The 54,011-nt window shown below is 61.8% G+C and carries 62 protein-coding genes, 1 tRNA gene, 1 other RNA gene and 1 pseudogene (2 of these 65 only partly in view); 48 read left to right on the plus strand and 17 right to left on the minus strand.

Annotated features, from left to right (window positions below; all coding sequences use genetic code 11):
• The 3 genes in view from R3175_RS07105 to lipB are tightly spaced (at most 21 nt apart) and all read left to right on the plus strand, a layout consistent with a single transcriptional unit that may run on beyond the window.
• Positions 1–835, plus strand: partial view of a D-alanyl-D-alanine carboxypeptidase family protein gene (locus tag R3175_RS07105; protein WP_318943209.1) — the 3' portion only. Its footprint begins 332 nt before the window's first position; only the last 835 of its 1,167 coding nucleotides appear in the window; its start codon lies beyond the left edge, outside the window; its stop codon occupies positions 833–835.
• 21 nt (positions 836–856) lie between these two features.
• Entirely contained in the window at positions 857–1,126 is a 270-nt protein-coding gene (locus tag R3175_RS07110) for a DUF493 domain-containing protein (RefSeq protein WP_318943210.1), read from the plus strand.
• A gap of 3 nt (positions 1,127–1,129) precedes the next feature.
• Complete coding sequence (gene lipB, locus R3175_RS07115) at positions 1,130–1,789, plus strand: lipoyl(octanoyl) transferase LipB (protein ID WP_318943212.1); 660 nt, start codon at positions 1,130–1,132, stop codon at positions 1,787–1,789.
• 31 nt (positions 1,790–1,820) lie between these two features.
• Here the strand turns inward: lipB and R3175_RS07120 are convergent, their stop codons facing one another.
• On the minus strand, positions 1,821–2,915 hold the full coding sequence (locus R3175_RS07120) for a GGDEF domain-containing protein (RefSeq protein WP_318943214.1): 1,095 nt from the start codon (positions 2,913–2,915) through the stop codon (positions 1,821–1,823).
• A 395-nt stretch (positions 2,916–3,310) separates the two neighbouring features.
• Between R3175_RS07120 and R3175_RS07125 the strand changes: the two genes are divergently transcribed.
• Entirely contained in the window at positions 3,311–4,717 is a 1,407-nt protein-coding gene (locus tag R3175_RS07125) for an AarF/ABC1/UbiB kinase family protein (protein WP_318943215.1), read from the plus strand.
• Between the two features lie 15 nt (positions 4,718–4,732).
• Here the strand turns inward: R3175_RS07125 and R3175_RS07130 are convergent, their stop codons facing one another.
• Positions 4,733–5,167, minus strand: coding sequence for a YqaA family protein (locus tag R3175_RS07130; protein WP_318943216.1), 435 nt, complete (start codon positions 5,165–5,167; stop codon positions 4,733–4,735).
• A 93-nt stretch (positions 5,168–5,260) separates the two neighbouring features.
• On the opposite strand from R3175_RS07130, the gene R3175_RS07135 reads away from it, so the two are divergent.
• Complete coding sequence (locus R3175_RS07135) at positions 5,261–7,387, plus strand: methyl-accepting chemotaxis protein (RefSeq protein ID WP_318943217.1); 2,127 nt, start codon at positions 5,261–5,263, stop codon at positions 7,385–7,387.
• Positions 7,388–7,556: 169 nt separating this feature from the next.
• Positions 7,557–7,808 (plus strand): GrxA family glutaredoxin, encoded by a 252-nt coding sequence (locus tag R3175_RS07140; protein ID WP_318943219.1) that lies wholly within the window; start codon positions 7,557–7,559, stop codon positions 7,806–7,808.
• Between the two features lie 69 nt (positions 7,809–7,877).
• On the opposite strand, the gene R3175_RS07145 is transcribed toward R3175_RS07140, so the two are convergent.
• Positions 7,878–9,140, minus strand: a complete 1,263-nt coding sequence (locus R3175_RS07145; protein ID WP_318943220.1) for a 6-phosphofructokinase — start codon at positions 9,138–9,140, stop codon at positions 7,878–7,880.
• A gap of 163 nt (positions 9,141–9,303) precedes the next feature.
• On the opposite strand from R3175_RS07145, the gene mpl reads away from it, so the two are divergent.
• The 4 genes from mpl (at position 9,304) to R3175_RS07165 (ending at position 14,635) form a co-directional block, all read left to right on the plus strand.
• Positions 9,304–10,698: a UDP-N-acetylmuramate:L-alanyl-gamma-D-glutamyl-meso-diaminopimelate ligase gene (gene mpl / locus R3175_RS07150; protein WP_318943223.1), complete on the plus strand. Its 1,395-nt coding sequence runs from the start codon at positions 9,304–9,306 to the stop codon at positions 10,696–10,698.
• Positions 10,699–10,732: 34 nt separating this feature from the next.
• A complete protein-coding gene (locus R3175_RS07155) occupies positions 10,733–11,380 on the plus strand; it encodes a flavin prenyltransferase UbiX (protein WP_318943225.1) in 648 nt (215 codons plus the stop codon).
• A 130-nt stretch (positions 11,381–11,510) separates the two neighbouring features.
• The gene (locus tag R3175_RS07160) at positions 11,511–12,650 is read left to right on the plus strand and encodes an acyl-CoA dehydrogenase family protein (protein WP_318943227.1); all 1,140 of its coding nucleotides are present in this window, start codon (positions 11,511–11,513) and stop codon (positions 12,648–12,650) included.
• A 143-nt stretch (positions 12,651–12,793) separates the two neighbouring features.
• On the plus strand, positions 12,794–14,635 hold the full coding sequence (locus R3175_RS07165; protein WP_318943229.1) for a hypothetical protein: 1,842 nt from the start codon (positions 12,794–12,796) through the stop codon (positions 14,633–14,635).
• Between the two features lie 166 nt (positions 14,636–14,801).
• On the opposite strand, the gene R3175_RS07170 is transcribed toward R3175_RS07165, so the two are convergent.
• Positions 14,802–14,888 (minus strand) — tRNA-Leu (locus R3175_RS07170).
• Positions 14,889–15,169: 281 nt separating this feature from the next.
• On the opposite strand from R3175_RS07170, the gene rnr reads away from it, so the two are divergent.
• From rnr to alr, 8 genes are all read left to right on the plus strand, one after another.
• Entirely contained in the window at positions 15,170–17,671 is a 2,502-nt protein-coding gene (rnr, locus tag R3175_RS07175) for a ribonuclease R (protein WP_318943230.1), read from the plus strand.
• Positions 17,672–17,692: 21 nt separating this feature from the next.
• Positions 17,693–18,430, plus strand: a complete 738-nt coding sequence (gene rlmB / locus R3175_RS07180) for a 23S rRNA (guanosine(2251)-2'-O)-methyltransferase RlmB (RefSeq protein ID WP_318943231.1) — start codon at positions 17,693–17,695, stop codon at positions 18,428–18,430.
• Positions 18,431–18,634: 204 nt separating this feature from the next.
• Entirely contained in the window at positions 18,635–19,051 is a 417-nt protein-coding gene (gene rpsF / locus R3175_RS07185) for a 30S ribosomal protein S6 (protein WP_318943232.1), read from the plus strand.
• A 28-nt stretch (positions 19,052–19,079) separates the two neighbouring features.
• Positions 19,080–19,310 (plus strand): 30S ribosomal protein S18, encoded by a 231-nt coding sequence (gene rpsR / locus R3175_RS07190; RefSeq protein ID WP_007154918.1) that lies wholly within the window; start codon positions 19,080–19,082, stop codon positions 19,308–19,310.
• 31 nt (positions 19,311–19,341) lie between these two features.
• Positions 19,342–20,208 carry a hypothetical protein gene (locus tag R3175_RS07195; protein ID WP_318943265.1) on the plus strand — a complete coding sequence of 289 codons (867 nt, stop codon included), beginning with the start codon at positions 19,342–19,344 and terminating at the stop codon, positions 20,206–20,208.
• A gap of 20 nt (positions 20,209–20,228) precedes the next feature.
• Positions 20,229–20,675 carry a 50S ribosomal protein L9 gene (gene rplI, locus R3175_RS07200; RefSeq protein WP_318943266.1) on the plus strand — a complete coding sequence of 149 codons (447 nt, stop codon included), beginning with the start codon at positions 20,229–20,231 and terminating at the stop codon, positions 20,673–20,675.
• Between the two features lie 179 nt (positions 20,676–20,854).
• On the plus strand, positions 20,855–22,252 hold the full coding sequence (gene dnaB, locus R3175_RS07205) for a replicative DNA helicase (RefSeq protein WP_318943267.1): 1,398 nt from the start codon (positions 20,855–20,857) through the stop codon (positions 22,250–22,252).
• Between the two features lie 109 nt (positions 22,253–22,361).
• Positions 22,362–23,450, plus strand: a complete 1,089-nt coding sequence (gene alr, locus R3175_RS07210; protein WP_318943269.1) for an alanine racemase — start codon at positions 22,362–22,364, stop codon at positions 23,448–23,450.
• Here the strand turns inward: alr and R3175_RS07215 are convergent.
• Positions 23,447–23,809, minus strand: a complete 363-nt coding sequence (locus R3175_RS07215) for a hypothetical protein (protein ID WP_318943271.1) — start codon at positions 23,807–23,809, stop codon at positions 23,447–23,449. The genes alr and R3175_RS07215 overlap by 4 nt on opposite strands.
• Before the next feature lie 213 nt (positions 23,810–24,022).
• On the opposite strand from R3175_RS07215, the gene R3175_RS07220 reads away from it, so the two are divergent.
• On the plus strand, positions 24,023–24,901 hold the full coding sequence (locus R3175_RS07220; protein WP_318943273.1) for a sugar nucleotide-binding protein: 879 nt from the start codon (positions 24,023–24,025) through the stop codon (positions 24,899–24,901).
• A 29-nt stretch (positions 24,902–24,930) separates the two neighbouring features.
• Here the strand turns inward: R3175_RS07220 and fnr are convergent, their stop codons facing one another.
• Together fnr and fabB are read right to left on the minus strand one after the other, a co-directional pair.
• Positions 24,931–25,683: a fumarate/nitrate reduction transcriptional regulator Fnr gene (gene fnr / locus R3175_RS07225; protein ID WP_318943276.1), complete on the minus strand. Its 753-nt coding sequence runs from the start codon at positions 25,681–25,683 to the stop codon at positions 24,931–24,933.
• Positions 25,684–25,806: 123 nt separating this feature from the next.
• Positions 25,807–27,018: a beta-ketoacyl-ACP synthase I gene (fabB, locus tag R3175_RS07230; RefSeq protein ID WP_318943278.1), complete on the minus strand. Its 1,212-nt coding sequence runs from the start codon at positions 27,016–27,018 to the stop codon at positions 25,807–25,809.
• A gap of 247 nt (positions 27,019–27,265) precedes the next feature.
• Between fabB and R3175_RS07235 the strand changes: the two genes are divergently transcribed.
• Positions 27,266–27,781: a DUF962 domain-containing protein gene (locus R3175_RS07235; RefSeq protein WP_318943280.1), complete on the plus strand. Its 516-nt coding sequence runs from the start codon at positions 27,266–27,268 to the stop codon at positions 27,779–27,781.
• Positions 27,782–27,841: 60 nt separating this feature from the next.
• Positions 27,842–28,618, plus strand: coding sequence for a helix-turn-helix transcriptional regulator (locus R3175_RS07240; RefSeq protein WP_318943282.1), 777 nt, complete (start codon positions 27,842–27,844; stop codon positions 28,616–28,618).
• Here R3175_RS07240 and ylqF read toward each other — a convergent pair.
• A complete protein-coding gene (ylqF, locus tag R3175_RS07245; protein ID WP_318943284.1) occupies positions 28,588–29,514 on the minus strand; it encodes a ribosome biogenesis GTPase YlqF in 927 nt (308 codons plus the stop codon). The two genes, R3175_RS07240 and ylqF, sit on opposite strands and share 31 nt — an antisense overlap.
• A gap of 217 nt (positions 29,515–29,731) precedes the next feature.
• On the opposite strand from ylqF, the gene R3175_RS07250 reads away from it, so the two are divergent.
• Positions 29,732–30,163, plus strand: a complete 432-nt coding sequence (locus R3175_RS07250) for a hypothetical protein (RefSeq protein WP_318943286.1) — start codon at positions 29,732–29,734, stop codon at positions 30,161–30,163.
• A 98-nt stretch (positions 30,164–30,261) separates the two neighbouring features.
• Here the strand turns inward: R3175_RS07250 and R3175_RS07255 are convergent, their stop codons facing one another.
• The 3 genes from R3175_RS07255 to lipA form a co-directional block, all read right to left on the minus strand.
• Positions 30,262–32,748 carry an efflux RND transporter permease subunit gene (locus R3175_RS07255; protein ID WP_318943288.1) on the minus strand — a complete coding sequence of 829 codons (2,487 nt, stop codon included), beginning with the start codon at positions 32,746–32,748 and terminating at the stop codon, positions 30,262–30,264.
• A 120-nt stretch (positions 32,749–32,868) separates the two neighbouring features.
• On the minus strand, positions 32,869–34,089 hold the full coding sequence (locus tag R3175_RS07260) for a methyl-accepting chemotaxis protein (protein ID WP_318943290.1): 1,221 nt from the start codon (positions 34,087–34,089) through the stop codon (positions 32,869–32,871).
• 159 nt (positions 34,090–34,248) lie between these two features.
• Entirely contained in the window at positions 34,249–35,286 is a 1,038-nt protein-coding gene (lipA, locus tag R3175_RS07265; protein ID WP_318943291.1) for a lipoyl synthase, read from the minus strand.
• Positions 35,287–35,505: 219 nt separating this feature from the next.
• Here lipA and R3175_RS07270 point away from each other — a divergent pair, with 219 nt between their 5' ends.
• A complete protein-coding gene (locus tag R3175_RS07270; protein WP_318943292.1) occupies positions 35,506–35,805 on the plus strand; it encodes a hypothetical protein in 300 nt (99 codons plus the stop codon).
• A gap of 114 nt (positions 35,806–35,919) precedes the next feature.
• Complete coding sequence (locus R3175_RS07275) at positions 35,920–36,429, plus strand: hypothetical protein (protein WP_318943293.1); 510 nt, start codon at positions 35,920–35,922, stop codon at positions 36,427–36,429.
• 200 nt (positions 36,430–36,629) lie between these two features.
• Here R3175_RS07275 and R3175_RS07280 read toward each other — a convergent pair whose 3' ends face one another.
• Entirely contained in the window at positions 36,630–36,875 is a 246-nt protein-coding gene (locus tag R3175_RS07280; protein ID WP_318943295.1) for a hypothetical protein, read from the minus strand.
• Between the two features lie 22 nt (positions 36,876–36,897).
• A complete protein-coding gene (locus R3175_RS07285; RefSeq protein ID WP_318943297.1) occupies positions 36,898–37,293 on the minus strand; it encodes a hypothetical protein in 396 nt (131 codons plus the stop codon).
• A 302-nt stretch (positions 37,294–37,595) separates the two neighbouring features.
• Here R3175_RS07285 and R3175_RS07290 point away from each other — a divergent pair, with 302 nt between their 5' ends.
• On the plus strand, positions 37,596–37,955 hold the full coding sequence (locus tag R3175_RS07290; protein WP_318943299.1) for a nuclear transport factor 2 family protein: 360 nt from the start codon (positions 37,596–37,598) through the stop codon (positions 37,953–37,955).
• Positions 37,956–38,122: 167 nt separating this feature from the next.
• Positions 38,123–38,344 carry a GDCCVxC domain-containing (seleno)protein gene (locus R3175_RS07295; RefSeq protein WP_318943301.1) on the plus strand — a complete coding sequence of 74 codons (222 nt, stop codon included), beginning with the start codon at positions 38,123–38,125 and terminating at the stop codon, positions 38,342–38,344.
• 373 nt (positions 38,345–38,717) lie between these two features.
• Here the strand turns inward: R3175_RS07295 and R3175_RS07300 are convergent, their stop codons facing one another.
• The gene (locus R3175_RS07300) at positions 38,718–40,847 is read right to left on the minus strand and encodes a hypothetical protein (protein ID WP_318943303.1); all 2,130 of its coding nucleotides are present in this window, start codon (positions 40,845–40,847) and stop codon (positions 38,718–38,720) included.
• Positions 40,848–41,330: 483 nt separating this feature from the next.
• On the opposite strand from R3175_RS07300, the gene R3175_RS07305 reads away from it, so the two are divergent.
• Both R3175_RS07305 and R3175_RS07310 read left to right on the plus strand, forming a co-directional pair.
• Positions 41,331–41,486 carry a hypothetical protein gene (locus R3175_RS07305; RefSeq protein ID WP_318943305.1) on the plus strand — a complete coding sequence of 52 codons (156 nt, stop codon included), beginning with the start codon at positions 41,331–41,333 and terminating at the stop codon, positions 41,484–41,486.
• Complete coding sequence (locus tag R3175_RS07310) at positions 41,483–41,917, plus strand: bifunctional diaminohydroxyphosphoribosylaminopyrimidine deaminase/5-amino-6-(5-phosphoribosylamino)uracil reductase RibD (RefSeq protein WP_318943307.1); 435 nt, start codon at positions 41,483–41,485, stop codon at positions 41,915–41,917. Before R3175_RS07305 ends, R3175_RS07310 begins: the two co-directional genes overlap by 4 nt.
• Before the next feature lie 73 nt (positions 41,918–41,990).
• Here R3175_RS07310 and R3175_RS07315 read toward each other — a convergent pair whose 3' ends face one another.
• On the minus strand, positions 41,991–42,524 hold the full coding sequence (locus R3175_RS07315; RefSeq protein ID WP_318943309.1) for a DUF4124 domain-containing protein: 534 nt from the start codon (positions 42,522–42,524) through the stop codon (positions 41,991–41,993).
• Positions 42,525–42,691: 167 nt separating this feature from the next.
• Here R3175_RS07315 and R3175_RS07320 point away from each other — a divergent pair.
• Positions 42,692–42,898, plus strand: a pseudogene (locus R3175_RS07320) (hypothetical protein); the annotation flags it as partial.
• A gap of 234 nt (positions 42,899–43,132) precedes the next feature.
• Here the strand turns inward: R3175_RS07320 and R3175_RS07325 are convergent.
• Positions 43,133–43,516 carry a hypothetical protein gene (locus R3175_RS07325; protein WP_318943311.1) on the minus strand — a complete coding sequence of 128 codons (384 nt, stop codon included), beginning with the start codon at positions 43,514–43,516 and terminating at the stop codon, positions 43,133–43,135.
• Between the two features lie 207 nt (positions 43,517–43,723).
• Positions 43,724–44,431: a S24 family peptidase gene (locus R3175_RS07330; RefSeq protein ID WP_318943313.1), complete on the minus strand. Its 708-nt coding sequence runs from the start codon at positions 44,429–44,431 to the stop codon at positions 43,724–43,726.
• Between the two features lie 186 nt (positions 44,432–44,617).
• On the opposite strand from R3175_RS07330, the gene R3175_RS07335 reads away from it, so the two are divergent.
• The 19 genes from R3175_RS07335 to R3175_RS07425 form a co-directional block, all read left to right on the plus strand.
• Complete coding sequence (locus R3175_RS07335; protein ID WP_318943315.1) at positions 44,618–44,908, plus strand: helix-turn-helix transcriptional regulator; 291 nt, start codon at positions 44,618–44,620, stop codon at positions 44,906–44,908.
• Between the two features lie 176 nt (positions 44,909–45,084).
• Positions 45,085–45,501 (plus strand): hypothetical protein, encoded by a 417-nt coding sequence (locus tag R3175_RS07340; protein ID WP_318943316.1) that lies wholly within the window; start codon positions 45,085–45,087, stop codon positions 45,499–45,501.
• Positions 45,498–45,740: an antirestriction protein ArdR gene (locus R3175_RS07345; protein WP_318943317.1), complete on the plus strand. Its 243-nt coding sequence runs from the start codon at positions 45,498–45,500 to the stop codon at positions 45,738–45,740. Before R3175_RS07340 ends, R3175_RS07345 begins: the two co-directional genes overlap by 4 nt.
• Positions 45,737–47,827: a Mu transposase C-terminal domain-containing protein gene (locus tag R3175_RS07350; protein WP_318943319.1), complete on the plus strand. Its 2,091-nt coding sequence runs from the start codon at positions 45,737–45,739 to the stop codon at positions 47,825–47,827. The genes R3175_RS07345 and R3175_RS07350 overlap by 4 nt, the downstream gene beginning before the upstream one ends.
• 31 nt (positions 47,828–47,858) lie before the next feature.
• The gene (locus R3175_RS07355; RefSeq protein ID WP_318943321.1) at positions 47,859–48,599 is read left to right on the plus strand and encodes an ATP-binding protein; all 741 of its coding nucleotides are present in this window, start codon (positions 47,859–47,861) and stop codon (positions 48,597–48,599) included.
• A complete protein-coding gene (locus tag R3175_RS07360; RefSeq protein ID WP_318943323.1) occupies positions 48,596–49,246 on the plus strand; it encodes a hypothetical protein in 651 nt (216 codons plus the stop codon). Before R3175_RS07355 ends, R3175_RS07360 begins: the two co-directional genes overlap by 4 nt.
• Positions 49,243–49,602 carry a hypothetical protein gene (locus R3175_RS07365; RefSeq protein WP_318943324.1) on the plus strand — a complete coding sequence of 120 codons (360 nt, stop codon included), beginning with the start codon at positions 49,243–49,245 and terminating at the stop codon, positions 49,600–49,602. The genes R3175_RS07360 and R3175_RS07365 overlap by 4 nt, the downstream gene beginning before the upstream one ends.
• Positions 49,599–49,937 carry a hypothetical protein gene (locus tag R3175_RS07370; RefSeq protein WP_318943325.1) on the plus strand — a complete coding sequence of 113 codons (339 nt, stop codon included), beginning with the start codon at positions 49,599–49,601 and terminating at the stop codon, positions 49,935–49,937. Before R3175_RS07365 ends, R3175_RS07370 begins: the two co-directional genes overlap by 4 nt.
• Before the next feature lie 10 nt (positions 49,938–49,947).
• Positions 49,948–50,568 (plus strand): DUF3164 family protein, encoded by a 621-nt coding sequence (locus R3175_RS07375; RefSeq protein ID WP_318943328.1) that lies wholly within the window; start codon positions 49,948–49,950, stop codon positions 50,566–50,568.
• Between the two features lie 41 nt (positions 50,569–50,609).
• Positions 50,610–50,906, plus strand: coding sequence for an HU family DNA-binding protein (locus R3175_RS07380; RefSeq protein WP_318943330.1), 297 nt, complete (start codon positions 50,610–50,612; stop codon positions 50,904–50,906).
• Positions 50,903–51,115 (plus strand): hypothetical protein, encoded by a 213-nt coding sequence (locus R3175_RS07385; RefSeq protein WP_318943332.1) that lies wholly within the window; start codon positions 50,903–50,905, stop codon positions 51,113–51,115. The genes R3175_RS07380 and R3175_RS07385 overlap by 4 nt, the downstream gene beginning before the upstream one ends.
• Positions 51,114–51,178, plus strand: an RNA gene (locus R3175_RS07390) — hammerhead ribozyme type II. The genes R3175_RS07385 and R3175_RS07390 overlap by 2 nt, the downstream gene beginning before the upstream one ends.
• Before the next feature lie 14 nt (positions 51,179–51,192).
• On the plus strand, positions 51,193–51,384 hold the full coding sequence (locus R3175_RS07395) for a hypothetical protein (protein WP_318943333.1): 192 nt from the start codon (positions 51,193–51,195) through the stop codon (positions 51,382–51,384).
• Entirely contained in the window at positions 51,374–51,940 is a 567-nt protein-coding gene (locus R3175_RS07400) for a regulatory protein GemA (protein WP_318943335.1), read from the plus strand. The genes R3175_RS07395 and R3175_RS07400 overlap by 11 nt, the downstream gene beginning before the upstream one ends.
• Positions 51,937–52,446, plus strand: coding sequence for a hypothetical protein (locus R3175_RS07405; protein WP_318943337.1), 510 nt, complete (start codon positions 51,937–51,939; stop codon positions 52,444–52,446). The genes R3175_RS07400 and R3175_RS07405 overlap by 4 nt, the downstream gene beginning before the upstream one ends.
• Before the next feature lie 3 nt (positions 52,447–52,449).
• Entirely contained in the window at positions 52,450–52,845 is a 396-nt protein-coding gene (locus R3175_RS07410) for a Mor transcription activator family protein (RefSeq protein ID WP_318943339.1), read from the plus strand.
• A gap of 75 nt (positions 52,846–52,920) precedes the next feature.
• A complete protein-coding gene (locus tag R3175_RS07415; protein ID WP_318943340.1) occupies positions 52,921–53,409 on the plus strand; it encodes a zinc ribbon domain-containing protein in 489 nt (162 codons plus the stop codon).
• Between the two features lie 119 nt (positions 53,410–53,528).
• A complete protein-coding gene (locus tag R3175_RS07420) occupies positions 53,529–53,846 on the plus strand; it encodes a putative holin (RefSeq protein WP_318943342.1) in 318 nt (105 codons plus the stop codon).
• A gap of 1 nt (position 53,847) precedes the next feature.
• Positions 53,848–54,011 carry the 5' end (the start) of a transglycosylase SLT domain-containing protein gene (locus R3175_RS07425; RefSeq protein WP_318943344.1) on the plus strand. 574 nt of this gene lie beyond the right edge of the window, so only the first 164 of its 738 coding nucleotides appear in the window; the start codon lies at positions 53,848–53,850; the stop codon falls past the right edge of the window.

The raw sequence follows: 54,011 nt of genomic DNA on the forward strand, positions 1-54,011 counted from the left end.
CCAGGTCAAGGTGGAAGATCTCCTGAAGGGGGTGATTATCCAGTCGGGGAACGACGCCACTGTGGCCCTGGCGGAGTTTGTCGCCGGCAGTGAGGGGGCGTTTACCGATATCATGAATCAGCAGGCGCAACTGTTGGGCATGCGCAATACCCACTTCGCCAACGCGACTGGCCTGCCCGCCAGCGACCATTTCTCCACCGCCTATGACCTGGCGATCCTGGCGCGGGCCATCATCAACGATTATCCCGAAAATTACGGCATCTACGCGGAAAAGCACTTTACCTACAACAACATCCGTCAGCCTAACCGTAACTCCCTGCTCTGGCGTGATCCCAGCGTGGACGGGCTGAAGACCGGTCATACCGAAGAGGCCGGCTATTGCCTGGTGGCCTCCGCCAAGCGGAACGATACCCGGCTGATTGGTGTGGTCATGGGTACCTCCAGCAACGCCGCCCGTTCCCAGGAAATGCAGAAGATGCTCAACTACGGCTTCCGCTACTATGAGTCGGAGAAGCTGTTCTCTGCCGGCCAGCAGCTGCTTGAGAGCCGGGTATGGGGTGGCCAGATCAATGAGTTGGCGATTGGCGTGAAAGACGAAGTGTTTGTCACCATTCCCCGCGGCTCCAAGGGTTCGCTGGAATCCGTGGTCGATGTGGATACGGTAATCAAGGCCCCGGTCTCCATTGGCGATGAAGTGGGGCGGGTCCGGGTGACCCTGAACGGCGAGGTCTACGTCGACGAGCCGGTGCTGGCGCTGCAGGATGTCCCCGAGGGCGGGTTCTTCAAGCGATTGTGGGACGCCATCAAGTTGTTTGTGATCCAGCTGTTCTCGTAACAGCGCGGGAGGTGGGAGTTTATGACTGAGCCGAAAGCACCGAAGATCGAGTTTCCCTGTGACTATGTCATCAAGGTGATCGGCACGGCTGCGCCGGATTTCCAGGAGTTTGTTGTCTCCGTCGTGGAGCGTCATGCCCCGGGCATCACCGAAGAGCGTATTTCGGTCAACAACAGCCGTAACGGGCGATTCTGCTCGGTACAGCTGACCATTGTGGCCACCGGCGAGGCGCAATTGCAGGCGCTGTTCGAAGAGCTCAAGGCCAGTGGCCGGGTCCACATGGTGCTCTGAACCATGAGAGAACTGGTCGTTCGGTCGCTGGGGCTGCAGCCCTACCTCGAAACCTGGGAGGCCATGAAGGCCTTCACTGCCAACCGGGATGCGCACACGCCGGACGAACTCTGGTGCCTGGAACACCCACGGGTCTATACCCAGGGCCAGGCGGGCAAGGCCGAGCACCTCCTGGCACCGGGCGACATTCCGGTGATTCAGGTGGACCGTGGCGGGCAGGTAACCTACCACGGCCCGGGCCAGCTGGTGATCTACCTGATGCTGGATCTCAGTCGCGCCAAACTGGGGGTGCGGGCACTGGTGGATCAGATCGAACAGGCCATTGTCGAGGTGCTCGGAGCGCTTGGCATTGCGGCGGCGCCCCGCGCGGACGCGCCCGGCGTCTATGTGGGCGAGGCCAAGATCGCGTCACTGGGGTTGCGGGTTCGTCGGGGCTGTTCGTTCCACGGCCTGGCCCTGAACATTGACATGGACATGACGCCGTTTGCCCGCATCAACCCCTGTGGCTATGCTGGCATGCCGATGTGTCAGGTCTCGGATTTTGTGCCCGGCACGACGGTGGATCAGCTGGCCCAGGCGCTGACCCAGGCCCTGGCGCGCCGCTTGGCCGCCACCGAGGTCAGGCCCGTGGAGGGCTGGCAGGGCCTGCCGACGGCGGGTTGATCTCGTTCGCCTGGCCTCTGTCTGAACCTCCTCAGGCCGCCGTGTGGTGGTTGGCGCCGCTGCACACCTGGTTACGCCCCTGTGTCTTGGCCTGGTAGAGGGCTTCGTCCGCCCGTTGCAGCAGCCGATCGATGGATTCGCTGCCCTGGATGGTGGCCACCCCCACGCTGATGGTGGCCGCGATGTTCTGGCCTTCGAACTCGATGGACTGGGAGGCGATGGACTCACGCACGCGGTTGGCAATCTTGAGCGCCACGGCATGGTCGGTCTCCGGCAACAGCACCAGGAACTCCTCTCCCCCCCAGCGCGCCAGGGTATCAACCCGACGGCATTCCGCCTTGAGCGTGTTTGCCACCAGCATGATCATCTGGTCCCCCGCCTGGTGCCCATAGTTGTCGTTGACAGTCTTGAACAGGTCGATGTCCATCAACAGCGCCGAGAAGGCCCGGTTGTTGCGCAGGTAGCGTTCGTACTCGGCATCCAGCCGGGCGTGACCCTCGCGCCGGTTGGCCAGGCCGGTGAGGGCGTCGTGCTTGGCGGCATACTCGAACTGGTTGGCCAGTTTGATCAGGCCCAGCTTGCTGCGACGGCGGCTCTGGTCCAGCACATAGCAGGTGGCCATCTCGAACCCCAGGGCGGTGATCATGATCAGGCTGAAGCTCGCGCTGTAGGGGGTTTCAAAGATGGCCTTGCCCAGCGGAGAGAACAGCAGCGCCAGGCCCGCCCAGCCGCCGAGACAGGCGATGATGCCCACCCGGGCATCGCTGATGTAGAACACGATCGGTGGATAGGCGAACAGCCACATCACCCCGGCGCCGTCTTCGATGGCAAACAGCGCCAGATAGCTGAACAGTCCGGTGATCAGCACAATAAAGCCGCGCCGGAGCAGGGTGTCATTATGACTGACGTAATACACCAGAGAGTTGATGGCCAACAACGAGGCGAACGCGATCAGCGCCAGCACCGTTTGCAGATCCGCGCGCAGGTTGGCGCGGTAGGCAAAGAAACACAGGGCAGGAACGGCGGCAAACGTCAGCCAGGTAATCAGGATGGGAACCGGGATCTCGCCCTTGACCCGGAACTCGGCGAGTTCGCGGTCGGGGGGCTGGGTATTCAGCTCGGGCATACTACGATTTCGCTATTATTGTTGGATGGTGCCTTGGTGTGTCGGCCAGTTTTTGTTGGTCTTATGGAATTCAAGCTTAACGCCAATTGGCCGGGGCGAATGTAGAATATCGTAAACTTTCTAGTGCTGACGTTATTTTAATCACTTGCCTGGTTAAATAATATACATTGGTGGCCGGAGGCCGTAGCCGACCCGCGACCCCGGCTGTGACGGTCAGACCCTCGTGGGTGAAGGAATGGGCGTTTCCGCCAGTTCATTGGCTCGGGCGTCGGAGTGGGCCGGGCACCGCTGTGACCAGATGTCCGGATGTAACCCGTATAATGCAGTAGCGAGTGTTTCCATGGGCGGTATCCGTCGCTCGGACACCCACGATGTAACCGACCGGAAAGGATTTCATGACTTCCAAGCGACAAGGCAGCACAGTTTCCCGCATCAAGACCGGCAGCTTTGAGCGTCGTCTCTCCCTGACCCGGGCTGGCCTGTTCGCCGGTACCCGTATGGCGTCCCATATGGCCACCAACTGGTTCACCAGCAAGGCGACCCGGGAGCAGCGTCACCGCGCCATGCTCTCCAGCCAGGCGGAGTTTCTGGTGGAGGAACTGGGCAAGCTCAAGGGCAGCGTGGTGAAAATTGGCCAGGTCATGGCGCTCTATGGCGAGCATTTCCTGCCGGAGGAAGTCACCGAAGCCCTGCACACCCTCGAAGACCAGACCACTTCGCTGGCCTGGCCATCGATCCGGGCGGTGCTGGAGTCCGAGCTGGGCGCCGACCGGCTGGCGGAGCTGGAGGTGGATCCGGAGCCCATCGGTGCGGCGTCCCTGGGCCAGGTGCATCGGGCCCGTCGCCGGAGCGACGGCCTGGAACTGGTCTTGAAAGTGCAGTACCCGGGGGTGGCCGCTGCCGTCGACAGCGACCTCAACGCCGTGGCGCAGTTGCTGCGCGTGGCCAGGCTGGTGTCCATCGGGCCGGAGTTCAACGACTGGCTGGAGGAAGTCCGGGAGATGATGCACCGGGAAGTGGACTATCGCCTCGAAGCGCGAACCACGGAACACTTCCGCAAGATGCTGGTGGACGACGACCGCTTTGTGGTGCCCCGGGTACTGATGGAGTACTCCACCGCCCACGTCATCGCGTCCACCTACGAGGCCGGCCACTCGGTCAGTTCCGTGGCGGTGCGCGAGCTGCCTCAGGAACGCCGCAACCGACTGGGGCAGGCGGCCCTGGAGCTGTTCTTCAAGGAGCTGTTCGTGTGGGGTGAGATCCAGACCGACCCGAACTTTGGCAACTACCGGATCCGGATCGCCGGGGAACCGGGCTCGGAATCGGAGCACGACCAGATCGTGCTGCTGGATTTCGGTGCCGTGCAGAAATACCCGGCCAGCTTCCTGCAGCCGGTGATTCGCATGATCCGGGCGTCCTACGAGGGCGACCGGGAAGAAGTGATCGATGGCGGTGTGGAACTGCGGTTCATGAGCCGGGATTGGCCGGCGGATGTCCTGTCCACCTTCGCCGATGTCTGCATGTCGGTACTCGAGCCGTTGAACTCCGACCGCAGCCGCTGGCCCGAAAACGCCGTCAACGAACAGGGGCAGTACCGCTGGAAACAGAGTGACCTGCCCTCCCGGGTGGCCCGCCAGGCGGCGCGGTCGGCCATCAGCCGCTATTTCCGAATCCCGCCCAAGGAGTTTGTCTTCCTCAACCGGAAGCTGATTGGGGTCTACACCTTCATCGCCGTGCTGTATTCCGAGTTCAACGGCGAGGACCTGCTAAAAGCCTACCTGTACCGGGATTTGTCCAGCTAAGCGTTCCACCGCGCTTTACGGAGCCGACGTCGTGGTCTGCAGCACCAGCCACAGCACCACGGCGTAACGAATGCCCTTGCCTGTGGCCACCAGCAGCACAAAATTGAACCAGGGCACCCGCATGATGCCACCGATCAGGGTGAGCGCATCGCCACCGATGGGCAGCCAGCCAAACAGCAGCGACCATTGCCCGTAGCGATTGAACCGGTCCCGGGCCTTGTCCAGCTGGGCGCTGGAGAAGGGGAACCAGCGCTTGTCCTTGAACCGGTCCACCTGTCGACCGATGATGCCGTTCACCACCGAGCCCAGGGTATTGCCCAGGGTGGCCCAGAACCACAGCCACCACAGCGAATGGCCCTGGATCACCAGGCCGCCCAGCAAGACCTCGGAGTAGGCCGGCAGTAGCGTGGCGGCCAGAAACGCTGTGGTAAACAGGCTAAGATAAGCCAACGACCGCTCCTTTGCCGGGAGGAAAGTGGAAGATGGGGAGTTCCACCGCTAACCTGATGAGTTATTGGCGGTATTGTAAAGGGTAAACGATTCATGAAGACACTGTCCCTGAAACTGAAGTTGTACGCGTTGGTCATCGGATTGCTTGCGGTCTTGGGGGGCAGCATGATCATCACCGCGCAGATCTCCCTCAACCGTCTGGAAGGGGAAATGACGGCGGAGTCCCGCGAGGTGGTACAGCGGATTGTCATGGACCGGTTGGTTGCCACGGCCGGTGAGCGCGGCGAGGCTGTCAGTGGGTTGTTCGATAAGGCGTTCAAGACACCGGACGTGCTCCGGGATCTGATTGTCCACAATATCAGCGCGGATTTTTCCACCCAGCTCAGCCGGCCGGCACTGCAACAGATTCTGGGAGCGGTGTTAAGGTCGGAGCCGTCGCTCAGCTCGGTCTATGCTCAGTTTGAGCCGGACGGCTATGACGGTCAGGACCGCTATTTCTCCGACGGGGTGGAAGAACACAGCAGCGATACCGGCACGCTGGAGATCTACTACTACCGTGACCCGGACGGCAAAGTGGTCTTCAGCCGGACGGCCGATGCCTCGGCCAAGTACACCGATGAGCGCAACGAGTTCGGCATCCGCGAATCGGAGTGGTACCTGTGTCCCATGGACACCCACGCGGCCTGCATCATGGATCCCTATGATTACGAAATCAAAGAGGGTTACAGCGAATTGATGACCAGCCTCGTGGTCCCGATCATGAGTGCTGGCGAATTTGCCGGTGTGGTAGGCGTGGATATCAACCTGTCGACCCTACAGGAGACCATCGCCAGTGTCAGCGAGTCGCTGTATGAAGGCAAGGCCCGGGTGACCCTGCTCAGTCCGATGGGGTTGATCGCCGCGAGCAGTCACTACACCGATGCGCTGGGGAGGCCTCTCAAGGAGGCGGTTCCCGAACGGGCCGGAGCCCTGGTCGGTCTCCACCGCCAGGACAGGACGCTCGACGATGGTGAGACTCTGGCGGTGTCTTCCCCGATTCGCATCGATCAGGTCGATGAGCAGTGGTCGCTGGTGATTGAACTGCCCCGCTCGGTTGCCCTGGCGGAAGTGGACCAGATGACCGGCAAGCTGTCGGATGCGGTAACCGCCACTGCCGGCCGGCAATTGCTGGTGGGCATCGTGGTGTCGGTGCTGGCCGTCCTGGCGCTGATCCTGCTGGTACGGTCGGTGACCCGCCCCCTCGATGAAATCCGCGACCGGATGCAGGGGTTGGCTGGCGCCGAAGGCGACCTGACCCGTGAACTCGAAATCGACACCCACGCCGAGCTGATTGCCCTGGCGGACGGGTTCAACCGGTTCCTGGCCCGGCTGCGGACCATGGTTGGTGACCTCAAGGCGGTCAATCGCCAGGTCCACGAGCAGGCGACGGACGTGCGCAGCATCGCCGAAGATACCAACGACAGCACCGAGCGTCAGCACCAGGAGGTTGCCTCGGTGGTCACCGCGATGAACGAGATGTCCGCCGCGGCCTCGGAGGTGGCCGGGTTCGCCGGCGAGGCCGCCGAGAATGCCCGTAAGGCCCAGGACGGCATCCAGTTCACCCAGGCGACGCTGGGCACTGCGGTCAGCGGGGTGAGCGCCCTGGCGGGCGACATGGACCAGGCCAGTAACGCCATCAGCCAGGTGGCCAGCCGCAGCGACGACATCAACCGGATTCTGGATGTGATCCGGGGTATCGCCGAGCAGACCAACCTGCTGGCGCTGAACGCCGCCATCGAGGCGGCCCGGGCGGGCGAACAGGGTCGCGGCTTTGCGGTGGTGGCGGACGAGGTCCGCACCTTGGCGTCCCGTACCCGGGAATCGACGGATGAAATCAGCCAGCTGATCGAGGGGCTGCAGCAGGAAGTGGGGCAGACCGTGGACGTGATCCGCGCCGGGGTGGATCGCGCCACCATGGCGGTGGACGGCACCCAGGAGGCCGACCATTCCCTGGCGACGGTGGTCGAGCGCATCGGGACCATTGTCGAGCACGTCACCCAGGTGGCGACGGCGGCGGAGGAGCAGAGTTCCGTCAGTGAGGAAATCAATCGTAACCTGACCGCCATCGGCGACGCCGCCAATGATCTGCGGCAGTTGGCGCAGCGGGTTCGGCGCAGTGGCCAGTTGCTGGACGACCAGGTGGAGACGCTGGATTCGGAGCTGGGCCGACTCAAGACGTGAGGGAATACCTGGCCGGCAGGGGGTAATTGCTTCCGGCTATGGAGACCATGCAGATCATCAAGTTTCGTTTTTGCTGGCGGACTGGCATGATAACGGCCATATCCGATCCAGCGGTTGGCGCACCAGGTGGGCGTGTGTCCCGTTGTCCACTGCTTCTGGAGGTGTGTGAATGGAGCACGTTTCGATTTTTGGTCGTCCTTCCTGCGGCTTCTGCGTCCGGGCCCAGCGGCTGTGTGAGCTCAAGGAGCTGCCGTTCCGCTTTATCGATATGATGGCAGAAGGCATCACCAAGGCCGACCTGGAGAAGACCATCGGCAAACCGGTGTTGACCGTGCCGCAGATCTTCGTCGGCGACCAGCACGTGGGGGGGTATACCGAATTCGCCGCCTTCCTGCGTCAGGCGGCCGCTACCGCGGATTAGTCGGGAACGGCCGGCATAAAAAAAAAAGCGCTCGTGTGAGCGCTTTTTCTGTATCTGCCGAGCCGGCGGCTAGACCTCGAAACCGGCTTTCAGTTTTTTCTCCACCAGCTCGTTGCGCAGCTTGGCCACCTTGGGCAGGCCGTTCTCGAACGGTGGGAAGCTCTCGCCTTCGATCAGCGGCTGCAGGTATTCGCGGCAGTCCTGGGTGATGCCGAAACCATCGTCGGTGATGTAGTGGATCGGCATCTTCTTTTCCTGGTTGGCCACGTCGCTCAGCGGGGCTTCACCGACGTGCCACTGGTAGGGCGACGACTGATCCCGCACGATGGTGGGCATCAGGGCCTGCTTGCCGGCCAGGGCCATTTCCACCGCAACCTTGCCCACGGTGTAGGCCTGCTCCACGTCGGTGGCGGAGGCAATGTGACGGGCGGACCGCTGCAGGTAGTCGGCCACCGCCCAGTGGTACTTGTGACCCAGGGCCTGTTTTACCATGTTGGCCAGCGCCGGCGCCACACCGCCGAGCTGGGTGTGGCCGAAGGCGTCCTTGGAACCGGCTTCGGCGACAAAGCGGCCGTCTTCGTACTGGGCGCCCTCGGAGGCCACCACCACGCAATAGCCGTAGTGCTCCACGCAGTAGTCCACCCGCTTGAGGAAGGCCTCCCGGTCGAACGGCACTTCCGGGAACAGGATGATGTGGGGCGGCTCGCCTTCACCGCTGCCGGCCAGGCCGCCGGACGCGGCAATCCAGCCGGCGTGACGGCCCATCACTTCCAGGATGAACACCTTGGTGGAGGACTCGCTCATGGAGCGGATGTCCAGGCTGGCTTCCAGGGTAGAGGTGGCAATGTACTTGGCCACGGAGCCGAAGCCGGGGCAGCAGTCGGTGAACGGCAGGTCGTTGTCCACCGTCTTGGGGACGCCGATGCAGGTAATCGGGTAGCCCATCTTCTCGGCCAGCTGGGACACCTTGAAGGCGGTGTCCTGGGAATCGCCGCCGCCGTTGTAGAAGAAATAGCCGATGTCGTGGGCGCGGAAGACCTCGATCAGCCGTTCGTACTCGCGGCGGTTTTCGGTCAGGTTCTTCAGCTTGTAGCGGCAGGAGCCGAAAGCCCCGCCGGGGGTATGCAGCAGGGCCTGGATGGCATCGTCGGATTCCAGGCTGGTGTCGATCAGCTCTTCCCGCAGGGCGCCAATGATGCCGTTGCGTCCTGCATAGACCTTGCCGATCTTCTCCGGGTGCTGGCGTGCGGTCTGGATGACCCCGCAGGCGCTGGCATTGATGACGGCGGTCACCCCGCCGGATTGGGCATAAAATGCATTCTTGATGGCCATGTGGGCTGGCGCCTCCTGCTGGTTTAACGGTTGCCGCGCATGATACGCCAAACCGCCGTTTTTTTCATGGCCGGCGGGGGAAATTCACGGTTCAAATAGCCCTTGACGGGATGCGGCCGATACGGGAGTCTTGGCACCAATTACAGATGAGGGCAAGTTCGGCATGCATATTCATATCCTGGGCATTTGTGGCACGTTCATGGGCAGTCTGGCGGTGCTCGCCCGGGAACTCGGACACACGGTCACCGGTGCCGACCAGGGTGTCTACCCGCCCATGAGTACCCAGCTGGAGGCCCAGGGTATCGAGTTGATGGAAGACTACGATCCGGCCCACCTGGAGCCGGTGCCCGACCTGGTGCTGATCGGCAATGCCATGTCCCGGGGCAACCCCGAGGTGGAGGCGGTGCTCAACCGCAACATCGACTACATGTCCGGTCCGGAATGGCTGGCCCGGGAGATCTTGCGCAAGCGCTGGGTCCTGGCGGTGGCCGGCACCCATGGTAAGACCACCACCACCTCCATGTTGCTGTGGATCCTGGAGCAGGCGGGATTCGAGCCCGGTTACCTGGTGGGCGGCGTGCCCAAGGATTTCCCGGTGTCCGCCCGCCTGGGCCGCAGCGATTTCTTCGTCATTGAAGCCGACGAGTACGACAGCGCCTTCTTCGACAAACGCTCCAAGTTTGTCCACTACCGGCCGCGTACCGTCATCCTCAACAACCTGGAGTTCGATCACGCCGACATCTTCGACAACATCGAGGCCATTCAGCGCCAGTTCCATCACATGATTCGCACGGTGCCGTCCCAGGGGCTGCTGGTGCGACCGTCGCTGGACCGCAACCTGGATCAGACCCTGGCCATGGGCTGCTGGAGCGGCCAGCAAACCACCGCCATCGGCAGCGAGGCGGCGCAGCCGGACTGGCGGGCGGAGCCGCTGGCGGACGACGGCAGCGAGTTCATGGTGATTCACCACGAACAGCCGGTGGCCACGGTACGCTGGTCGATGACCGGCCAGCACAATGTACGCAACGCGCTGGCGGCCATTGCTGCCGCCCGCCATGTCGGCATCACCCCGGATCACGCCATTGCCGCCCTGAACCGCTTCTCCGGGGTCAAGCGCCGGATGGAGCTGTTGGCGGACATCGAAGGCGTGCGGGTCTACGACGACTTCGCCCACCATCCCACCGCCATCGCCTCCACACTGGAAGGGCTGCGTAACCAGGTGGGCGATGACACCATCCTCGCGCTGATCGAGCCCCGCTCCAACACCATGCAGCAGGGGGTTCACCGGGAGCGGTTGCTGGCCAGTGCCGCGCCGGCGGACCGGGTTCTGTGGGCCAACCTCAACCAGCTCGACTGGCTGGAGGAACTGGTGGCCGAGGCCCGACAAGCTGGGGAGCAACCCGAGCGGCACCGAGTGGAGGGCAGTGTCGACGCGCTGATTGCGCGGACGTTGGAAGAGGTCACCCAGCCCTGCCATATTGTGATCATGAGCAACGGCGGCTTCGGCGGCATCCACGGCAAGTTGGTGGCGGAGCTTGGGCGCCAGCTGCAGGCCTGAGCAGGTCGGGCCGGATCAGTAAGGCAAGGGAGTTATGACGCAAACCTCACGCAAGGTCATCAATCTGGCATTCACCGGCGCCTCCGGTGCCCAGTACGGGTTACGGCTGTTGCAGTGCCTGCTGGCGGCGGGCTGCCGGGTGCACCTGATGGTCAGCCGGGCGGCCCAGGTGGTGATCGCCACGGAAACCGAACTGAACCTGCCGGGCTCGCCCCAGGCCATGCAGGACTATCTTGCCAGCCACTTCCAGGCCGAGCCGGACCAGTTGCTGGTGTTTGGCCGCGAGGACTGGTTTGCGCCGCCGGCGTCCGGCTCCGGTGCGCCGGCGCCCCTGGTGATCTGCCCCTGCAGCACCGGCACCCTGTCGGCGTTGGCGACGGGGGCCAGCAACAACCTGATCGAACGGGCCGGGGATGTCGCCCTCAAGGAACGCCGGCCCTTGATCCTGGTGCCCCGCGAGGCGCCATACTCCGAACTGCACCTGGACAACATGCTGCGCCTGACCCGGATGGGCGCGGTGATCGTGCCCGCCAGTCCGGGCTTCTACCACCAGCCGGAAACCATTGCCGACCTGATCGATTTCATCGTCGCCCGCCTGCTCGACCACCTGGGGCTGGACCAGGCCCTGATGCCCCGCTGGGGGGACAACCGGGTGGCCCGCAAGCTGGACAGGCCGGAGTAGTCCCCGACCCCTCCGCCCGGCAGCGGCGGTTTTGGCCAACCGGATTGATGTTTTTCACCATTGAGCAAAAACCGCCGCCACCACAGACTCTGTGCAATAACGTACAAAACGACATTCACAGAGGTTCAAGATGATTCCACGCACACTCTTTGACGCCGATCTGGAAGGCTTCCGCGATTCGGTCCGCAAATTCCTCGAACAGGAAGCGGTTCCCTACCACGAGCAGTGGGAGAAGGACGGCCAGGTCAGCCGGGAGCTCTGGACCAAGGCCGGTGAGCTGGGGTTCCTGTGCCCGACCACCCCGGAGGAGTACGGCGGTGTCGGTGTGGACTTCCGTTACAGTGCGGTGGTCATGGAAGAGGTGTCCCGGGCCGGGCTATCCGGCATTGGCTGGGGCCTGCATTCGGACATCGTGGCGCCCTACATCCTCCATCACGGATCTGAGGAACAGAAGCAGTACTACCTGCCCAAGCTGGTGAGCGGGGAAATGATCGGCGCCATCGCGATGACCGAACCGGGGGCCGGCTCCGACCTCCAGGGCGTGAAAACCACCGCCATCAAGAACGGCGATCACTACGTGCTGAATGGCTCCAAGACCTTCATCACCAACGGCCAACTGGCGGACGTGGTGATTGTGGTGGCCAAGACCGATCCCAAGGAGGGCGCCAAGGGCACCAGCCTGTTCATCGTGGAAACCGCCTGGGAAGGGTTCGAGAAGGGCCAGAACCTGAACAAGGTGGGCATGAAGGCCCAGGACACCTCCGAGCTGTTCTTCCAGGACGTGAAAATCCCGGAAGGCAACCTGCTGGGCACCATGGAAGGGCAGGGCTTCTTCCAGCTGATGCAGGAGCTGCCGGCGGAGCGCCTGCAGGTGGCCATTGCGGCGGTGGCCGCGGCAGAAGCGGCCTGGGAGTGGACTCTGGACTACGTCAAGGAGCGTAAGGCGTTCAGCAAGCCGGTGATCGCGTTCCAGAACACCCGCTTCAAGATGGCGGAAATGAAAGCCGACATCACCGCGGCGCGGGTCTTTACCGATCGCTGTCTGGAATTGCACCTGGAGAAGAAGCTGGATATCCCCACCGCGGCCATGCTCAAGCAGTGGACCACCGACCTGCAGTGCAAGGTGATGGACGAGTGCGTCCAGCTCCACGGCGGCTATGGTTACATGTGGGAATACCCGATTGCCCGCGCCTGGGCCGATTCCCGGGTACAACGCATCTACGCCGGCACCAACGAAATCATGAAGGAAATTGTCGCCCGCTCCTTCTGAGGCGGTTGTTTCCCAATCCCGACGGGCATTCCCAGGAATGCCCGGTTACCTTTCTTTACAAATTGCCAAGCCAATCAAGGTTCCCCCCGGCGACTTCCCCTAGAGTGTCGTGACAGTCTCCATTAACGACACCGGTTGCCATCATGACACGCGCAATTGCCCCGATCCTCTTGCTGAGTTCCCTGATCCTGAACGGGTGTGGCGAAGAGTCCCCTGAGTCCCCCGCGGATGGCCGCGACTTTGACGCCGAAACCTACGCCGAGCCCGGCAGTTATAGCGGCGTGGTGATTGACGGCTACCTGCGGGAAGCCCGAGTGTGGTTGGACCTGGACGGTGACTGGCAATACACCCCCGGCCCGCTGACAATCACCTTGCCCTCCGGCGCCGAAGTGACGCTGGCAGAAGGGGAGCCCACCGCCCTCTCGGGCGCCGGAGGCCAGTTCACCCTGGACACCTCATCCCTGGTGATGGACCCGAAGGTGGCGCCGGACCTGGATCCCCGGGATTATCCGCTGATGGCCCTGGCGCTGCCCGGACGGACCGTGGATGAAACCTTCGATGGCGGCACCGTGGTGGACAAGGCGTTCCTGCTAACGGCCTTGCCCGGCACCCGGAACGTCACGCCGCTGACGACCCTGTTGCGATTCCGGGGGCTGACCGGCGGCAATCGGTCGCTGGCGGGGGAAGCGGCGCTGTCGACCCTGTTCAGTGACATCAACCTACGCAGTGACTACATCCAGGCCGGGGACGCCCGGGCTCACGCCTACGCCCGGGCCTTCGTCCGTTACCTGGCGGCCCAGTTCCCTGAGGAGGCCAGCCAGACCCTGGCCGGCGGTGACGGTACCGAGCGGGTGCTTACCGCCGAAGCGGCGGAACTGTTGGCGGTGTCCTTCGCCCGCAATGCCGGCGCGATTGTGGAATTGGTGGATGCGGCCGCGCCCTCCGGTCATTACGACAATGTCGACGTGGATGCCCTGGCGTTGCCCCTGGAGCCCCTGGATCTGGAAAATCCGGTGGTGCTGTCCCGGCAGTTGGTGTATGCCCACGACAGTGGCGGCAGTCTGCCCAGCCAGCGCTCCCAGCTGGAGAAGTCCGCGGAGATTCGTTTCGAGTACGCCGCCGATGGCCAGCTCCAGGCGGTGGTCGCCGAGGGGTGCATGGCCCCCTCAATGAAGGAGATCGTCCGGCTGGCCAACGCCGGTGGCTATATGGTCGATACCGATATCCAGTGGCTACCCGGTGTTTCCCTGTCCCAGGACAGTCAGTCGTTCCTGGAATCGCCGGGCGATGATGAACGGCTGGTGTTCGACTGGCAGAACCGGCAGGCTCACTTCGAAACCACCACCACCTGCCACGAGGGGTTGGTGGCCACGGCAGAACTGGGTGACCAGCCGGCCCGGAGTTTCCAGTGGACCTTCTCTGGGGGGCGGGTCGATTCCATCACCGATGGCGAGCGTACCCTGGTTCCGGACTACACCCGAGCCAGTGCCGCCTACTGGGGGTATACCCTGGGCGGCCAGACCGGCGAGCTGGAGTCCGTGGTGATGACCGGTGAGCGGATTTCCTGTGAAGGCAGCATCACCGAGGAGAACAGGGCCTTGGACCGGGTGGTGTCGGCCGAGCAGGCCTATGTGTTCTCGGGCTATGACCCCCAGCCGACGGCGTTCACCGGCCTGGTCCTGCAGTTTGACGACCGGGGCGACACCGATCGCCTGATCAGTCACAGTTTCCTGGATCCCCGGATCGCCTCGGTGCTTGGGCAGGAGAGCGCCTATGGCTATCGCTGGCAGCATTTCTACCAGCCGGAGAGTCGCCGAATCACCGACAGTCAACCCAACCTGATCGAAGAGTCCTACCTGGAATGGTATTCCGGCAAGCTGGCGTGCGGCAGTGCCGCGGACGAGGCGCCCAATAACGGCCTGTTTGCCCGGGTCTCCAGTACCTACATGCGTTTGTCGGAGGTGTTGGCCGGCGACGTGCCCTAGTGGTCCGTCGTTGCTGGGTGTGCCAGGGCAGGGGGGCTTGTCCTGGTGCAGGCTCGAACGCAAGGATGCGAAGCGCCGGAGAGTCGCACGGCTTGAGATCAAGTAGCTTGTTTGGTCTGGGAATTTGGTCTGGGAATTTTGCTGGCCATTTCCTGGGGGAAGGAAATGGTGCCGAGGAGAGGACTTGAACCTCCACGGGGTTGCCCCCACTAGCACCTGAAGCTAGCGCGTCTACCAATTTCGCCACCTCGGCAGATGACTTGCAGAGTGGTGTCTGCTTTTCCTGAGTCCGTATTCTACGGATACTCCGTTGAAAATCAAACGTTTTCTGCTGTCCGTTGAGGTGTGTCCCTCAACCGATGGCGCGTACTTTAATCATTCGTTCTGGGGCTGTCAAACATTTTTTTCAAATTTCTTGCATGACGCGTTAGGCAGGTTAGGAGGAGAACGTTATACTCCAAGCACATAGATTCCGGTCGCTCAAGAACTTTCATGGCTAAAGCCGCTCCGGGCGACCCCAACACAAGGTTCCTAATGGTTTCCAGAAAGAAGATGGACAACGACCCTCACGCCAAACGTGAGGCGCAAAAATACGACAGCCCTATCCAGAGTCGGGAATTTATCCTGGATCACCTGCGCCAGCGTGGCGCTCCCGCCACTCATGAAACCCTTTGCCAGGAACTGGCGCTGAACACCCCGGATTCCATCGAGGCCCTGCGCCGGCGTCTGATCGCCATGTGCCGGGATGGCCAGTTGATCTGCAATCGCCGCAATGCCTATCTGCCCATCGATGAGGCGGACCTGGTTAGCGGTCGGGTCATCGGTCATCGGGATGGCTTTGGCTTTTTATCCCCCGACGATGGTGGCTCCGATCTCTTTCTCAGTGCCCGTCAGATGCGTAAGGTTTTCCATGGCGACCGGGTAGCGGCGCGGGTCGACAGCGTAGACGACCGCGGGCGTCGGGAAGGGGTGATCGTCGAGGTGCTGGAATCGCGCACCAGTCAGGTGGTGGGGCGGCTGTTCCGCGAGAGCGGCGTGGCCTTCGTGGTGCCGGAGAATGCCCGCATCAGCCACGAAGTGCTGATTCCCGAGGAGCAGCTTGCGGACGCTTACCACGGCCAGTACGTGGTGGCGGAGATCCTCAAACAGCCGACGCCGCGCTCCAAGCCGACCGGGCGCATCGTCGAGGTGCTGGGCGACCACATGGCGCCGGGCATGGAGATTGCCGTTGCCATTCGTTCCTACGATATCCCCCACAGCTGGCCGCCGGCGGCTGGCGAGCAGGCGGCGGCGATTCCGGAGCAGGTCACCGAGCAAGACAAGGCGCACCGGGTGGATTTGCGGCACTTGCCGCTGGTGACCATCGACGGCGAGGATGCCCGGGATTTTGACGACGCCATTTACTGTGAACGCCGGCCTCGGGGGGGATTCCGCCTGGTGGTGGCCATCGCCGATGTGTCCCATTATGTGCGCCCGGACAGTCCGCTGGATGAGGAGGCGCAGAATCGGGGCAACTCGGTGTATTTCCCCGACCACGTGGTCCCCATGCTGCCGGAGAAGCTCTCCAACGGCCTGTGCTCGCTGAATCCCCAGGTGGACCGGTTGTGCATGGTGGCGGATATGACCATCAGCTCCGCCGGTAATATCAGCGGCTACACCTTCTACCAGGGGGTGATGCACAGTCACGCCCGGCTGACCTACAACAAGGTCAGTGACATGCTGGAGCGGCCGGACTCCGAACCCGGTTACCGCCTGTGCGAGCAGTACGCCGAGGTGTTGCCGCACCTTCACGATCTGTACGATCTCTACAAGCTGCTGCGTCAGGCCCGCACCGAGCGTGGCGCCATCGATTTCGAGACCACCGAGACGCGGGTGATTTTCGACCCGTCCCGCAAGATTGAAGAAATCGTTCCGGTGCACCGCCGCGATGCCCACAAGATTGTCGAGGAATGCATGCTGTGCGCCAACGTGGCGGCGGCCCGTTTCCTCAAGTACCACAAGCTGCCGGCCCTGTACCGGGTGCACGATGGCCCCTCGGAGGAGCGGCTCAGTGGTCTGCGGCTGTTCCTCGGGGAGCTGGGCCTGCAACTGGGCGGTGGTGACCAGCCCACCTCGGCGGATTACCAGGCGCTGCTGTCCACCATCGTTGACCGGCCGGACGCCCAGGTTATTCAGACAGTGATGTTGCGCTCCCTGAGCCAGGCGGTGTACAGCCCGGAGGAGTCGGGACATTTTGGCCTGGGCTTTGCCAGCTACACCCATTTCACCTCGCCCATTCGGCGTTACCCGGACCTGATTGTGCACCGGGCGATCAAATCCGTCATTCACAGCGCCGAGCGCCGCAAGATGGTGGTGCAGCCGGACCAGCGGGATGCCGCACTGGCCGATTACCCCTACGACCTGGAGCGGATGGCCCAGCTGGGTGAGCTGACCTCGATGACCGAGCGACGGGCCGACGACGCCACCCGCGATGTCATGGCCTGGCTCAAGTGCGAATACCTCAGCGACCGCGTGGGGGAAGAGTACGAGGGCGTGATTGCCGCCGTGGTGCCGTTCGGCTTTTTTGTCGAGCTCAACGACATCTACATCGAGGGCCTGGTGCATATCTCCACCCTCAGTGGCGACTACTACCATCACGATGCCGCCAAGCACCGGTTGGTGGGGGAGCGCACGGCGGTCAGCTTCCGGCTTGGCGATGAGGTCCGGGTGCAGGTGGTCCGGGTGGACCTGGACGAGCGCAAGATCGACCTGGAGTTGTTGAGCCGGCCCCGCCGGCGCCGTGCCGACCGGGATGCGCTCGAGGTGAAGGAGCGTCGCGGCGGTAAAGGCGGCCGGGGCGGCAAGGAATCCCGGAGCAGCAACGGTAAGGGGCGCGGTGCCGGCAAGAGCCGGCAGAAGGCGCAGGCCCGCGGCGGCAAGCCAAAGAGCGCGAAGGAGCAGCTGGTGGCGGATGCCGCGCGGGAAGCGGCCCAGAAAAACGCTGGTAAGAAGGCCGGTGGAATCAAGCCGCCCAGAAAGCGAAAAGCGAAAAAATGACTGTAAGCGGGAAGATCGTCCGTGGCTGAGGAATACATATTTGGTTGGCACGCCGTGGAGGCCGTGCTGAAGCGCGAACCGGAGCGGCTGCAACGGGTCTGGATTCAGACCGGGCGTCAGGACCGCCGGGTCAAGGGCGTCACCCGGGCCCTCGATGATCTGGGGGTTCGCTGGCAGGAAGTTCATCGCCGTGAGCTGGACGAGCGGGTGGGCGGCGTGCACCAGGGGGTGGTGGCCCAGGTGGGCAAGAGCCGGGAGTGGTCGGAGGCCGATCTGCTCAATTTGTTGGGTAATGGCAACAAGCCGCCATTTTTGTTGGTGTTGGACGGTGTGACCGATCCCCACAACCTGGGGGCCTGCCTGCGCACCGCCGATGCTGCTGGCGTGCAGGCGGTGATCGTGCCCAAGGACAAGTCGGCGTCGCTGACGCCCACGGCCCGCAAGGTCGCCTGTGGCGCCGCCGAAACCGTACCCCTGGTGCGGGTGACCAATCTGGCGCGCACCCTGAGAACCCTTCAGGATGAAGGGGTGTGGCTGATCGGCACCGCCGGGGAGGCTGACAGCACGCTGTATCAGGCCGATTTCAAGGGGGCGGTGGCGCTGGTGATGGGGGCCGAAGGCAAGGGCATGCGTCGTCTTACCCGTGAGCATTGCGATCTGCTGATCAATATTCCGATGCTGGGCCACGTCGACAGCCTGAACGTGTCGGTGGCCACCGGGGTGTGTCTCTACGAGGTCCTGCGACAAAGACTTGCATAGCAACTCCCGCGCGCCTAAAATGCGTCACCCCTTTTATTAGGGGTGGTGTTTTATTGTCTGGATAATTGCGCCAGACATTGCGCCGCGGCTTTGAAAAAAGCCAATGAAACCGGCAGCCTGGCTGCCACCTCCTTGCTTCTTGCCGGGTGGGTCCGTCACTGGACGGCACCTTGCCGGAAGCTGTTTAAACCGTAGGGAGAACTCATGCGTCACTACGAAATCGTATTCATGGTACATCCGGATCAGAGCGAGCAGGTGCCCGCAATGATCGAGCGTTATACCAACGTCATCACCGAAGATGGCGGTCAGGTACATCGCCTGGAAGATTGGGGCCGCCGTCACCTGGCGTACCCGATCAACAAGATCCACAAGGCTCACTACGTGCTGATGAACATCGAGTGTTCTCAGAACGCCATGGACGAGCTGACTCACAACTTCCGCTTCAACGACGCCATCATCCGCGACCTGATCACCCGTCGCGATGAAGCCGTTACCGACCTGTCTCCGATGAAAGCCGCCGAGTCCCGCGAGGACCGTCGTTCCGGCGGAGACGATCGTCCGCGTCGTTCAGCTGAGTCTGGCGAGCGTCGTCAGTCCGAAGCCAAGAGCGAAGAAGAGTAAAACCACCAGCGGAGTTGAGGAGTAAGTTATGGCTCGTTTTTTCAGACGTCGTAAGTTCTGCCGGTTCACGGCAGAAGGTGTTAAAGAGATCGATTACAAGGATCTGGACACCCTGAAAGGTTACATCACTGAAACCGGCAAAATCGTGCCCAGCCGTATCACTGGCACCAAAGCACGTTATCAGCGTCAGCTGGCCACCGCTATCAAGCGTGCACGCTACCTGGCACTGCTGCCGTATTCCGACAGCCACGATAACTAAGTTTCAGAAATAACCGACAGGACTCGGGACCATGCGTGCATTAGCACAGTTCGTTATGCGAGGTCCCCTGCAGGCAGGGTTGGTGGCGGCCACTGCGACCGCGGTCCCCCTGCTGTTTTGGGTAGGTGCAGCGGTTGTCGGCCTGGTGATTCTCAGGCTCGGCATTACCCAGGGGCTGAATATCGGGCTCTGGGCTCTGCTTCCGGCCATTGGCTGGGGCTGGGTGGGGCAGGATCCCACGGCGCTGGCGGTGTTGCTTCACACCGCACTGATTGCCGCGGTACTGCGCTTCACGCTGTCCTGGGAGCGGGCGCTGCTGAGCGGCAGCCTGCTGGCCGTCGTGAGCGGTTTGCTGTTGCCCGTCCTGTATCCGGAGCTGCTGGACCAACTGGTCGGCGCCGGACTGCAACTGTATGACCAGTACGATGTAAACGGCCCCGCCGACGCGGGCGCGCAGCTGGAGCCGGCGATCCGGCAAACCATGATTGCCAGCATGGCTGGCATGTTCCTGGCCACCGGCGTCTTCATGACCATGTTGGCCAGGTCCTGGCAGGCCGGGTTGTATAACCCGGGCGGCTTCCGGAAGGAGTTCCATGCCTTCCGGCTGTCGGTACCCACCGCCATCGGTTGTGTGGTGGTGATGCTGGCGGGGCCGTATCTGGGGTTCAACCCGCTCCTGCTGGCGTGGGCGGCAGGCCTGCCAATGTTCCTGGCGGCCGTGGCCTTGGTTCATGGGGTGGTGGGCCTGCGGAACATGGGGTCCCACTGGCTGGTGATGTTTTACGTTGCATTGGTGCTGCTGGGTCCGAGTCTGGTGTTTCTGTTATTGATTCTGGCGTTTGTGGATAGCTGGCTGGATATCCGGGGGCGGATCAAGCCCTCTGGGTCGGCTGAATAAAGCACGAAGAGGTTAACGAGATGGAAGTTATTCTGCTCGAGAAAGTTGCAAACCTTGGTTCACTGGGTGACAAGGTCAAGGTAAAGGCCGGTTACGGTCGTAATTTCCTGCTGCCTTACGGCAAGGCAGTAGCTGCCACGGAAGACAATCTGAAGGCGTTTGAAGAGCGTCGCGCAGAACTGGAAAAGGCTGCGGCCGAGAAGCTGTCTGCCGCCCAGGCCCGCGCCGAGGCTCTGGAAGGTGCGTCCTTCACTATCACTTCCAAGGCAGGTGAAGAAGGCAAGCTGTTTGGCTCTATCGGTGTGCGTGACATCGCCGATGCCATCACCACCGGCGGCACCGAAGTCGAGAAGAGCGAAGTGCGTCTGCCGGAAGGCCCCATCCGCGTGGTGGGAGAGTACGATATCGAGCTGCAACTGCACAGTGACGTCACTGTGGAAGTCAAGCTGACGGTAGTGGCTGAGTAAGTCCCTGCTGGCGCAGTGAGCTGGCCCGTCAGGGTCGGTGATATCCGTAACAGGCCCGGGTCGCGAAAGCGGCTTCCGGGCCTGTTGCTTTCTGGTATGCTTGTACGTCGCAATGCAGTCCCTGGTGGGGCTGTTATGGCGTTCCATTCTGTGTTGATCTAACCGAAGACCTGTTATCCATGGCCAACCCCAATCTGAAACCGGCATCCACCGATCTGGAAACTTCCCGGGTCAAGGTTCCTCCCCACTCGCTGGAGGCTGAACAGGCCGTCCTCGGTGGCCTGATGCTGGACAATCGCCGGTTCGATGAAGTGGCTGAGGTGATCTCCTCGGAGGATTTCTACCGCCAGGATCACCGTCTGATCTTTGCCGCCGCCGAGCGGCTCTTCGGCGACAGCGAGCCTCTGGACGTGGTGACCCTGGCCGAGTTCCTGGAACGTGCCGGGGATATCGAAGACGCCGGCGGACTGGGTTACCTGGCGGAGCTGGCGGAGAAAACCCCGGGAGCGGCCAACATCAGGGCCTATGCCGAGATCGTTCGTGAGCGGGCGGTGCTGCGCAAGCTGATCGAAGTCTCCGGTGAGATCGTCGATTCCGCCTTCAATCCCCAGGGGCAGACCAGTGACGAGCTGCTGGACCAGGCGGAACGCAAGGTGTTCCAGATTGCGGAGTCGCGCAACAAGGAGGGCTCTGGGCCTGAGAGCATCAACCCCATCCTGACCAAGGCGCTGGGGCGTATTGAAGAGCTGTTTGAGTCGGATGGCTCCATCACCGGCCTGACCACGGGCTTTCGGGACCTGGACGACCGCACCTCCGGGATGCAGCCGGCGGACCTGATCATCGTGGCTGGTCGACCCTCCATGGGTAAGACCACCTTCGCCATGAACCTGGTGGAAAACGCCTTGCTGAAAACCGGCGAGCCGATCCTGGTGTTCAGTATGGAGATGCCCTCCGACTCCATCGTCATGCGTATGCTGTCCTCCCTCGGCCGCATTGACCAGACGAAGGTGCGCAGCGGCAAGCTGGAGGAGGACGACTGGCCCCGACTGACCTCGGCGGTGTCCCTGCTCAAGGACAAGCCGTTGTACATTGACGACACCGCGGGGCTCAGCCCCACGGAAATGCGATCCCGTGCCCGTCGGGTCGCCCGGGAAAATGGCGGCAAGCTGGGCATGATCATGGTGGATTACCTTCAGCTGATGCGAGTGCCCGGCAACACCGAGGGCCGGACCGCGGAAATCTCCGAGATTTCCCGTTCCCTGAAGGGGATCGCCAAGGAACTCAACTGTCCAGTGGTGGCCCTGTCCCAGCTCAACCGCTCCCTCGAGCAGCGACCCAACAAACGGCCGGTGAACTCGGATCTGCGGGAATCCGGCGCGATCGAGCAGGACGCCGACGTCATCATGTTCGTGTACCGGGACGAAGTCTACAACGAGGACACCCCGGACAAGGGGGTGGCCGAGATCATCATCGGTAAACAGCGGAACGGGCCCATCGGAACGGTACGGCTGGCCTTCGTAGGCAAGTACACCAAGTTCGAGGACCTGGCCCACGGCGATTACGGTGATGAATATTAATCGTCACTAGCTGGGGCAAACCGATGGCGGCCAACAATGAAGGGCGGCCGAAGGTTGAGGGCTTCTGATTGAAGGTTTAGGACTTTTGATTGAGGGTTAAGGACTGCTGATGCCACGCCACACCGTCGCCAAGATCGATCTCGATGCCCTGCGCCACAACTACCGGCTGGCGCGGGACCGGGCCGGTGACGCCATCGCCATGGCAGTAATCAAGGCCGATGGCTACGGCCACGGCATCCGCACCGTGGCCCGCGCGCTGGCCGCCGATACCGACTGTTTTGCCGTCGCCTGCCTGGAGGAGGCCCAGGCCATCCGCGAGGAGGGATTGCCGCACACGGTGGTGCTGCTGGAAGGTATGCACGCCGCCGAGGATGTGGCGACCTGCTGCCAGCTGGGGCTGGAACCGGTCATACACAGCCACCACCAGCTCGACTGGCTGGCGGCCGGGCCAGCCGCGCCCCAATGCTGGGTCAAGGTCAACAGCGGCATGAACCGCCTTGGCTTCGCCCCGGAGGACCTGAAGGAGGCGATGGCCCGGCTGGCTTCGGCCGGTTGCCCGGTCCGGGGCTTCATGACCCACTTTGCCGCGGCGGACGAGCCGGACAGTCCCGCCACTGCGGAGCAGACCCGGTGCTTCCAGGCGGCCGTGGCACCCTGGCCGGAGGCGCAGCTCAGTGTCGGCAATTCGGCCGCCCATTTTCGCCCCGGGCAACCCCTGTTCGACTGGAGCCGGCCAGGCATCATGCTGTACGGCGCCTCGCCGTTACCGGACAGGAACGGCCCGGAGCTCGGTTTGCAGCCGGTGATGAGCCTGGAGTCGGAGCTGATTGCCGTGCGTACCCTCAGGCCCGGTGATGCGGTGGGCTATGGCCAGACCTGGGTGGCCGAGCGCCCCACCCCCATGGGGATCGTGGCCATCGGTTATGGCGATGGCTATCCGCGACACGCTGGTACCGGTACGCCGGCGTGGGTGAACGGTCGGCGGGTGTCGCTGATTGGCCGGGTATCGATGGACATGCTGGCGGTGGATCTGTCCGAAGCGCCAGACGCACGGCCGGGGGACCGGGTGGAGTTGTGGGGGGCACACGTGTCCGTGGACGAAGTGGCCCGTCAGGCGGGCACTATCGGTTACGAATTGCTGACCGGGGTGACCGCCCGGGTGCCCCGGCTGTACCACCAGTCGGGCCGGAACGCTTAGGCGGCGGCCGTTTCCGGCTCATGGATGATTTCCTCGATAAAGTCGAGGATGCTCACCAGGCTCTGGTCATCCAGCTTTTTCAGTACCTTGTGGACCACCATCTTGCTGCCCTTGAGCATGCTGCTGATCCCCACCTTGGCCATGCCCATCATCATGTTGCTGGCGCGCAGGCGGCGCAGGGGCTCCAGGAAGAAGAAATCCAGGCCGTCTTCGGTCATCTCGACGATCAGGCCGTAGAGCTGTTCCACCGCGTCCTTGTCGGCCTTGCCGCGACTGCGCAGTTCGTTGACCGTGTACAGGGCTTTGGTGCGGAGTTCGTCGGAAATCGGGGCAACGATGTGGCTCTGACTTTTCAACATAACGGGTTCCGTTCTTATCGCTGTATTTAAGGATTGGCTGGTATTCTAGGTCACTGCCAGCCGCCGCCATTGGCTGGATCGGTTTCCGAAAGGTGTCAGATTTGTGATACCGGTGACGGCGCCGTCGAAGAGGTAGTACAGTTAGGGAGTCAATCAGAGGCGCCTTAGCTTTTGATTCACAATATCAACCCGTTGCGGAGTTTGTCTTTACCTGTGAATGTACTTGTCGTTCATGACTATGGTCCCCTCGGGCGGGTGTTGCTCGAACAGCTGAAACGCACCTCCCTGCACATCAGTCCGCTGCTGATCAGCGAACCCGGTAATGCCAACCTGGAAGCGTTGGCGGACTGGGTGCCGGCAGACACCGACCTGATCGTCAATGCGCTCTGGCAGACCGATCCTGAGGTGGCCGAGCAGGATCCGGAGGCGGCGCGCCAGATGGCGTTCTCGGTACCGATGGCGCTGGCGGAGCATGCTCGTTCGTCTGGCATGGCCTTGCTGCAGCTTTCGTCCAGCTACGTCTTCGACGGGCGCAAGCAGAGTGCCTACCTGGCCTCCAACCCGGGGCATCCGTTCAGTCAGCTCGGTACCTGGCAGTGGGAATGCGAGCAGGCCCTGCGAACCCTCTTGCCAAGGCACCTGATTCTGCGTACCGGGTGGAACCTGGGGCGCTTCATTCGCAAGGTACAGGCGTGTATTGAGGGTCAGCGGGTGGTCCAGTTGTCGAGCCGCTTTGTCGGCCAGCCGGTTGCCTTCCGGGACCTGGCGCGGGTGATTGTGGCGGTTCTGCAGCAGCTCGATTGTGGCGCCGAAGTGTGGGGTACCTACCAGTACACCGGGGCCGAAGAAATATCCCAGTACGAACTGGGCCTGGCCATTGCCGAGCTGATGGAGCTGCCGGAGGGCACCCGGGTGGTGGACGAGACCGCGGAGTGGACCGCGCTGGAGCCGGTCAACGCGACGCTGGGCTGTACCAAAATCCGCAATACCTTCGGCATCAAACAGTTACCCTGGCGTACCTGTCTTGAAGACGAGCTGGAACTGGTCAACAGTCACCGCGGGCTGAAACTGGCGGGCGAGAACGCCGAGTAGGGCGTTGGTCCGCCGTCCCGGGCGATGATTCAGAAACAGGGTTTGTCGTCGCTGGCTTCCTGAGCAATTTGCCTGAGCGCATTCACGTCCAACAGTTCCACCTCGCGGCCCCGCGCCGTGAGCAGCCGCTGCTGCTGGAAACGGGTGAATACCCGGCTGACGGTTTCCACCGCCAGGCCCAGGAAGTTGGCGATGTCGTTCCGGGCCATCGGCAACTGGAAGTGGGTGGGGGAGAGCCGGCGGCGCTGGAAGCGACTGGAGAGGGACAGCAGCAGGCTGGCAATGCGTTCTTCGGCGGTCCGCTTGCTCAGCATCAGCGCCAACTGGTGGCTGTTCTGGATCTCCTGACTCATCAGGTGAAAGAAGTGGTGTTGCAGGCCGGGCAGCTTGTGGCTCAGTTCCTCCAACTGGTCCGCCGGCAGTTCGCAGACGCTGGTCCGGTCCAGCGCCTTGGCGGAACAGGCGTATTTGCTGCTGCTCAGGCTGTCCAGCCCCACCAGTTCGCCGGGCAGGTAGAAACCGGTGACCTGTTCATCCCCGTTTTCGGTGACCATCGTGGTCTTGATGGCGCCGCTGCGTACGGCGATGCAGGAACGGAAGGGGCTGTTCTGCTCGAACACATACTCGCCACGGCTGTAAATGCGGCCCTGCTCGATGACATTCTCCAGGCGATCCAGATCCTGCTCGTCCACCGCCAGTGGCAAGCACAGGTTGCTCAAGCTGCATTGTTGGCAGGAAACTTTTAAAGGGGCCGCTTTCTGAAGCTTGATCGTCGGTGCCATAGCTGGGGGTGTCGCCCTGGGTTGATGAACATCAACCTCAAACAATAATACGAACCGGCCGCGATGCCAACGATCATCGCCGTCCGTGAATACACGGACGGCGATGATCGTTGCGGCGACGAGTCAATCGAGGGCCTGGAAGACCAGCGATGCGTTGGTGCCGCCAAAGCCGAAGCTGTTGGACATCACCGTGGTCAGGCTCGCGTCCCGGGCATCCGGCCCGGCGATGGGCAGGTCCTGAATCTCCGGGGCGATGTCAGCCAGGTTCGCGGTGCCGGCAATAAAGCCGTGCTGCAGCATCAGCAGGGAGTAAATGGCCTCGTGTACCCCGGCCGCGCCCAGGGAGTGGCCGGACAGCGACTTGGTGGAGGAGATGGCCGGGATCTCATCCTGGAAGGTGGCCTTCACCGCCTTCATCTCGGCGACATCCCCCACGGGGGTGCTGGTGCCGTGGGCATTGATGTAATCGATGGGGCGGTTGACGGTGGCCATCGCCTGCTTCATGCATCGCTGTGCGCCTTCACCGGACGGGGCGACCATGTCGTAACCGTCGGAAGTGGCGCCATAGCCGGTCAGCTCGGCGATGATTGGAGCGCCGCGCTTGCGGGCGTGTTCCAGTTCCTCCAGTACCAGCATGCCGCCGCCACCGGCGATCACGAAGCCGTCACGGCCGCTGTCGAAGGGACGGGAGGCGGTGTGGGGGGCGTCGTTGTACTTGGTGGAGAGCGCGCCCATGGCGTCGAACAGCATGGTCAGGCTCCAGTCCTCTTCTTCGCCACCGCCGGCGAACACGATGTCCTGCTTGCCGGCCTGGATCTGCTCCATGGCGTGACCGATACAGTGGGCACTGGTGGCGCAGGCGGACGACATGGAATAGTTCACCCCGCGGATCTTGAACGCGGTGGCCAGGCAGGCGGAAACGGTGCTGGTCATGATCCGCGGCACCATGTACGGCCCGATGCGCTTCACTCCCTTCTCCCGCATCAGGTCGACGGCTTCCACCTGGGTGGAGCAGGACGCCCCGCCAGAGCCGGCAATCAAGCCGGTGCGGTCGCTGGAGACCAGTTCGTCGGGCAGTTGCGCGGCCTCGATGGCCTGTTGCATGGCCAGGTAACTGAACATCGCCGACTGCCCCATGAAGCGGCGCAGCTTGCGGTCGATGACCGAGGTGTCCACATCCACCGAGCCGGACACCTGGCTGCGGAAGCCCTGGTCCCGGTAGGTCTCGTTGAACCGGATACCGGATTGGCCGGTCTTCAGGCTGTTCAGTACGTCCCCAACTGAGTTGCCGAGGCACGATACGATGCCCATACCCGTTACCACAACCCGTCTCATAGTTTCCTCCTGTCCTGGCTGCCGTTGGGTGACCGAGCGGCGGCCTTGGTGATGGTGCTTGGAATTGGGGCCAGTGTAAGCATTTTATGGCCGGGATGATATTTGACCTTGGTACGGTGGGGGTGTTCCTGGTGAGCTTCGGGTCGGGTTAGCCGTTTCGTACAAGGCGCGGGGGCCGGTGCCTGATAAGCTGACCGTTCACAATGAAGAACAAGAAAACCCGTCTGGATCAAAAAAGGAGAAGCCCGTGCGTTCGTTGTCCCAATTCCTCTCGGACTATGGTGAGAGTCATCGCGACCCCCTGAACCAATGGATTCACATCGTCTGTGTGCCGGCCATCCTGATGTCGACCCTGGGTCTGCTGTGGCTGATTCCCGTTGGTGCCTGGTTGCCGCTGTCGGCAGACGTCGCTTACTGGATCAACGGGGCCACCATCCTGGCGCTACTGTCGGGACTCCTCTACCTGCGACTCGCCGTCTGGGTGTTTGTGCTGATGGCGGGCTGGTTCGCGCTGTCGGCCTGGGCCATCGTGGCCATCGAGCAGGCGGGCTGGTCGCTGTTCTGGATCAGCCTGGTGGTGTGGGTCGCGGCCTGGATCGTGCAGGTCTACGGCCATAAGGTGGAGGGCAAGAAGCCGTCCTTCGTGGAAGACCTGGTGTTCCTGCTGATCGGCCCAATCTTCGTCAGCGTCGAGTTTGCCGCCAAGCTGGGCCTGCCGGTGCCTCACGCCCAGGGCCACTCCCGGATCCGGCAGGGTCACTGAACCGCCGCCAAATCGGGTATGCTGTGGGTTTGAAACCGCAGGATCCAGGTGGAACAACCCATGCAGCAGCCCGCGCGGAACCAGGCTCCGTCACCCCAGGCGCGTCTCTACATCTGGCCGGACCACTGGCAGCTGTGGGGGCACCTGCTCGCCAACCGTACCCATCGCCACAGCAGCGCCTCGCTGCTGGTGGGCCTTGAGGGACCGTTCGAGCTGGAATGTGAGGGCCAATGGCGGACCACCCGGGCCGCCCTGGTGGCGCCGGACGTGCCGCAGGCGTTGAACCCGGGGCAGACCGACATGTGGGTGGTCCAGTTGGACCCGGACAGCCGTCCCTGGTTACAGCTGAAAGGGCTGCTGGAAGGACAGCCTTCGCGGGATCTCGATCCGGCCATCGCCTCGCTGGCGGAACAGCCTCCCGCGGATTGTGGGGCCATGCAGCAAGCGCTGGCGGCGTTGTTGGCGCGGTATGGCCGGCCCCTGCAACCCCTGGATGAGCGTGTCGTTGCCTGTTGCCGGATCTTGCGACGGGACATGCCGGAGCGACTCAACCTCGCCGATCTCGCCGCCCGTGTTGGGCTGTCGCCGTCCCGGCTGACCCATCTGTTCCGCAGTGAAACCGGCGTGTCGCTGCGGCGTTTCCTGCTCCAGCTCAAGATGCACCGGGCCATGAACTGCTGGGCGCCGGGCAAGACGGTCTCCGAGCTGGCCGTCGAGGCCGGTTTCTACGACCAGCCGCACCTGGTGCGGACCGCCCGCGAGCTGTTCGATGCGCTGCCGTCGGCCTACGCCGGCACTGGCTGGCTTCAGGTGTGCCGCTGCGACTTGGCACCCTGAGCACGCTTGGCTTTGGCCTTCTGGCGCGCCGCCTCCTGCGCCGCCAGTTCGCGGGCTTCGGCTTCCACCATGGCCGGGGTCTCCAGGCTGATGGGCCCCAGCTTGCCGGTCCGAAACTCGTTCAGCAACACCTCCGCCACCTTGTGCAGGTCGGGGATGCCGCCCCGGGCAAAGAACCGTCGCCGCTCGGCAATCGCATCCATCAGGGCCACCCCGTCTCCGGGCAGGGATTCGAGGCCGTAGCGTTCCGTCACCACCTGGGGGTAGGCCTGCAACAGGTAATCGGCGGCAAACAGGGCCACGTCCTCGAAATCGATCACCGCGCTGCGAATGGCACCGGAGACGGCCAGGCGGTAACCGCAGGCCTCCGGTGACAGCTTGGGCCAGAGAAAGCCCGGGGTGTCATACAGCAACACGTTGTCCGGCAGCTTGATCACCTGCTGCGCCTTGGTCACCGCCGGCTCGTTGCCGGTCCTGGCCACCGGACGCCCGGCCAGGGTGTTGATCAGCGTCGACTTGCCGACATTGGGTATGCCCAGGATCATCACCCGCAGGGCGCTCTTCTGACGGTCATGATCGGCGGTCATCTCGCCGGCCAGGCGCAAGATGTCCAGGGCCTCCTGGCGCTGGTTGTGAGTCAGGGTAATGGCCCGCACGCCTCGCTCCTGCTCCAGGTAGGCCTGCCACTGTGTGGTGATTGCGGGGTCTGCCAGGTCCCGCTTGTTGAGCACCTTGATCACCGGCGTGTCGCCCCTGAGGCTTGGCACCAGGGGATTCTCGCTGCTGAAGGGCAGGCGCGCGTCGAGAACCTCGATGATCAGGTCCATCTGCGGCATGCTCTTTTTGATCTCCTTGCGGGCCTTGTGCATGTGCCCGGGAAACCAGTTAATCGCCATGTTGCTACTCCGGTGGTCGCTGAATCGCGCCATTATGGACGGGAATGACGAATTTTTCACATTCTCCGCAGGGCGCCCATGGCGGGGGATCGCCCGCCAGCGAGTGTGAAGTATGTATAAAAAACATGGGGGTGGGGATGCACGCCCCCCATCCGATGCTTTAGGGTGTGAATCTAAGTAACGAAACCACAGATGCACACTGGCAATGGAGATCACTATGAAGTTGGTAAAAACCCTGGGCGCACTGTTGATTGCACTGAGCCTGACAAGCACGGCCTGGGCCCAGCAGGGGCAGCCGGATCAGGTGGACCGCCTGGCCGAGATGGTGGGGCTGAGTGACAACCAGCAGGCCGAGATTCGCGCCATCATCGAGGATCTCCAGAGCGAGATTCAGGCCCTGCGGATGCAGGCCCAGCAGCTGCAGCAGAAACTGCAGACCCATGTGAAGCCGGACTACGACGAAGACGCCATCCGGGCCGACGCCTCCAAGCTGGGCGAGCTGACCGGTGAGATCTCCGCCCTGTCCACTCTGTTGCAGGCGAAGGTGGATGCGGTGTTCACTCAGGACCAGCGGGACGAGCTGGACCGTAAGATGCGGGAAATGCAGCAGCGCATGCAGCAAGGTGGCATGCCGCAGGGTCAGCAGTAACCGCCACGCCAAACCCCGGCTGGAAAAAGACAAAGCCCCGGTACCGCAGTGCGGACCGGGGCTTTTGGGTTTGGCCGCGGGTCACCGGTGCCAGGAACTCAGGCTTCCGGCCCGAAAGGCTTGAACACCAGGATCAGCTTGGGCAGCAGGGTGAGGGCGCCGAGCAGCGCCATCAGCATGGCGAAGCCGGTAAACAGGCCGAAGTAGATGGTGGGAATGAAGTTCGACAGCACCAGGATCGAGAAGCCGACAATGATGGTGAGCGAGGTATAGAACATGGCCCGGCCGATGCTCCGGTGGCAGCGGTGCATGGTGGCCAGGTAGTTGTGGTCCTTGCGGAACTCCACCCGGAACCGGTGGAGGTAGTGGATGGTGTTATCCACCGCAATGCCCATGGTAATGGCGGCCACGGTGATGGTCATCATGTCCAGGGCAATGCCCAGCCACCCCATCAGGCCAAGCACGGAGGCGGAGGCCAGCAGGTTGGGCGCCAAACCGATCAGCGCCAGCCACAGGGAGCGGAACAGGAGCAGGAACATGGCGCCGATGGCCAGGAACACCGCGCCCAGGGTCTTGATCTGGGAGTCGAACAGGCTTTGCAGCATGTTGTTGTACATCACGGTCATCCCGGTGAACATCACCCGGTCGTCGTCAAAGCCCAGGTGACCGGTGAGGTGGTCACGTATCCGCTCCAGCAATTCCTGGCGACGCAGCTCCGGCGAGGTTTCCAGCAATCGGACGCTGAACCGGGCCTGGTCGTGCTCCTCGGAGATGTAGGGGGTCAGCAGCACGTCGGTCAGGTCGTCCGGCACCGCCGCGGGCACGAACGCCAGCTGCAGGGCATCCAGCGGTTCGCCCCCATTGATCTGTGCCAGCACGCCCAGGGTGGTGTTGATCGACAGCACCTTGCCGGTTTCCGGCAGGCTGTCGAGGTAGCGGTGCACCTCGGCCAGTTGCTCCATCTTCTGGTAGGTATACCAGGTGTCCCGGTATGTCTCATCGGTGCCGCAGTCCTCGACGAACGGGTCGCAGTCACTGGCAAAGGGGTCGTCGAAGGCGCTGCCTTCCGGTGCCGGCTCGTCGGTGATGATCACATCCAGCGGCGTGGTGCCCCCCAGCCGGTCATCGATGGTGATCATGCCCTGGTGAATCTCGGTGGTGGACTTGAAATAGTCAATGAAGCTGTTCTCCACGGTCAGCCGGGTTACCCCAACGACGCACAGCACTGCCAGCACAATCGCCACACCCAGCACCCAGTTGCCCCTGCGCTCCGTCAGGTTGGCAAAGTGGTCGGTGAAGGGCACCTGGTCGGAACGTACCCGCTGGTCAACCCGTGGCGGCGTCAGCGACAGCAGCGCGGGGAAGATGAAGAAGGCCACCAGGAAGGCCACGGTGATGCCGATGCTCATCATCCAGCCGAAGTCGATGACCGGGCGGATGCCACTGAAGGTCAGTGAGCCGAAGGCCACCATGGTGGTGAGCGCCATGTACAGGCAGGGTTTGAACATGGCCCGCAAGGTTTCGCGTAGGGTGTCGCGGGGTGGCGCATCGGAGGCGTTGTGCTGGAATTCCCGGTAGCGCACGATGAGGTGCACGGTGAGCGACAGGGTCATGATCAGTAGCAGGGCGATGAAGTTGGAGGAAATCACCGTCACCGGCCAGTCCACCCAGCCCAGATACCCAATGACCAGCCACACCGTGAAGCTGCAGCATAGCAGCGGCACCAGCACCCACCGCCACTGCCGGAAGATGGTGGCCAGGGTAGCCAACAGGAACAGCAACACGCCGATACCGAAGGTGGACAGGTCGCTCTTGATGAAACGGATCATGTCCGCCACGATCATCGGCACCCCACCCAGGTGGATCTCGGCCACGTCGTCGTAGCGTTCGAGAATGGCGCGCACCTGTTCGATGGTGGCGTCGCGGCGCTGGTCCAGTTGCTCTGTCATCGTCAGGAAGGCGTCTTCCACCTCTGCCAGCCGGCGCAGGTCGTCTTCGGAGCCGGTGCCGTCCGCCGTGCTTTCCCGCAGCTGCTTCCGCGCCTCCAGCAGCTCGTAGTAGCGCGAAGGTGCGGGCATGTTGACCTGGATGGCCGTGGTCTGACCGTCCTCGCTGATCAGCAGGTTGGGGTAGAGCGGACTGTCCAACAACGCCTGGCGGGCCACTTCCGGCGGCACCTGGTCATCGTCGAGGGTCTTGATTTCCTGGTCGACGGTCTCCAGGCTGAGGTCCGGGCTGTGCAGCAACGGCACGCTGAGAATGCTGTTGGTGGACCCCACGGCTGCCACGGTTTCCAGCTCATCCCGTAATGCCGTCAGGTCGGCCAGCCCCTGGGCGGTAAAGAGCGCCTGGTGAGGGGTGTAAGTCACAATGAGGAAGTCGTCGGAGGTGGTGAACCGCTGGTTGATGGTGCGGTACTGTTCCAGGGACCGGTCGTTTTCCAGCACCAGCGACTCTGCCGACGCGTCCAGCCGGAACTGGTGCAGGCGCAGGCTGGCGGCCACCAGGATGACCGCGAACACGGCCAGCACAACGAATGGATGGGCGAGAATCAGGCGATCATAGAGAGAGCGCAGTTTGGTCATTGAGCACACGGGTCCATGGATTCAGGAGGAGGGCGCAGTGTGCCATATTCAGCGGTGGAAGCCAGTGGTTGGCTGGAAATTGCCCGATTTTACCCATGCCTGGGGCAAGGTTGCGGCGGTTTAATGCACCGTCACCCGGTTGGCCGCGTCCTCCAGGGAGTCGATCAGCGCCTTGAGTCGCTGGCTCATGCTGGCGCTGTCGGCCAGCTGGCCCACCATGGCTTGGGTGGCCTCGCGAATGCTCTGGACGTTGGCAATGACGTCGTCGGTGGAGGCGGTCTGGTCCGCCGAGACGGCGGCGATCTCCTCGTTGGTGGTGTCGATGCGCCCCACCACCTCGTTGATCGCTTCCAGGGCCTTCTGACCTTCCTGGGCTTCCCCCACACAGCGGCTGGCGTCCTCCGAGCTGCCGGTCATCTGGCTCAGCGCGGTGTCCATGGCCTGCAACAGCCGGTCGATGGTGCCCTGGATCTGTTCGGTGGAGTCCTGTACCCGCTGGGCCAGTTGGCGCACTTCGTCCGCCACCACCGCAAACCCTCGTCCCTGCTCGCCGGCGCGGGCGGCTTCAATGGCGGCGTTCAGCGCCAACAGGTTGGTCTGCTCGGCAATGCCCCGGATCTCGGCAACGGCCTCGCTGATGGCCTGGGAGTTGGTTGCCAGCTCCTGCACGCTGTCGGCGGAACGCTGAATTGCGCCAGCCAGGCCCTGGATTGAATCGGTGCTCTGACGCACCCGCTCGCCACCGTGGCTGGCGGCATTGCGGGCCTCGTTGGACAGGGTCTTGGCGATCTCCGCCTGCTCGGCGATGCCGCTGAAACTCTGCAGCATGGCCTGGATGACGTCGGCGGAACGGTCAGTGCCGGCCTGCTGGCGGCTCAGTTCGTCCCGACGCTGCTCGGCGGCGGTGGCCAGCTCCCGGGCTTCGTGATTGAGGTGCTCGATGGCCTGTTTCATGCTCCGGACCACCTCCATGGTGCGGTCCTGCATGGCATTAAAGGCACTGGCCATGGCACCGATCTCATCCCGGGAGTCCACCACCGCCCGCTGGCTCAGGTTGCCCGAGCGTTGGACCGCCACCATGGTGTCCCGCAGCCGTCGGACGTGCCGCTCGATGAAGGTAATCAGCAACTGGGAGCCCGCCATCTCCAGCATCATCAGTACCGCCACCACGCCGGCAAACTCGCTGGCATAGTTTGCGAATACCTCCGGGAAGGGGCGCCCGGACACGGTCGCGATCAGATCCATGGCGTAGAGCACCAGCAGGCACAGCACCGCCAGGACCAGGATGTTGAGTAACCAGAATTTGTACTTGAGCCGAGCGTTCTTGAGCAGTTGCAACATGGTGATTGAGCGCTATTCCGTCCATTGAAGCCGTGGTGGCCACTCCCGGCTGACCCCGGGAATGGCGATAAAATGCTAAAGGTAGCAGGGGCTTGTGGTCTTGTCCTTGCTGCAGGTCAGTTGTTGGGGGAGTTTAACAATTGGTGACAGTTGCCGCCGTTAGTCCACTTGCTTGACCGGAATCTGCAGTGCCTGGCTGTCCGGCACCTCCGGGGTGATCAGCCCCAGGTTGTTCTTCTCGAACACCCGGTCGGCCCGGTAGCTGGAGCGCACCATGGGGCCGGAGGGCACCTCCATGAAGCCCTTCTCCAGGCCGAGGTCGCGGTAGCGGTTGAACTCGTCCGGGGTGACGTAGCGCTCCACCGGCAAGTGGTTGGGGGTGGGGCGCAGGTACTGGCCCAGGGTGAGGATGTCCACGCCGATGGCCCGCAGGTCATCCATGGTGGCCAGGATCTCTTCATCGGTCTCACCCAGCCCCAGCATCAGGCTGGTCTTGGTCAACACATCCGGGCGGTATTGCTTGGCGTGGGCCAGCACGCTCAGGGTCTTCTGGTAGCCGGCGCGGGGGTCCCGTACCCGGTGGGTCAGTCGTTCCACGGTTTCCACATTCTGGGCGAACACATCCAGGCCGGAGTCCACCACCTTCTCCACGTGAGGCATGACGGCGTCGAAGTCCGGGGTCAGGGCCTCCACCGCCACTTCTGGCGTGCGGGCTTTGATCGCCGCCACGCAGGCGGCGTAATGGGCGGCGCCGCCGTCGTCCAGGTCGTCCCGGTCCACCGAAGTGAGCACGATGTAGCGCAGACCCATCAGCTCCACCGATTTGGCGGTGTTTTCCGGTTCCTCGGCATCGAGCCAGCCCTTGGGGTTGCCGGTGTCCACCGCGCAGAACTTGCACGCCCGCGTGCACACCGACCCCATCACCATGATGGTGGCGGTGCCGTTACTCCAGCATTCGCCAATGTTGGGGCAGTGGGATTCCTGGCACACGGTGCTCAGGCGATGTTCGCTGACATTGCGACGGACCGCATCGTAGCGCTCGCCACCGGGCATCTTGGCCCGTAACCACTTGGGCTTGCGGGCAATCGGGGTCGCTGCCTGGTTCGATTTCTTGATGCCGTCCTTGATGGCGGAGATTCCGTGTTCGCTCTGGAACTTGGTACCACTGGTGACGCGGGGCTTCGCGCTGTCGCTCATGACAACCGGACTCTTCTGACATTGCTGGGAGGGTAGCTTTCAAGGGTAATGCGGGGGCGGGGCGGATACAAGCTCCATAAGGACTATCACGGGCCATCGGCGGTGCAACTTTCGTCGCACGCGACGGCCATAATTGCAGGCAGAAGCGGGTGGTTGGATGGTGGGTTCGACGTTCGCGCCCATCGGTAAGGCAATCCTGACTCGGGAGGACAGCAAACGATGGTTGGGTTGGGGCAAACCTGGCTGACAGGCGGCCTCGGGTGCCTGTTGACGGTGTTGGCGTTGCAGGCGCCCATGGCGGGGGAACCGTTTCGTAATCGCGACGAGAGCCCCATGGAGCGCGTTCGCGAGCAGATCCATGAGCAGTACTGGCAGCGCAAGGAACAGCGTCGTCGGCTGGAACGCCGGTGCCAGCGAGAGCGGGCCGAGTTGCGGGCTGGTCAGCGGGACCGCCCTTCCGGGGTCTGTCGGCAGGGGGTGGCACCGTCAGGGGGCGAGGCCCGAACGCCTTCCCAATAAGTCCGAACGTGCCAATTCGTGGCACCCTACTGAAATTTCATGAACGGACCGGGGGAAGCGCCCCGTCTTTATGTATGGTGACACCATCAAGTCAATCTCTGATGAGGATGAGCAATGAGCGTTAAGAACAGTATGGGACGTGGTTTGATGTTGGCGGGAGCCGTCTTGCTGGCGGGCCAGGTAATTGCCGCCCCGGGTGGCAAGAACGCCGAGGGTCATCCGGGCCAGGGCCAGCGTGAGGCGGCCGGCCAACAGCGCTACCAGATGGAAGAGCACGCCGAACAGCAGCGTCAGCGCATGGCCGACGAGGCGGAAGACCTGCGGGATCGCGCCGAAGACGAGGCCGAGCGTCGTCGGGAGCAGGCGGAAGACGAAGCAGAACGCCGTCGTGAAGAGGCCGAAGAGGCGCGCGAACGGGCCGAGGAAGAAGCCGAAGACGCCCGCGAGCGCGCCGAAGATGAGGCCGAGCGTCGCCGTGAAGAAGCGGAAGACATGCCTGAGCGTGATAGCCGTCCCGAAAACGCCAACGGTCCCAAGGTCAACCCGGGCGAGCGGGGCAGCGAGCAGGGTCAGGCGGCCAAGCGTGAAAACGCCAAGGCCTGGTGGAATTTCTGGGGCGATTAAGTTGCCGGGAGTCTGCCCGACCAGAAAACCCGCCGTTACCCGGCGGGTTTTTTTATGGCCGGAAGCCGGGGCAGGCAAGGGGATCTCCGGCGTTCACGATGAACGGATATCGCCATGACCGGTCCTAACTGAACACTTCAACGCAGGCCGTGATCATGGCTCTGAACCTCCGGAAATCCGGTGCGATATTAACCGGCACCTTACTGGTACTGGTGCTCACCGGTGCTGACCCCATTCCAGACGATACCCCGCCAAGTGAGCCGGAAATGACGGCTACCAACCCGGCCCCCAGTGCCATCGAAGAACGAGCCGAACAACGCCAACGGCGCGAGCAAAGGTGGAGGCAAATGCGTCAATGTGGGCGGGAACAGGCTGCCGTGCAGCTGGGGCGGCGCCCGGGCCTGTCCGGAGGCTGCATGATCCAGCGGCGTCAACAGTTCCGTCATCCGCCCTGATCGGCAGACGTCACTAATCGCGCCATTCGACCAGAAACCAGAACAGGGTATAGAAACAGGTGAGGAAGAAGGCGCAGGAGAGCGCTTCCAGGTATGTGATTGGGAGCAGGGTGAGGGCCGCCACCGCGAAGGCAAGGGTTAACGGCGCCTCGAATCCCACATAGTCCAGCACCACCCGGTAGAACGGGCGCGGATGATCGGGAGGCTGCGGGGTGGTCCGGAGAGCTTCCACAAACAGCACGTCAAACACCAGGCTCCAGGCCCGGGCGACCAGGATGGCGGTGACGCTGAACATTAGCAGCTCCCGCGTCGGTCGGGAGCTTGTCACGTAGCCGGCTGCACACACCAGCACAACCAGGCCGACATCTCCACACAGTGTTCTGACCTTGTGACTGGGAACTTCTTGCATGCACCGAACCATGTCAAGCAAGAAAGATAAAGCCAGTTTACCCCGGTTGATCAATGGCATTTGGTGGACTGGCGCACATTTCCGGGAGCGCCGGGTCCCCGGCTCAGTCGGTTAACGACCCAGCCAGACGGGAAAGCAGCGGCTTGCCTGGGCAGGGGGGAGGAGTGAACTAGACTGAAGGGAGGAACCAACCTGATGCCGGTATCCCTGAACTGTGCGGTCGGATGCGTATTCGGCAGGCAGCAGCGCGCCCCCGTTCGGACGGATGGCGCACAAACTGGGACCATACCGGGGGAAGCCCGATGGGCATAGCAAATATTGTACAACGCGGTTGGGAGGCCGTTGGGGCGGGGGACTTCGACGCCCTGGTGGCGGATTACCAGGATGACATGACCTTCATCATGCCCGGACAAACCGATGTAATAAAAGGGCGCCAGGCCTTCCGGAGAGCGCTGGATGGAATTGGGGAAAGGCTCCCTCCCGGGTTCGAGATCACCGGGCTACGCCAGATTGAAGGGGGCAATGAGGTGGTCTCCATCGTGGAGTGGAAGTCCCGGAGCATTCCCGCCTCCCAACTGGCGGTGCTGTTCAGGTTCAACGGCGACAAGATCTACGAGGAGCGGTGGTTTGTGGACACGGAGCAGTGGAAAGGCGCGTTCTGATGGCGACCGTGACAGGGTGCGCGGTTCCCCTGCTGAGCGCATCGCGGAGCGATACCCGCGGGTTGGAAAACTTAGCCGTTTGCCTGGGAACATCCTGTAAAAACGAGTGTCGGGCACCCTCGGTCCCTTTCGGGTCGGCAGGGCAATGGTGACACCGGGAGGAAGTCATGGCCGAAGTGATTTTGGAGTCCACCATCACCTGTCCCCACTGCGGGCATCAAAAACGGGAAGTGATGCCGACCAACGCCTGTCGGTATTTTTACGAGTGCGAGTCCTGCCATGCCCTGTTAAAACCGAAAGCCGGCGACTGTTGTGTGTTCTGTTCCTTTGGCTCGGTCGCCTGCCCGCCCGTTCAGCAAGGCTTGGGGGGCTGTACTCCAGACCAATAACCCGTTGCACCGGCGCTCCGTTTGGCTTGCTCATTTGGATAGTGCCACGGTTCGTTTTCCCCGGGCGTGACTGTCCACAGAAACTGTGGGTAACTGTGTGAGCAATCTCAGGAGAATCTGTGAGAAGCGTTGGGGCACAAGGGCTGAATAAGGCTGGTTCAATATTGGCCAGGGGATTGCTGGGCTGTAGATAAATTGCTCAGGTTGGTGTATTTATCGCCTGCTTGACTGTTTTCTGGTGCAGATCGAGTGGGCGGTATAGAGACGCCTGAAGGTGGTCGGAGGGGGCATAAAGCAATAACCGCGACTCCGTTCGCGGTTATTGGTCGGCCCTGGCGGTTGCTCTGCACCGCCTTTGCTGCCTTCTTGCGGGTCAGTCCTGGCTGACCACGTCGCCGTTCACGACGGCCGCGGGTGAGGGCACTGGGGAGGGCACCGGGTCGGTGTTCAGCGGGGCGTCACTGTCGATGCTGGTCGGCAGCGGTGTGCTGGGTTCGGTCAGCGACAGGCTGCCGCAGGCACTGGCGTCCTGCTCCACCAGACTGAGCTCCGTGTGCAGGGCCTTCACCACAAACTGCTCGCCACCGTTGGCGGCCGTCAGCAACGTTCCGTCCCGGAGGTTGATTGCGGGGGCGTAACGCATGTGTTCGTCTGCCTCGAAGGGCAGGCCGTGCAGTTCTCCCAGGCCACTGTATTCAAGCAGGAAGGGCTCGTTATAGTAATCCGTTCCAAAGCCGTCCCGGTCGTCCTCCGCGGTGAAGGTAAGGCTCAGGAACACCGGGGGCTCGATGGAGATCACCTGGCCATTGCCGGTGGCCCAGAAACTGCGGTTCCAGGACTGGGGACCGGTTTCCCATTCGTACCAGGTACTCAGCTCACCGCCAGTGTTGAAGGTTTCCTGTGCCGCTTCGGTGGTGGTCAGTACGCCGGAGTGGATGCCATAGGCCCACTGTGGCGAGACACTGTCGGCGGACAGGGCGTCTGGCCAGGTGACCGGATTGCCATTATGGGTGAGTGCCATGGTTTGAGCGTCAAACGTGTATTGGGCATTCCCCCCGGAGGTATCTAGCATGGGGTCCCCATTCGGCCCCAGGGTGGTCTCGTTCAACGTACTGCCGGGACAGCCCCAGCTGCAGTAGAGCGTGAGATCGTCAGTCAGGTCTGAAGAGCTGACCACCTGGCGCTTGCGCAGTACCACCTCGTTCTTCAAACCGCCGCCACTGTCGATCCGTACGGTGACGCTGCCGCCGAGCTGATCGGAGTACAGGTCGAGCCGGTTGAGCCCGGTGGTGTCAATCAGCTGTGGCGGTTCCAGCTCGGTGACCTGGGGCGGGCCATCCTCCGAGAACGCCTCTTCGGCGACCTTGTAGAAGCCCTCGCCATCACCACCGTTGGCGAGGTACTCGGCCCGATAGTTGGTGCCTCCTTCCCAATAGCCAAAACGCACCCCCGAAATCTCGGCCAGGGTCCGGGTATCGGTGGTGATCTTGTTCAGGCGCCCACCTGAGCTGTGCAGGATGACTGGGGTGCTGCTGGGAGCTCCGCCGGAGAAATCCATTTTGTTGACGGTCATGCCATCCTGGAACAGGCTCTGGTCCTCCATCCATAGCCCCCAATAGCCCAGGTAGCCGTGGACCCGCTGGTTGCCGGATTCAAACTCAAAGGGGAAGCCGCCCTGGATTTCCAACTCGGAGCCATCGCTGTGGTGGTAAACCCCGTAGCCGTATACCCGCTCTTCCAGGACGTCCTTGGCCAGACAGGCCTGCGCCGTACCACTGCCGTCCGAGTTCGGCTGCTCCACCAGGGCCCGGCTGTCGTTCCAGCTCAACTGGTAGCGCCGCAGCCCATCAAAGGAACTGTCGGACTGGGTAATGGCGGCGCCCGCCGCCCCGTTCTTCTCAATGGTGGCCGCACGGCTGTCGCTGAAACCGTCCATCCCGAACGACTCGTAGAAGGTCAGCGAGGTGTTGCCATTATCGGTGGGCACCGATTGCAGCTGGCCCTGCCCCAGGGGGCCCAGGCCGATGTTGTCGGCATCGTACATCTGGAACGTCAGGGTAAAATCGCCGGCCGGGTTTGCTGCGCTGGGGGACTGCCTGATCACCGCCATGGCGCGAATCTGCGTGGTCATGAAGCCCTCGTTCATCCTGGGAATCCAGACCTTGACGAGCTGCGGATCGCTGTTGCTGGCCCGGGTGCTCTCCACGATGGCGGTGATGTTGTCGGGACCACGGTTGTTGTTCTGATCCTGCTGGCCACTGGTGCAGTCGGCCATGTTGACCAGGGCGGTATAGGGCCCCTGGTTGACCATCTCACCGGCCTTCAGGTTCTGCATGAAGCAGAGGATTTCGTTGGGGGTCTCCATGGGCTCCAGGCCCGGAGTCCAGGTCCAGCTGTCGGTGTGCTGCTTGCTGTAGTCGGTCCCCGCGTCGTCAAAGGCCGCTGACGCTGGACCAGTACCGGCGACAGTGGCGATGAGCAGGGGTAACAGGGCATGTTTCATGGTGTGTTCTCCCGCTTAGCTCTCGGCGTCAACGATGGAAACGCGGCTGGGTGTATTGAGTCCTTCCACTTCACCGCTGCTGGAGGTGCTGGAAGAACCGCCTCCGCCGCACCCCACAACGAAGAGGGCGGTCAATAGGACTAGGAATATCAGTCGAAGCTGCGACATAAGTGTTTCCCCTGCTGGGTCGTGTCTGAGGGGGTAGGCCGGTTATCTTGTCCGGCCTACCAAAGTGCCTGCGGAGCAGTAACACCAGAAGTTAGTTGAGTAGTGCATCTGTTTCAGTGGCTAAATTGTTTCGGTGGGTAAGGGGTGTTACACGTGAATTAATGTGAAACGGTCTGACTGTTTTGATGGGGGCGTCACAGCTCTTGAGGGGAACCGTGCGCCGGCGTGATCCTCCCATTTCCTCGGCAAAGACGTTCCCAAGGCTCCCGGCTCTGGGGTAGAGTCGAGGGCGAATCGACAACGACGGAGACTGCCTTGCCCGACGCGATGACGCCCCTGACCGACTTCTTACTGCAACTCGATCAGCTCAAGCTGATCAACCGGCGTACCTACAGCCGCGGTGGCGAGCGGCTGCGCCAGGAGTGGCAGTCCGTTGGTTGCTGCCCGCACTCCAGGGAAATCATGCGATGACAGGAATGACCCATGAGCATTTCATGACGTTGGCACTGGCCGAATCGAAGAAGGCCTTGCCGACCTGCCGGCCCAACCCACCGGTGGGTTGCGTGTTGGTGAGAGAGGGGGAGGTCGTGGCCAAGGGGTATACCCAGGCCCCGGGCCGTCACCACGCCGAAGCGGAAGCATTGGCGCAGTGGGATGGTCCGGCATCCGGATTGACGGCTTATGTGACCCTGGAGCCCTGTTCGTTTCACGGCAGAACGCCCTCCTGTGCGGAGACCCTGATCCACCGAAACATCGGAACGGTGGTGGTCGCTATAACCGATCCGGACCCCAGGAATTCCGGGAAGGGGCTGGTGAAACTTCGTGAGGCGGGCATAGAAGTGGTTGAGGGCGTGTGCGCTGAGGAAGTGCAGGCCTTCCTGGGCGAGTATCTTCTCGGCTAGTGATTGCTCCTGCCTGCCCTGAGGTGAGCGCTTATCGAGGTCTTTGTGGGGGGCGTGTAGGTCCTCTTTGCGTTCAATCAGGCCATTTCGGTCGTTTGACCACTTCGCAGCGATCAAAGGCTTCTGCCTTGAAGCTGCCGTTGGTGTTTTGATACTGCGCCAGGCATCTCATGCTGGCTCGGTACCGCACCATTTCCTGTTGGTATCGCTCCTCTCTCTGTTGCCTCGTGGCCCGCTGGGGCAAGGGCGGTAACTCAGGAAAGTGCTGCCTGGGCGGGGCATAGGCGCGGCGAGCTGGCTCCACCTCCGTGTCGGACTCATCCTGTTCTGCCCTCCTTTGCTGGTTCGATTCCGCCGTCGCTTCAGCGGCACTTTGAATGCGTCGCGCCCTGTTCTGCGCTGCCTGGACCTCATCCTGGTTCGGAATCCGGCCGGATAGCCCCACGGTATCCGCTTCCTCACGATGCTGGGCAGGAACCCGATCCCCAAAATGCACATTCCCGTTGTCATCGGTCCATTGGTATATCTCTGCCTGGGCGGAGGGAAGCGTGAAGGCAAGAGCGGCGACGAGTACTCCGATCCCTGGAAGCCTGGTGCGTAAATCCATTTCAGATCCTTTTCAGCCTGTTTTACCGGTTGATACCGACAACGCTAGTTTGCGTGTGTTCTGTAAGAGTATGACAAGTGTAGATAGTTTTATCGCACGTTGAAGCGGATGTACAAACAGGAGGGGGGGAGTGTGGGAAACAGCGTATTCGGGCCGTCTGTAGCGCGGCGGCCGGCGTGCCTCCGGAGACACGCTCGGAATTGCTGGGCCATGCGAACGGGTCGATTACCACGCACTACTCGGCGGCCGAGGTTCGGGAGCTGGTGGACGCTGTGGAGAAAATTGCCCAGAAACGCGGGGCGGAGTCGGACGGCGTGTGTGAACTAGTGATTCTATTGGCACCAGGAAGGGAAGTGGGAAGAGATGGGATTTGAAGGGAGAAAATGGGACGGAAGCCACTAGAGATGGGGACTGACGACCGTCCGGCTCAACGACTTGCGGGGAGTCACGCAGAATCGAAGTTAGCGCAAGGAAATGGCACCGCGGCAAAAAATAGCGATACTATTGGCACCAGCTTCGCCGAATCGCTTAGGTTCCAATTAACGCATTTCCTGAGATGCAGGCCCACCGTTAGGCAGCCCTCAACGATTTTCGTAATGCCAGTATGATTACAGCTCGGCAGCTTCACGGCGCAGCAAGCATTTGGCCATGGCGCGACGATCATCCGAGGAACATTCTACCCAGATGATTCCGGCTTGTTCTCCCCGAGCTGCCGCCTCTTTCGCCTCATCAACGTGCCCGTAGTTGTGCCGCCCTAAGTATTCGGTAGATACGCCAATAGCAGCAATTTCACCAGAAATTCCGGCCTCGAACTCAACTGAGTTTTCTGGAGCACCTCCAATCTTCCCAAGTCGGATGGCCGCAGCCTCTTCTTTTTCGAGGCAGTAAGCGATCATCTTCAGATCGGGATGCCATTCTTCGTTGCAGCCTTTTAGGATTAATGCAGGTACCTCTCCTCGCACGCTGCGGGAGACCCAGTTGTCAGTTGTCATCCCATATCGAGCCAAGTATTCCTGTATGGCCTGAGCTCCGCGGGCTGCCTGGCTTATGCAATATTCCTGCATCTGGTAATTGCCAGGCCACTCCCTCTCGCATTCTTCCGAAATGGTATCCGCGGATAGTGGAAGGCTCATTGTGAGAAATAGAGGCGCCAAAAGCGTCGCGTACCGCATTGTCAATCTCCTTTTTAAGTCTTAACGTTAGGTATCCTTCCCAATCCAAACCACCCGACCAATCACTTCCAAATCGCTTACCTCGTCCATTTTCACCTCAATAGGCTGGTACGCTTTGTTATCGCTGATCAGCAGTATAGTCTTGCCCAGGAGAGTTTGAACGCGCTTCACGATAAGGTGGTCGTTCGTGCGGATCACGTAGATTGAGCCGTCCCTCAACTCTTTCTGGCTAGTGTCGATCATCACAGTGTTGTTGTCGTCAATGGTGGGCTCCATGCTGTCGCCTTTGGCGAAGACCAGGGCTAGATCCTTCTCGTTCAAACCCCGGAAACGCAGCCACTTGCGCCGGAAGGCGAGTTTACGGGTGGCCTGCTCCGCCCCTGGCAGAGTGCCGTCCCCGGCCGCTACCTGGATGCTGTACCCAGGAACCAAGGCAAATTCGTCCTCAAGCGAGTCTTCCTTAGCGGGGCTTTGCTCAGAACGCTGAGGCCCCTCTCCCGAAATAAGCCAATCCAGGCTGACGCCAGTCACCCTGGCCATAACTAATGCTTTATCAATACCAGGAAGTGAACCGTTCAAATATTTCCTAACCAGGCTTTCGCTAAATCCGCACTTTTTTGCGAACTTGTTTGTTGAGTCGCTCCCCATGGCGAGTTTTAAGCGTTCTGAGAACTGTTCAGAGTTGTAAGGGGTGAACTCTGAACTGAGTTCAGAGTTCGCTTTTGAGTTCGACATATATGGTAACCGCTTGTTTATTAACGGATTATTAAAAAATTGCGCTCTCTGCTGTTTGAACTCGAACTCTGAAGCGAGAAAGTTCGCATAAAAGTGTTGTTTTATCTCGCTCCATGGTGCTAACCTGTTTACGTAAAGCCGTGACCCACACGCTTTAGCGAAACTGGTTAGAACGAGGACAAAAAAATGAGCAAGTCAAAGACCCGCTCAAACTTGGAGGATTGGCACCGCCAGGATATTGCAGCCGAAATCCGCAAACGCGGTATTAGCGTTGCGGAGTTGGCTCGCCGTAACGGTTACAGCAATCCCACCACTTTCTACAACGTGTTCAAGGCGCCTTACCCAAAGGTTGAGCGCATTGTTGCTGATTTTTTGGGGGTGCCGCCTCAGAAAATCTGGCCTACGCGGTACGTACGCCATACGCGTACAGAGTGTAGCACCACGCCCTCTAGTGCGCAGCAGTCTGCAGTTGCTTAGCTCCATGGTTCGTTCCTGTTTGCAAGTTGCGTTCAGCTTAGGCCTCGGGCAGAGGCTCGAACAGACGCAAATCACCTTTTTGTTTGGCGCATGAGTTTGGAGCAGTAACACAAATGGCACGCAGAAACTGGAAACACGAACGGGCGATTAGCCTGCGGCGAGGCATGGAGCTTAACGTGCTACATGCTCGCGAGAAGCTGAACCGTAGCGTTGAGCGCATTGCAGATCTGATGGGCATCCCCAGCCACTTCACGCTTTACAAGTACCTCGATTCCGGTCGTATGCCCGCCATGTTGATTCCGGCCTTCGAGAACGCCTGTGGCGCGAACTTTGTCACCCAGTACCTAGCCCACAGCGCCAACCGCATGCTGGTTGAGATCCCTACTGGCCGTCGAACCAGCCACAAAGAGTTGAACGAGGTCAGCGCCTATACCCACCAGGTTATGGGGATGTTGATCGACTTCTATGAGGGCAGATGTGAGCAGGAAGAAGTGGAGGGAGCGCTGACCACCCTGATCGAAGATCTGGCCCATCAGCGTGGAAACGTCGCAAAGCACCAGCAGCCGGAACTGCTGTTAGGAGGTGACCAATGATCGCAATGAATCGAGCCCAGGACGAGCTGGCATTGGTTCGCGAATACCTGGCAGAGCGGCGGTATTCGAGTGGCCACGTCATTTTCTACCAAGGAGTGATCTGTGGCTGGCGTAAGGACTTGAGTGAGGCCGGTGGTTGGCGTCCGGGCTGTATCGCCGTGGATGAACAGGGCAATCGCTGGGGGGCTATGGGTGGTAATGATTACGACGGGGCGGAGCGCTGGGAGCGGATCGGATGAAACAGTGGCTTACCGCAAAGGAGCTAGCTGCGGCCAAGCTCCAAGGCTTACCCCATAGTGAAAAAGGCATGATCGAAAAGGCCAAGCGCGAATCCTGGGAAGCCCAGCAACGCATGGGTCGGGGCGGCGGCTTTGAGTACCACATCAACAACCTGCCATTGGAGGCCCGCAAGGCGTTAGAGGCCCAGCAGGCGGCAGAACTTCTAACGCGGGTGGCTGAGGCTCCGAAGCAACTGGCACCAGCGACTAAGGCCCTGGCGAGTCAGCCGCTGACGGAGAAACAGCGGGCCACGGCAGACGCAAGGGTGACGATCATCAACGCCATCGAGCTGCTGCGCAACCAGGGGGTCACCCAGCAGGCCGCCATGGTCACCATGCTGACTCACGCCGAAGTGGGTGAATTGGCTGTGACCAACCCGGTGCTGGACAAGGCCCTGCGGATGGCCAAGGACTCGCGGGGCCGGGGTAACGGTTCGCCGTATCCTAGCGTCCGGAGCCTCAAACGCTACCTGGCCAAAGACGTGAAGGCGCTGGCTCCGCAGAAGCGGCAGCCGGAACCGCCACCCGCCTGGGTGAACGCCTTCCTGGTTTGCTGGCAGCGCCCGGAAAAACCCTCCATCGCCCATGCCTATCGGGACATGGTCGAGCGCTGGGCCAGCCCCGAGCAGCCGCCCAGCATCTATGCCGTCAGGAGATTCCTGGACAAGATTGGCAACGTGTCCAAACAGCACGGCCGCATGGGGCCCCGTGAACTGAAGAACCTGATGCCGTTTGTACGGCGGGACTTCAGCGACATGATGCCAGCGGAAGTGTACAGCGCCGATGGTCACACCTTTGATGGCGAGGTACAGCACCCGCTGCACGGGCGACCGTTCCGCCCGGAGATCACCAGCTGGATCGACATTGCGACCCGGCGCGTGGTCGGTGTGTCGGTGGCCCTGGCCGAGAGCAGCATTGCGGTACTGGATGCGCTGATTGACTCCTGTACCAAGGCCATACCGGCCATTGCCTACGTGGATAACGGCTCCGGTTACTGCAACGCCCTGCTGAAGGACGAGGCCACCGGCGTACTGGCGCGGCTCGGTACAACCATGAGCCACTCGCTGCCCTACAACTCCCAGGCACGGGGTGTGATTGAGCGGGTACACCAGACGCTCTGGGTGGATGGCGCCAAGCAGCTGCCGGGATATGTCGGCATGGACATGGACCGCGAGGCCCGCCACCAGCAGTTCAAGATCAGCCGCAAGGCCCTTAAAGGCGGGGCACAGACGCTGATGGCGTGGGATACGTTCATGGATTGGGTTCACCAACGAGTGGCCTGGTACAACGAGCGCCCCCACAGCTCTCTGCCGAAGGTGACGGACGTGACCGGCACCCGCCGCCACGCCACCCCCAACGAGCAGTGGCAAACGGCGGAAGCCCAAGGCTGGCAAGCCCTGACTCTGACCGGTGATGAAGCCGCCCAGGTATTCCGCCCACGGGTTACCCGTACGGTGAACCGCTGCGAGATCAACCTGTTCAAGAACCTGTACTTCAGCAAAGACCTGGAGGAGTTCCACGGCGAGCAGGTGCAAGTGGCGTATGACCTCAACGACGCGAACACCATCTGGGTGTTTGACCAGGAGCACGACCGCCTGATCTGCCGGGCCGAGTGGAACGCCAACCGGGTGGACTACTTCCCAAAATCGGTCCGGGAACAGGCCATCGAAACCCGCGCCAAGGCTCGCCTGAAACGAAACGACGCCCAAAGGGAGGAGATCGAGGCCGAGCTGCGTGGCCAGCCCCTGCTGGAACATGACAACAGTATGAGCCTGGGCGCCCTGGGCACCGTTAACGGCGAACTGATCCGCCGTCAGGCCCAGCAGCGCGTTGAGGTTGAACCCGACATCACCCCCCTGAGCCGGTTTGAACAGATGACCCGCGACGAACGGTACCGCCTGTTCTGCCAGTACGAATCTGGCCAGCTGGCACTACCCGAGGCCGACCGGGGCTGGTTCAAGAGTTATCCGATGAGCGCGGAATATCGCTCGATGAAAAGAAGAGAAGAAGAAAGCGAGGAGTGGGGCTCAACGGCCGCAATCCGTTGAACCCCAAGTATCACCAAAAGGAGATTCAGACATGTTGAATGAGCAAACCCCGAACGTCAACGGCGTTGCGGACACCGCTAACCTGGGCCTGTGCGATGTCGCTCTGGAACGGGCCATTGATCGCACTGGAAGCCTGCCCGGCATGGTGTGCCTGTACGGCCCCAGCGGTTTTGGCAAATCCGTTGCCGCCACCCACGTGGCCTGCCGTCGCCGCGCCTACTACGTCCAGGCCAAATCGGTGTGGACCAAGAAGCACACCCTGCTGGCCATCCTGCACGAAATGGGCATGCAGCCGGGCCGCACCATCCCGGAAATGCTCGATCAGGCCGCCGAAGAGCTGGCCGTCAGCGCCCGGCCGCTGATTATCGACGAGATGGACCACCTGGTGGACAAGAAGGCGGTGGAGCTGATCCGCGATCTATACGAGTCCAGCCAGGCACCGATCCTGCTGATCGGTGAGGAGCAGATCCCCAACAAGCTGAAGAAGTGGGAACGCTTTCATGGCCGGGTGCTGTCCTGGGTGCCCGCTCAGCCGGTCACGCTGGAGGATGCCGCCAAGCTGGCCCCGCTGTATGCCCCGGCGGTCGAGATTGCGGAGGATCTGCTGGCCCACCTGGTCGACATTTCCGGGGGCAGCGTGCGCCGGGTGGCGGTAAACCTGGAGCTGATCAATGACACGTCAGCCGCGTCCGGTGCCAGCCGGGTCGATAAGGCCTCCTGGGGACGCCGCCAACTGTACACCGGGGAAGCACCGAAAAGGAGACTTGCATGACCTCCGCTGTGGCAGAACAGAAGCGTTATCCAAAGCAGAAAAGCTACCGAAAGCCAGCGCAATTGGAACTGATAGGGGGTAAGCCTCCGCGCCAGCGGGTGTGGGAGCAGGTCCGCAAGTTCCGTCTGAAGTTCCGTGTGTATGACATAGCCCGGCTGGCCGCCGTGGACGATGAAACGGTGAAAACCTACGTCCAGAGCCTGGTGGCCGGTGGCTACGTAGTGCGCCTGACCGATGCGCTTTTTGAGGAGGCTGACTACCAACTCATCAAGGACGACGGCATCGAGGCTCCGCGACTGACGCGGGATGGCCAGCCGGTTACTCAAGGCATGGGGCAGGAGGCCATGTGGCGCTGCTTGAGGATGCTGGGGCCAATGGATGCCCGCCAATTGGCTATTCATGCCAGCAGCTCCGGCGTGGAAGTTAAGCCCGCCTCCGCCCGGCGTTATGTGCAGATGCTGAAGAAAGCTGGCTACCTGGAGGTTGTAGAGCCCTGCAACAGGCGCCTGAAGAAGATGGAAACCCTGCGGCTGATTCCCCGGATGAACACTGGGCCACGTCCGCCGCAGATCCAGAACGTCAAGACGGTTTACGACCCGAACCTAGACAAGGTCATGTACGCCGATGAGCCGGAGGAACTGATGTGAAACAGGTAGACCTCAGCGCCTGGGGTGATAACCCACCCGAGTTTATCCGCGTGCTGGCTGGCGTGGTTGCCCAAGAGGGCAGCAACGCCGCCGCAGCGGCCCGGCTCAAGATCAACCGGGCATCCGTCAGCACCCTGCTGGCCAACAAGTACCCGGCCAACACCGACCGGATGGAGAAAGCCATCATGGCCTGGGCCGCGCTGGTGGAGTGCCCAGTGCTGGGTGCCATTACCGGGGACCAGTGCCAAACAGAGCGCCAAAAACCGTTTGTAGGCAGTAACCCGACGCGGATCCGCCTTTACCGTGCGTGCCGCAGCTGCCCGCGTAACCCGGAGTCACAAGGGGGTGACCGATGACCATATACGCAACCGCCTACCTGGAGCACTACGCCGACCTGTATGCGGACAACATGCTGCACCGCCACGGCGTCAGCCTGGACCAGTACCTGGCGGATCCGGCCCGGTATGAGCACCTGCTGCACGCGCCATTTCCACTGCTGAGAACCCAGACCCGCACACGGGTGCGGCTGATCCGGGAGGAGACCGTAGCAGAGACTGAGGCGGAGCTGCAGGACCTACCTCGTCAGAACGGCGCCTACATCGAACCCTTGCGCCACAACCGTTACCCCAAGAAACGCGGCTTGCTGTGCCGGTTCCGCCCGGCCCGCAGCCCCAAACCACAACCGATTTGAGGGAATCGCCATGAACCAAGCAATGCAACTGCCGGAGGGCTTCCGGCGCAACGGCCAGGGCCACCTGGTACCGGAAGATCAAATCAAGGCCGTGGACCGGCTCCGTGACGACCTGGTGCAAGGCGTGATCGCCAGGGTGATCGACCTGCAGGAAGACATGCGCCGCATCAAGGCGGAGATCGCCAGCGAGGTGGAGGCCTTCCTGGAGCTGAGCGCCAACGAGTACGACACCAACTACGGCGGCCAGAAGGGCAACGTCACCCTGACCAGCTTTGATGGCGAGTACCGGGTGATGCGAGCGGTCTCCGATCACCTGGCGTTTGACGAGCGCCTGCAGGTGGCCAAGGAGTTGATCGACCAGTGCATCCATGAATGGACCGCTGGCAGCCGGTCCGAGGTCCAGGCCCTGGTTGAGCACGCTTTCCAGACCGACAAGGAAGGCAAGATCAGCACCGCCCGTGTACTAAGCCTGCGCAGCCTGAACATCACTGACGAGAAGTGGCAAAAGGCCATGCAGGCCATCGTGGATTCCATCCAGGTGACCGGCTCCAAGAGCTACCTGCGCTTTTACCAGCGACAAGGCGTGGATGGTCCATACAAACAAATTCCGCTCGATGTAGCGGCCCTTTAACCCAACACCAACCCAAGAAAACCCAGCAAGGAGCAGTAACCGTGAACAAGACTCAACTGATTGACACCCTGATCACCAAGCACCAGCAGAAGCGCGAATCCAATCAGATCAGCAAGGCCGACATGACGGCGGTGGTCGATGCCCTGGGCGAGGTTGTCCAGGCCGAGCTGGCCAGCGGCGGCGACGTCACGCTACCAGGCATTGGCCGCCTGAGCGCTGCAGAGCGGGCCGGTCGTACCGGCCGCAACCCCCAAACCGGTGAGGCTATCGAAATCCCCGCCCGTACTGTGCCCAAATTCACCGCCGGCAAGGCGCTCAAGGAGGCCGTTCAACCGTGAGCCAGGAAGACAAAACCACGCTGGTCATCGAAGCCACAGATGACGGTGTCCAGATCGGGCTGCAGTGCAGTGAGAAACTCGATATGGACAACCTTTCCGTCACACAGCAGTTGGGACTGCTCGCGGTTTACGAAGTGCGTGATGCCATCCGCAAGCACTACCCGGTGAAGGACGAGCAAGTGCTCAAAGTCCCGTCTGTAACGCATTAAGCGAAACGCCCCAGCCGGGGCGTCTGCCAGGCGTGGTGGCCTGGTACTGACGAGCAGCCAAGGATCAGAGATAGAGCATGAGTCAAAAGAAACACGAAGAACGACAGACTGCCGATGCCGCGAGAGCGGAGTTTCAGCATTGGCTAAATGAACATCAAGGAGAGTTTGGTCACATTGGGGAAGTCGTGTTCGGCCTGATGGAACGGGCTGCGGTAGAAGTTGCTACCAGATTACAGCAGCAGGCGAAGGGGGTGAGTGATGGCCGCTAGATCCAACCGCAAAGGCCCCACCGCCCAGATCCACATCGCCCGCAAGCAGCTGGGCATGGACGAGGACACCTACCGGGCAATGCTGGCCAACGTCACCGGCAAACAGTCCAGCAAGGACTGCACCGTGGCCGAGCTGCACAAGGTGGTCACTCACCTAAAGCAGTTGGGCTTCAAGGCCAAACCCCGCAAGCGGGTGGCTGAGCATCCCGGCACGCCTCACAACCTGGACAGCAGGCCCATGCTGCAGAAAGTTGAGGCGCTGCTGGCCGAACTGACGGCGCCCTGGAGCTACGCCGATGCCATTGCCAAACGCCAATTTGGCATCCAGCGCGTGGCCTGGTTGAAGACCACCGAGCAATACACCGCATTGATTGCAGCGCTGGATGTGGAACTGGAGAAACGCAGCCTGCTGGCAGCGTTAGAGCGTTACCTGGAAGAGAAAGGTCTAACGCTTGAAGACGTAGAAAAGAAGGTGGCCAGTTTACCGAAGAACTGGCGTCGTAACCGGGCAGCCTTGCAGCGACTGGTCGCTGCGTATTCGGAGGCTGAAGCATGAAGCTAGGCCGTTGCCCCGTATGCCACAGCCATATCCAGCTGGAAGCCCTGATCCAGGACGACGCCGGCAGCGAGCTGCTGGGCCTGTTGTCCGGTCTGGGTCGCCCGCTGGCCAGGCCCCTGGTGCAGTACCTGGGGCTGTTCCGTCCGGCCAAGTCCGACCTCAACAACGCCCGCGCCCTCAAGCTTGCCCAGGAGACCCTGGACATCGCGGATCGTGACAGCCTGGTGGCCGCACTGAACGACACCGTGCGCAGCATCCACGAGAAGCGCCAGCGCGGCCAGGTGCAGCCACTGAAGAACCACAACTACCTCAAGCAGGTACTGGCCTCTGTGGCTCCCGAGGCCAAACGGCCAGCTGTAGAGCCTGAGTCAGACCGGCGCCCCACATCCTGGGAGAAAAAACAAGGCCGTGACGAATCACCGGAGGAAGCCCGCCGCAAGTGGGAGGAAGACATGCGACGCCTGGGTGTAGATCCCGCCAAATTCACCAAGGCAAAGGGGTAAATCATGGCGCTGTTACTGGATACCAAGTACCTACCGCCCACCGTGAGCGAACTGGTGGACGTGATCGGCCTGGTGGCGGCGCTGCAGCTGGTGGAGTGCGTGGGCGGCACCCGCATCTGGGTACCACAAACCGTCACCCAGGATCACCCGCTGGTGAAATGGATCGGCCAGGACGCCGCCGAGGCCCTGGCCGATCACGTCTGCGGAGGCGAGCTGGGTGTGCCGCGTTGTGCGGACGCGTTGCGGGCGGCCCGGAATACCGCCATCTGTGAATCCCGGAGCAAAGGCGTTACCGTTGGCCGGCTGGCTTTGGAGTGCGGCCTGACGGAGCGTCAAGTGTTCAGTATTCTGGCTTCAGCAAGAGAAGCCGACGAGCGGCAGCAGGACATGTTCGCATAGGCTTTTATTGCGTTGATTTGACTGGCTAAGTATCTTCTTGAAACAGCAGTTATTAACACGGACAAGGAGAAAGGCATGGCTGCGCTAGTTGTACTCTGGATCATCTGCGGCGGGGTTTCCGCCATGATCGCCAACCACAAAGGTCGTGATGCCTTTCCCTGGTTTCTGATAGGAGTCATTTTTGGGCCCTTGGGTATTCTTGCCTCCATAGTGGTCAGCTCTACGGATGCCAAGAAAGAGAAGCAGGCCATTATCCAGGGTTCGATGAAGCAATGCCCCAGGTGTGCAGAAGCCGTTAAAAGCGCGGCCGTTGTGTGTAAGCACTGCGGTGCCAACCTGGAGGCTGAGGCCTCCCAGAACCAACTATCTTCTGATGCCAAGTCCCGTCACCAGGCCCTTCAGGACGCAATAGCCAAAAATGACTTGGAAACAGCGAGAGCCATTTTGAATTCCGGGCTGGATTTGGGCGATAACCCGTTACCTCTTTCTCACCTGGATTATGCCGAAATGCACGGCAACGCTGAGATGCGAGACCTACTTGCTTCCAAGCTGGAAAACGCCTGACGTATGCGCACCACTAATCAAGTGGTATCATCCCTGCTCAACTGGTGACCAATACCGGTTGAGCAACCCCTGAAGCCCTTCACCTTATTCCATCCCGCACCGGCCCCTAATCTGGGGCCATGAAAACACAGACCTTACTCGACAAATTCCGCGCCGGCCCCTGGCTGATAGCAACCCTATTAATGGCCACCGTCGTGGGCATCCTGTACCCACACCAGCTGGGCGTCCTCCTGTGGAGCCTGACCAAGTTGTCAGCGGGTGCCTACCTCGGTTACTGGATCGACCGTTCTATTTTCTACTATGCCCGGCCGGGTGAGTTTTTCCCTGAGCAACGTGCAGGAAAAACGCCTGAATTCTGGAGCGTTGTCTGTCAGTGCATGATCCGCAGAGCGATCATCATGGCTGCCACCATCCTCGCCCTGGGTGTGGGGGTGTAACGTGCCGCTGTTCTCGCCAATCGTTCGCCAACTGGAGATTGAAGGCCGGCTGCCGGCAGGCAGCTACCGCAAGACTCTGCTCGATGAGATCCTGGGCGCGGTTCTGGGTCCGCTGTTGATGATTCTGGTCATGATTATTGGCTCCGCCCTGGGTGGATGCAGCCC

This window comes from Marinobacter sp., from assembly GCF_033722735.1.
Lineage (GTDB): Bacteria > Pseudomonadota > Gammaproteobacteria > Pseudomonadales > Oleiphilaceae > Marinobacter.

What these genes read in the sequence shown, in the direction of transcription:
- R3175_RS07110 (WP_318943210.1), top strand. Translation starts at nt 857, where the DNA reads ATGACTGAGCCGAAAGCACCGAAGATCGAGTTTCCCTGTGACTATGTC.
- lipB (WP_318943212.1), top strand. Translation starts at nt 1,130, where the DNA reads ATGAGAGAACTGGTCGTTCGGTCGCTGGGGCTGCAGCCCTACCTCGAA.
- R3175_RS07120 (WP_318943214.1), bottom strand. Translation starts at nt 2,915, where the DNA reads ATGCCCGAGCTGAATACCCAGCCCCCCGACCGCGAACTCGCCGAGTTC.
- R3175_RS07125 (WP_318943215.1), top strand. Translation starts at nt 3,311, where the DNA reads ATGACTTCCAAGCGACAAGGCAGCACAGTTTCCCGCATCAAGACCGGC.
- R3175_RS07135 (WP_318943217.1), top strand. Translation starts at nt 5,261, where the DNA reads ATGAAGACACTGTCCCTGAAACTGAAGTTGTACGCGTTGGTCATCGGA.
- R3175_RS07140 (WP_318943219.1), top strand. Translation starts at nt 7,557, where the DNA reads ATGGAGCACGTTTCGATTTTTGGTCGTCCTTCCTGCGGCTTCTGCGTC.
- R3175_RS07145 (WP_318943220.1), bottom strand. Translation starts at nt 9,140, where the DNA reads ATGGCCATCAAGAATGCATTTTATGCCCAATCCGGCGGGGTGACCGCC.
- mpl (WP_318943223.1), top strand. Translation starts at nt 9,304, where the DNA reads ATGCATATTCATATCCTGGGCATTTGTGGCACGTTCATGGGCAGTCTG.
- R3175_RS07155 (WP_318943225.1), top strand. Translation starts at nt 10,733, where the DNA reads ATGACGCAAACCTCACGCAAGGTCATCAATCTGGCATTCACCGGCGCC.
- R3175_RS07160 (WP_318943227.1), top strand. Translation starts at nt 11,511, where the DNA reads ATGATTCCACGCACACTCTTTGACGCCGATCTGGAAGGCTTCCGCGAT.
- R3175_RS07165 (WP_318943229.1), top strand. Translation starts at nt 12,794, where the DNA reads ATGACACGCGCAATTGCCCCGATCCTCTTGCTGAGTTCCCTGATCCTG.
- rnr (WP_318943230.1), top strand. Translation starts at nt 15,170, where the DNA reads ATGGTTTCCAGAAAGAAGATGGACAACGACCCTCACGCCAAACGTGAG.
- rpsF (WP_318943232.1), top strand. Translation starts at nt 18,635, where the DNA reads ATGCGTCACTACGAAATCGTATTCATGGTACATCCGGATCAGAGCGAG.
- rpsR (WP_007154918.1), top strand. Translation starts at nt 19,080, where the DNA reads ATGGCTCGTTTTTTCAGACGTCGTAAGTTCTGCCGGTTCACGGCAGAA.
- R3175_RS07195 (WP_318943265.1), top strand. Translation starts at nt 19,342, where the DNA reads ATGCGTGCATTAGCACAGTTCGTTATGCGAGGTCCCCTGCAGGCAGGG.
- rplI (WP_318943266.1), top strand. Translation starts at nt 20,229, where the DNA reads ATGGAAGTTATTCTGCTCGAGAAAGTTGCAAACCTTGGTTCACTGGGT.
- dnaB (WP_318943267.1), top strand. Translation starts at nt 20,855, where the DNA reads ATGGCCAACCCCAATCTGAAACCGGCATCCACCGATCTGGAAACTTCC.
- alr (WP_318943269.1), top strand. Translation starts at nt 22,362, where the DNA reads ATGCCACGCCACACCGTCGCCAAGATCGATCTCGATGCCCTGCGCCAC.
- R3175_RS07215 (WP_318943271.1), bottom strand. Translation starts at nt 23,809, where the DNA reads ATGTTGAAAAGTCAGAGCCACATCGTTGCCCCGATTTCCGACGAACTC.
- fnr (WP_318943276.1), bottom strand. Translation starts at nt 25,683, where the DNA reads ATGGCACCGACGATCAAGCTTCAGAAAGCGGCCCCTTTAAAAGTTTCC.
- fabB (WP_318943278.1), bottom strand. Translation starts at nt 27,018, where the DNA reads ATGAGACGGGTTGTGGTAACGGGTATGGGCATCGTATCGTGCCTCGGC.
- R3175_RS07240 (WP_318943282.1), top strand. Translation starts at nt 27,842, where the DNA reads ATGCAGCAGCCCGCGCGGAACCAGGCTCCGTCACCCCAGGCGCGTCTC.
- ylqF (WP_318943284.1), bottom strand. Translation starts at nt 29,514, where the DNA reads ATGGCGATTAACTGGTTTCCCGGGCACATGCACAAGGCCCGCAAGGAG.
- R3175_RS07250 (WP_318943286.1), top strand. Translation starts at nt 29,732, where the DNA reads ATGAAGTTGGTAAAAACCCTGGGCGCACTGTTGATTGCACTGAGCCTG.
- R3175_RS07255 (WP_318943288.1), bottom strand. Translation starts at nt 32,748, where the DNA reads ATGACCAAACTGCGCTCTCTCTATGATCGCCTGATTCTCGCCCATCCA.
- R3175_RS07260 (WP_318943290.1), bottom strand. Translation starts at nt 34,089, where the DNA reads ATGTTGCAACTGCTCAAGAACGCTCGGCTCAAGTACAAATTCTGGTTA.
- lipA (WP_318943291.1), bottom strand. Translation starts at nt 35,286, where the DNA reads ATGAGCGACAGCGCGAAGCCCCGCGTCACCAGTGGTACCAAGTTCCAG.
- R3175_RS07270 (WP_318943292.1), top strand. Translation starts at nt 35,506, where the DNA reads ATGGTTGGGTTGGGGCAAACCTGGCTGACAGGCGGCCTCGGGTGCCTG.
- R3175_RS07275 (WP_318943293.1), top strand. Translation starts at nt 35,920, where the DNA reads ATGAGCGTTAAGAACAGTATGGGACGTGGTTTGATGTTGGCGGGAGCC.
- R3175_RS07280 (WP_318943295.1), bottom strand. Translation starts at nt 36,875, where the DNA reads ATGACGGAACTGTTGACGCCGCTGGATCATGCAGCCTCCGGACAGGCC.
- R3175_RS07285 (WP_318943297.1), bottom strand. Translation starts at nt 37,293, where the DNA reads ATGCAAGAAGTTCCCAGTCACAAGGTCAGAACACTGTGTGGAGATGTC.
- R3175_RS07290 (WP_318943299.1), top strand. Translation starts at nt 37,596, where the DNA reads ATGGGCATAGCAAATATTGTACAACGCGGTTGGGAGGCCGTTGGGGCG.
- R3175_RS07295 (WP_318943301.1), top strand. Translation starts at nt 38,123, where the DNA reads ATGGCCGAAGTGATTTTGGAGTCCACCATCACCTGTCCCCACTGCGGG.
- R3175_RS07300 (WP_318943303.1), bottom strand. Translation starts at nt 40,847, where the DNA reads ATGAAACATGCCCTGTTACCCCTGCTCATCGCCACTGTCGCCGGTACT.
- R3175_RS07310 (WP_318943307.1), top strand. Translation starts at nt 41,483, where the DNA reads ATGACAGGAATGACCCATGAGCATTTCATGACGTTGGCACTGGCCGAA.
- R3175_RS07315 (WP_318943309.1), bottom strand. Translation starts at nt 42,524, where the DNA reads ATGGATTTACGCACCAGGCTTCCAGGGATCGGAGTACTCGTCGCCGCT.
- R3175_RS07325 (WP_318943311.1), bottom strand. Translation starts at nt 43,516, where the DNA reads ATGACAACTGACAACTGGGTCTCCCGCAGCGTGCGAGGAGAGGTACCT.
- R3175_RS07330 (WP_318943313.1), bottom strand. Translation starts at nt 44,431, where the DNA reads ATGTCGAACTCAAAAGCGAACTCTGAACTCAGTTCAGAGTTCACCCCT.
- R3175_RS07335 (WP_318943315.1), top strand. Translation starts at nt 44,618, where the DNA reads ATGAGCAAGTCAAAGACCCGCTCAAACTTGGAGGATTGGCACCGCCAG.
- R3175_RS07345 (WP_318943317.1), top strand. Translation starts at nt 45,498, where the DNA reads ATGATCGCAATGAATCGAGCCCAGGACGAGCTGGCATTGGTTCGCGAA.
- R3175_RS07350 (WP_318943319.1), top strand. Translation starts at nt 45,737, where the DNA reads ATGAAACAGTGGCTTACCGCAAAGGAGCTAGCTGCGGCCAAGCTCCAA.
- R3175_RS07355 (WP_318943321.1), top strand. Translation starts at nt 47,859, where the DNA reads ATGTTGAATGAGCAAACCCCGAACGTCAACGGCGTTGCGGACACCGCT.
- R3175_RS07360 (WP_318943323.1), top strand. Translation starts at nt 48,596, where the DNA reads ATGACCTCCGCTGTGGCAGAACAGAAGCGTTATCCAAAGCAGAAAAGC.
- R3175_RS07370 (WP_318943325.1), top strand. Translation starts at nt 49,599, where the DNA reads ATGACCATATACGCAACCGCCTACCTGGAGCACTACGCCGACCTGTAT.
- R3175_RS07375 (WP_318943328.1), top strand. Translation starts at nt 49,948, where the DNA reads ATGAACCAAGCAATGCAACTGCCGGAGGGCTTCCGGCGCAACGGCCAG.
- R3175_RS07395 (WP_318943333.1), top strand. Translation starts at nt 51,193, where the DNA reads ATGAGTCAAAAGAAACACGAAGAACGACAGACTGCCGATGCCGCGAGA.
- R3175_RS07400 (WP_318943335.1), top strand. Translation starts at nt 51,374, where the DNA reads ATGGCCGCTAGATCCAACCGCAAAGGCCCCACCGCCCAGATCCACATC.
- R3175_RS07405 (WP_318943337.1), top strand. Translation starts at nt 51,937, where the DNA reads ATGAAGCTAGGCCGTTGCCCCGTATGCCACAGCCATATCCAGCTGGAA.
- R3175_RS07410 (WP_318943339.1), top strand. Translation starts at nt 52,450, where the DNA reads ATGGCGCTGTTACTGGATACCAAGTACCTACCGCCCACCGTGAGCGAA.
- R3175_RS07415 (WP_318943340.1), top strand. Translation starts at nt 52,921, where the DNA reads ATGGCTGCGCTAGTTGTACTCTGGATCATCTGCGGCGGGGTTTCCGCC.
- R3175_RS07420 (WP_318943342.1), top strand. Translation starts at nt 53,529, where the DNA reads ATGAAAACACAGACCTTACTCGACAAATTCCGCGCCGGCCCCTGGCTG.